At 66.8% G+C, this 48522-nt stretch carries 53 protein-coding genes (1 of these 53 cut by a window edge); 31 read left to right on the plus strand and 22 right to left on the minus strand.

Features of this window, described 5'->3' with window-relative positions; translation table 11 throughout:
• On the plus strand, positions 1 to 1021 hold the 3' portion of the coding sequence (locus OF829_RS18790; protein WP_264941715.1) for a carboxyl transferase domain-containing protein. Its footprint begins 581 nt before the window's first position; only the last 1021 of its 1602 coding nucleotides appear in the window; its start codon lies off the left edge, out of view; its stop codon occupies positions 1019 to 1021.
• A gap of 14 nt (positions 1022 to 1035) precedes the next feature.
• Here the strand turns inward: OF829_RS18790 and OF829_RS18795 are convergent, their stop codons facing one another.
• The gene (locus OF829_RS18795) at positions 1036 to 1446 is read right to left on the minus strand and encodes an endonuclease domain-containing protein (protein WP_264941716.1); all 411 of its coding nucleotides are present in this window, start codon (positions 1444 to 1446) and stop codon (positions 1036 to 1038) included.
• Between the two features lie 89 nt (positions 1447 to 1535).
• On the opposite strand from OF829_RS18795, the gene OF829_RS18800 reads away from it, so the two are divergent.
• The 6 genes from OF829_RS18800 to OF829_RS18825 all read left to right on the plus strand — a co-directional run bounded on the left by OF829_RS18800 (position 1536) and on the right by OF829_RS18825 (position 6206).
• The gene (locus tag OF829_RS18800) at positions 1536 to 2144 is read left to right on the plus strand and encodes a lysophospholipid acyltransferase family protein (protein ID WP_264941717.1); all 609 of its coding nucleotides are present in this window, start codon (positions 1536 to 1538) and stop codon (positions 2142 to 2144) included.
• Positions 2141 to 2923 (plus strand): DUF1295 domain-containing protein, encoded by a 783-nt coding sequence (locus OF829_RS18805; RefSeq protein WP_264941719.1) that lies wholly within the window; start codon positions 2141 to 2143, stop codon positions 2921 to 2923. The genes OF829_RS18800 and OF829_RS18805 overlap by 4 nt, the downstream gene beginning before the upstream one ends.
• Positions 2920 to 3243 carry a DUF3088 domain-containing protein gene (locus tag OF829_RS18810; RefSeq protein WP_264941720.1) on the plus strand — a complete coding sequence of 108 codons (324 nt, stop codon included), beginning with the start codon at positions 2920 to 2922 and terminating at the stop codon, positions 3241 to 3243. Before OF829_RS18805 ends, OF829_RS18810 begins: the two co-directional genes overlap by 4 nt.
• Positions 3240 to 5168, plus strand: a complete 1929-nt coding sequence (locus tag OF829_RS18815; RefSeq protein WP_264941721.1) for an acetyl/propionyl/methylcrotonyl-CoA carboxylase subunit alpha — start codon at positions 3240 to 3242, stop codon at positions 5166 to 5168. Before OF829_RS18810 ends, OF829_RS18815 begins: the two co-directional genes overlap by 4 nt.
• Before the next feature lie 121 nt (positions 5169 to 5289).
• Positions 5290 to 5754: a GNAT family N-acetyltransferase gene (locus tag OF829_RS18820; protein WP_264941722.1), complete on the plus strand. Its 465-nt coding sequence runs from the start codon at positions 5290 to 5292 to the stop codon at positions 5752 to 5754.
• Positions 5754 to 6206 (plus strand): MaoC family dehydratase, encoded by a 453-nt coding sequence (locus tag OF829_RS18825; protein ID WP_264941723.1) that lies wholly within the window; start codon positions 5754 to 5756, stop codon positions 6204 to 6206. Before OF829_RS18820 ends, OF829_RS18825 begins: the two co-directional genes overlap by 1 nt.
• 224 nt (positions 6207 to 6430) lie before the next feature.
• Here OF829_RS18825 and OF829_RS18830 read toward each other — a convergent pair whose 3' ends face one another.
• The 8 genes from OF829_RS18830 to OF829_RS18865 form a co-directional block, all read right to left on the minus strand.
• The gene (locus OF829_RS18830; RefSeq protein WP_264941724.1) at positions 6431 to 7894 is read right to left on the minus strand and encodes a flavin-containing monooxygenase; all 1464 of its coding nucleotides are present in this window, start codon (positions 7892 to 7894) and stop codon (positions 6431 to 6433) included.
• A 52-nt stretch (positions 7895 to 7946) separates the two neighbouring features.
• A complete protein-coding gene (locus OF829_RS18835; protein WP_264941725.1) occupies positions 7947 to 12155 on the minus strand; it encodes a translocation/assembly module TamB domain-containing protein in 4209 nt (1402 codons plus the stop codon).
• Positions 12155 to 14296 (minus strand): autotransporter assembly complex protein TamA, encoded by a 2142-nt coding sequence (locus OF829_RS18840; protein WP_264941726.1) that lies wholly within the window; start codon positions 14294 to 14296, stop codon positions 12155 to 12157. Before OF829_RS18840 ends, OF829_RS18835 begins: the two co-directional genes overlap by 1 nt.
• A gap of 117 nt (positions 14297 to 14413) precedes the next feature.
• Entirely contained in the window at positions 14414 to 16486 is a 2073-nt protein-coding gene (locus OF829_RS18845) for a malate synthase G (protein WP_264941728.1), read from the minus strand.
• Between the two features lie 71 nt (positions 16487 to 16557).
• On the minus strand, positions 16558 to 17004 hold the full coding sequence (locus OF829_RS18850; RefSeq protein WP_264941729.1) for a MarR family winged helix-turn-helix transcriptional regulator: 447 nt from the start codon (positions 17002 to 17004) through the stop codon (positions 16558 to 16560).
• Between the two features lie 544 nt (positions 17005 to 17548).
• Positions 17549 to 18958, minus strand: a complete 1410-nt coding sequence (locus tag OF829_RS18855; protein WP_264941730.1) for a coniferyl aldehyde dehydrogenase — start codon at positions 18956 to 18958, stop codon at positions 17549 to 17551.
• Positions 18958 to 19707, minus strand: a complete 750-nt coding sequence (locus OF829_RS18860) for a prepilin peptidase (protein ID WP_264941731.1) — start codon at positions 19705 to 19707, stop codon at positions 18958 to 18960. Before OF829_RS18860 ends, OF829_RS18855 begins: the two co-directional genes overlap by 1 nt.
• Positions 19708 to 19715: 8 nt before the next feature.
• Positions 19716 to 19970 carry a hypothetical protein gene (locus tag OF829_RS18865; protein ID WP_264941732.1) on the minus strand — a complete coding sequence of 85 codons (255 nt, stop codon included), beginning with the start codon at positions 19968 to 19970 and terminating at the stop codon, positions 19716 to 19718.
• Positions 19971 to 20017: 47 nt separating this feature from the next.
• Here OF829_RS18865 and OF829_RS18870 point away from each other — a divergent pair, with 47 nt between their 5' ends.
• Positions 20018 to 20590, plus strand: a complete 573-nt coding sequence (locus tag OF829_RS18870; protein ID WP_264941733.1) for a hypothetical protein — start codon at positions 20018 to 20020, stop codon at positions 20588 to 20590.
• On the opposite strand, the gene OF829_RS18875 is transcribed toward OF829_RS18870, so the two are convergent.
• From OF829_RS18875 to OF829_RS18885, 3 genes are read right to left on the minus strand one after another with little or no spacing between them, the layout of a single operon-like run.
• Entirely contained in the window at positions 20583 to 21302 is a 720-nt protein-coding gene (locus tag OF829_RS18875; RefSeq protein WP_264941734.1) for a class I SAM-dependent methyltransferase, read from the minus strand. The two genes, OF829_RS18870 and OF829_RS18875, sit on opposite strands and share 8 nt — an antisense overlap.
• 28 nt (positions 21303 to 21330) lie before the next feature.
• Entirely contained in the window at positions 21331 to 21639 is a 309-nt protein-coding gene (locus OF829_RS18880; RefSeq protein ID WP_264941735.1) for a DUF4919 domain-containing protein, read from the minus strand.
• Entirely contained in the window at positions 21636 to 22124 is a 489-nt protein-coding gene (locus tag OF829_RS18885; RefSeq protein ID WP_264941736.1) for an SH3 domain-containing protein, read from the minus strand. The genes OF829_RS18880 and OF829_RS18885 overlap by 4 nt, the downstream gene beginning before the upstream one ends.
• Before the next feature lie 96 nt (positions 22125 to 22220).
• Here OF829_RS18885 and OF829_RS18890 point away from each other — a divergent pair, with 96 nt between their 5' ends.
• The 4 genes from OF829_RS18890 to OF829_RS18905 all read left to right on the plus strand — a co-directional run bounded on the left by OF829_RS18890 (position 22221) and on the right by OF829_RS18905 (position 24958).
• Entirely contained in the window at positions 22221 to 23219 is a 999-nt protein-coding gene (locus tag OF829_RS18890) for a 2-hydroxyacid dehydrogenase (protein ID WP_264941737.1), read from the plus strand.
• Positions 23210 to 23800, plus strand: a complete 591-nt coding sequence (locus OF829_RS18895) for a 2OG-Fe(II) oxygenase family protein (protein ID WP_264941738.1) — start codon at positions 23210 to 23212, stop codon at positions 23798 to 23800. Before OF829_RS18890 ends, OF829_RS18895 begins: the two co-directional genes overlap by 10 nt.
• The gene (locus OF829_RS18900; RefSeq protein ID WP_264941740.1) at positions 23801 to 24361 is read left to right on the plus strand and encodes a hypothetical protein; all 561 of its coding nucleotides are present in this window, start codon (positions 23801 to 23803) and stop codon (positions 24359 to 24361) included.
• A gap of 69 nt (positions 24362 to 24430) precedes the next feature.
• Positions 24431 to 24958 (plus strand): PilZ domain-containing protein, encoded by a 528-nt coding sequence (locus OF829_RS18905; protein ID WP_264941741.1) that lies wholly within the window; start codon positions 24431 to 24433, stop codon positions 24956 to 24958.
• A 12-nt stretch (positions 24959 to 24970) separates the two neighbouring features.
• Here the strand turns inward: OF829_RS18905 and OF829_RS18910 are convergent, their stop codons facing one another.
• The 6 genes from OF829_RS18910 to OF829_RS18935 form a co-directional block, all read right to left on the minus strand.
• Positions 24971 to 25648, minus strand: coding sequence for a glutamine amidotransferase (locus OF829_RS18910; RefSeq protein WP_264941743.1), 678 nt, complete (start codon positions 25646 to 25648; stop codon positions 24971 to 24973).
• Between the two features lie 78 nt (positions 25649 to 25726).
• Positions 25727 to 26284 carry a RebB family R body protein gene (locus OF829_RS18915; protein ID WP_264941744.1) on the minus strand — a complete coding sequence of 186 codons (558 nt, stop codon included), beginning with the start codon at positions 26282 to 26284 and terminating at the stop codon, positions 25727 to 25729.
• A 20-nt stretch (positions 26285 to 26304) separates the two neighbouring features.
• Complete coding sequence (locus tag OF829_RS18920) at positions 26305 to 26517, minus strand: RebB family R body protein (RefSeq protein ID WP_264941745.1); 213 nt, start codon at positions 26515 to 26517, stop codon at positions 26305 to 26307.
• 55 nt (positions 26518 to 26572) lie between these two features.
• Positions 26573 to 27976 (minus strand): NAD(P)H-dependent flavin oxidoreductase, encoded by a 1404-nt coding sequence (locus tag OF829_RS18925; RefSeq protein ID WP_264941776.1) that lies wholly within the window; start codon positions 27974 to 27976, stop codon positions 26573 to 26575.
• Positions 27977 to 28049: 73 nt separating this feature from the next.
• Complete coding sequence (locus OF829_RS18930) at positions 28050 to 29180, minus strand: glycosyltransferase family 4 protein (RefSeq protein ID WP_264941746.1); 1131 nt, start codon at positions 29178 to 29180, stop codon at positions 28050 to 28052.
• A 38-nt stretch (positions 29181 to 29218) separates the two neighbouring features.
• A complete protein-coding gene (locus OF829_RS18935; protein ID WP_264941747.1) occupies positions 29219 to 30115 on the minus strand; it encodes an alpha/beta fold hydrolase in 897 nt (298 codons plus the stop codon).
• A gap of 18 nt (positions 30116 to 30133) precedes the next feature.
• Between OF829_RS18935 and OF829_RS18940 the strand changes: the two genes are divergently transcribed.
• From OF829_RS18940 to OF829_RS18965, 6 genes are all read left to right on the plus strand, one after another.
• Positions 30134 to 31486, plus strand: coding sequence for a protein adenylyltransferase SelO family protein (locus OF829_RS18940; RefSeq protein ID WP_264941748.1), 1353 nt, complete (start codon positions 30134 to 30136; stop codon positions 31484 to 31486).
• An 84-nt stretch (positions 31487 to 31570) separates the two neighbouring features.
• Positions 31571 to 32980 (plus strand): succinylglutamate-semialdehyde dehydrogenase, encoded by a 1410-nt coding sequence (gene astD, locus OF829_RS18945; protein ID WP_264941749.1) that lies wholly within the window; start codon positions 31571 to 31573, stop codon positions 32978 to 32980.
• Between the two features lie 215 nt (positions 32981 to 33195).
• Positions 33196 to 33411 (plus strand): YdcH family protein, encoded by a 216-nt coding sequence (locus OF829_RS18950; protein WP_264941750.1) that lies wholly within the window; start codon positions 33196 to 33198, stop codon positions 33409 to 33411.
• Between the two features lie 9 nt (positions 33412 to 33420).
• Positions 33421 to 34137 (plus strand): Bax inhibitor-1/YccA family protein, encoded by a 717-nt coding sequence (locus tag OF829_RS18955; protein ID WP_264941752.1) that lies wholly within the window; start codon positions 33421 to 33423, stop codon positions 34135 to 34137.
• 96 nt (positions 34138 to 34233) lie between these two features.
• Positions 34234 to 35562 (plus strand): glycoside hydrolase 5 family protein, encoded by a 1329-nt coding sequence (locus OF829_RS18960; RefSeq protein WP_264941753.1) that lies wholly within the window; start codon positions 34234 to 34236, stop codon positions 35560 to 35562.
• Positions 35563 to 35829: 267 nt separating this feature from the next.
• Positions 35830 to 36012 (plus strand): hypothetical protein, encoded by a 183-nt coding sequence (locus tag OF829_RS18965; RefSeq protein ID WP_264941754.1) that lies wholly within the window; start codon positions 35830 to 35832, stop codon positions 36010 to 36012.
• Between the two features lie 38 nt (positions 36013 to 36050).
• Here the strand turns inward: OF829_RS18965 and OF829_RS18970 are convergent, their stop codons facing one another.
• The gene (locus tag OF829_RS18970; protein WP_264941756.1) at positions 36051 to 36551 is read right to left on the minus strand and encodes a Crp/Fnr family transcriptional regulator; all 501 of its coding nucleotides are present in this window, start codon (positions 36549 to 36551) and stop codon (positions 36051 to 36053) included.
• Entirely contained in the window at positions 36551 to 36772 is a 222-nt protein-coding gene (locus tag OF829_RS18975) for a cyclic nucleotide-binding domain-containing protein (RefSeq protein WP_264941757.1), read from the minus strand. Before OF829_RS18975 ends, OF829_RS18970 begins: the two co-directional genes overlap by 1 nt.
• 195 nt (positions 36773 to 36967) lie before the next feature.
• On the opposite strand from OF829_RS18975, the gene OF829_RS18980 reads away from it, so the two are divergent.
• The 6 genes from OF829_RS18980 to OF829_RS19005 all read left to right on the plus strand — a co-directional run bounded on the left by OF829_RS18980 (position 36968) and on the right by OF829_RS19005 (position 41257).
• Positions 36968 to 37249 carry a hypothetical protein gene (locus tag OF829_RS18980; RefSeq protein WP_264941759.1) on the plus strand — a complete coding sequence of 94 codons (282 nt, stop codon included), beginning with the start codon at positions 36968 to 36970 and terminating at the stop codon, positions 37247 to 37249.
• A gap of 85 nt (positions 37250 to 37334) precedes the next feature.
• Positions 37335 to 38120 (plus strand): uroporphyrinogen-III C-methyltransferase, encoded by a 786-nt coding sequence (gene cobA / locus OF829_RS18985; RefSeq protein ID WP_264941760.1) that lies wholly within the window; start codon positions 37335 to 37337, stop codon positions 38118 to 38120.
• A gap of 2 nt (positions 38121 to 38122) precedes the next feature.
• Positions 38123 to 38419, plus strand: a complete 297-nt coding sequence (locus OF829_RS18990; RefSeq protein WP_264941777.1) for a DUF2849 domain-containing protein — start codon at positions 38123 to 38125, stop codon at positions 38417 to 38419.
• A gap of 1 nt (position 38420) precedes the next feature.
• Positions 38421 to 40052: a nitrite/sulfite reductase gene (locus OF829_RS18995; protein WP_264941761.1), complete on the plus strand. Its 1632-nt coding sequence runs from the start codon at positions 38421 to 38423 to the stop codon at positions 40050 to 40052.
• Positions 40045 to 40497, plus strand: a complete 453-nt coding sequence (locus OF829_RS19000) for a DUF934 domain-containing protein (RefSeq protein WP_264941763.1) — start codon at positions 40045 to 40047, stop codon at positions 40495 to 40497. Before OF829_RS18995 ends, OF829_RS19000 begins: the two co-directional genes overlap by 8 nt.
• On the plus strand, positions 40490 to 41257 hold the full coding sequence (locus OF829_RS19005) for a phosphoadenylyl-sulfate reductase (RefSeq protein ID WP_264941764.1): 768 nt from the start codon (positions 40490 to 40492) through the stop codon (positions 41255 to 41257). The genes OF829_RS19000 and OF829_RS19005 overlap by 8 nt, the downstream gene beginning before the upstream one ends.
• Before the next feature lie 9 nt (positions 41258 to 41266).
• Here OF829_RS19005 and OF829_RS19010 read toward each other — a convergent pair whose 3' ends face one another.
• Positions 41267 to 41764, minus strand: a complete 498-nt coding sequence (locus tag OF829_RS19010) for a hypothetical protein (protein ID WP_264941765.1) — start codon at positions 41762 to 41764, stop codon at positions 41267 to 41269.
• Positions 41765 to 41792: 28 nt separating this feature from the next.
• Here OF829_RS19010 and OF829_RS19015 point away from each other — a divergent pair, with 28 nt between their 5' ends.
• Together OF829_RS19015 and OF829_RS19020 are read left to right on the plus strand one after the other, a co-directional pair.
• Positions 41793 to 42116 (plus strand): autorepressor SdpR family transcription factor, encoded by a 324-nt coding sequence (locus OF829_RS19015; protein ID WP_264941766.1) that lies wholly within the window; start codon positions 41793 to 41795, stop codon positions 42114 to 42116.
• Positions 42113 to 42517, plus strand: coding sequence for a hypothetical protein (locus OF829_RS19020; protein ID WP_264941767.1), 405 nt, complete (start codon positions 42113 to 42115; stop codon positions 42515 to 42517). The genes OF829_RS19015 and OF829_RS19020 overlap by 4 nt, the downstream gene beginning before the upstream one ends.
• 266 nt (positions 42518 to 42783) lie before the next feature.
• On the opposite strand, the gene OF829_RS19025 is transcribed toward OF829_RS19020, so the two are convergent.
• Entirely contained in the window at positions 42784 to 44274 is a 1491-nt protein-coding gene (locus OF829_RS19025) for a replicative DNA helicase (RefSeq protein WP_264941768.1), read from the minus strand.
• A gap of 93 nt (positions 44275 to 44367) precedes the next feature.
• Here OF829_RS19025 and OF829_RS19030 point away from each other — a divergent pair, with 93 nt between their 5' ends.
• From OF829_RS19030 to OF829_RS19050, 5 genes are all read left to right on the plus strand, one after another.
• Complete coding sequence (locus tag OF829_RS19030) at positions 44368 to 44847, plus strand: UPF0262 family protein (RefSeq protein ID WP_264941769.1); 480 nt, start codon at positions 44368 to 44370, stop codon at positions 44845 to 44847.
• The gene (locus OF829_RS19035; RefSeq protein WP_264941770.1) at positions 44847 to 45545 is read left to right on the plus strand and encodes a glycoside hydrolase family 25 protein; all 699 of its coding nucleotides are present in this window, start codon (positions 44847 to 44849) and stop codon (positions 45543 to 45545) included. Before OF829_RS19030 ends, OF829_RS19035 begins: the two co-directional genes overlap by 1 nt.
• Positions 45542 to 45985 carry a cytidine deaminase gene (locus OF829_RS19040; protein WP_264941771.1) on the plus strand — a complete coding sequence of 148 codons (444 nt, stop codon included), beginning with the start codon at positions 45542 to 45544 and terminating at the stop codon, positions 45983 to 45985. The genes OF829_RS19035 and OF829_RS19040 overlap by 4 nt, the downstream gene beginning before the upstream one ends.
• A gap of 74 nt (positions 45986 to 46059) precedes the next feature.
• Positions 46060 to 48006: a sialate O-acetylesterase gene (locus tag OF829_RS19045; RefSeq protein WP_264941772.1), complete on the plus strand. Its 1947-nt coding sequence runs from the start codon at positions 46060 to 46062 to the stop codon at positions 48004 to 48006.
• Positions 48006 to 48449 (plus strand): hypothetical protein, encoded by a 444-nt coding sequence (locus tag OF829_RS19050; RefSeq protein ID WP_264941773.1) that lies wholly within the window; start codon positions 48006 to 48008, stop codon positions 48447 to 48449. The genes OF829_RS19045 and OF829_RS19050 overlap by 1 nt, the downstream gene beginning before the upstream one ends.
• Positions 48450 to 48522 lie beyond the last annotated feature (73 nt).

Genomic DNA, 48522 nt, shown 5'->3' on the forward strand with positions numbered 1-48522 from the left:
CGCCTATGTCCCCGCGATGAGCGACGAGAGCGTGATCGTCCGCAACCAGGGCACGATCTTCCTCGCCGGCCCGCCCTTGGTGAAGGCCGCGACGGGCGAGGTGATCAGCGCCGAGGACCTGGGCGGCGGCGACTTGCACGGGCGCAAGTCGGGCGTGGTCGATCATGTCGCCGAGAATGACGAGCATGCGCTGACCATCGTCCGCGACATCGTCAGCCACCTCCCCGCCGACCGCACGCCCGACATCGCGCTGATCGAGCCCCGCGCGCCCAAATATCCCGCATCGGACCTGTACGGCATCCTGCCCGACGACGTCCGCGCGCCCTATGATGTCCGCGAGGTGATCGCGCGGCTGGTGGACGGTAGCGAATTCCACGAGTTCAAGGCGCTTTACGGTACCTCCCTGGTCTGCGGCTTCGCGCATATCTGGGGCATTCCGGTCGGGATCATCGCCAATAACGGCGTGCTGTTCAGCGAAAGCGCGGTCAAGGGCGCCCACTTCATCGAACTCGCCTGCCAGCGCCGCATCCCGCTCCTGTTCCTCCAGAACATCTCCGGCTTCATGGTCGGTGGGAAATATGAGGCAGAAGGCATTGCAAAACATGGTGCAAAGCTCGTCACCGCCGTCGCGACAGCCACCGTCCCCAAGATCACCGTGCTGATCGGTGGCAGCTTCGGCGCGGGCAATTACGGCATGTGCGGCCGCGCCTATTCGCCGCGCTTCCTCTTCACCTGGCCCAATTCGCGGATCTCGGTGATGGGCGGCGAACAGGCCGCTTCGGTCCTAGCCACCGTCCACCGCGACGCCGAGAAATGGACCCCCGAGGAAGCCGAAGCCTTCAAGGCCCCGATCCGCCACCGCTACGACGACGAAGGCAACCCCTGGCACGCCACCGCCCGCCTGTGGGACGACGGCATCATCGACCCCGCCCAGACCCGCGACGTGCTCGGCCTCGCCTTCGCCGCCACCCTCAACGCCCCGATCCCCGAACGTCCGGCGTTCGGCGTGTTCCGGATGTGAGCGAAGAATCGTCCCTATTCCTCCCCCAGCTCCGCTGGGGGAGGAGGACCGTCCGAAGGACGGTGGAGGGGCGCGCGCTCGCGCGCGGACTCGCTGACCAATCGCACCACAGCCTCGAGATTGCGCAACACGTCAGCTGCCGGAATCCGCAAGGTGGTTACGCCGTTCGCAGCCAGCCAAGCGTCACGGCGCGCATCTCGTGCAGGTCGGTCGCCCCGTTCATGCGCTTCCCCATCAACCTCAACGCAGAGCTTGGCGGCATCGCAATAGAAGTCCAGCGAATAGGGGCCCGCCGGATGTTCGTGCCGCCAATGATGCCCCGTGCCGTTGCGGCGCAGCTTTTGCCAGAGCAGCACTTCCGGGAGCGTCATCTCACGCCGCCGCTTCTTGGCGCGCCGATAGGCCTTGCCGGTGCCTTTGATCATGCGGCTCCCCTTCCGCGCCTGCGGCGCGGCCCCTCCACCATGCTTCGCATGGTCCCCCTCCCCGAGACAAGCTCGGGGAGGAATTGATCGTGAAAACCGATCCGCCCCCCTCCCTAGCCTCGCGGATCGTCCGCCGGCTCATCCTCTGGTACTACCGCACCCGCGGCTGGAAGGCCGTCGGCACGCCCCCTCCCGACCGCCGCTGCGTGATCATCGCCGCGCCGCACACCTCGAACTGGGACTTCGTCTATTTCCTCGGCCTCACCGACGCGCTCGGGATCAAGGCGCATTTCATGGGGAAGATGAGCCTGTTCCGCTGGCCGATGAAGCGCTTCATGCTCGATATGGGCGGGGTCCCCGTCGATCGCTCCGCCTCGCGCAACTATGTCGATGCGATGATCGCCGAATTCGCCCAGCGCGACGAATTCATGCTGGTGATCGCCCCAGAGGGCACCCGCAGCGCGGTCAGCCAGTGGCGCACCGGCTTCTACCACATTGCGATGGGCGCGGGGGTGCCGCTGGTTTGCGGGCTGATCGATTACGCGAAACGCACCGGCGGGCTCGGCCCGGCCTTCATGCCGACCGGCGATTACGAGGCCGATATGGCGCAGGTGATCGACTATTACCGCACCGCCGTCCCCCGCCATCCCGAGCGCGCGATCACCGACTTCTCGGTCATCACGCGGAGCGCCAGATGACCGCCGCGCTCCTGATCAACGCCGCCGCGCTTGCCGCCGCCATGGCGCTGCTCTGGCTGCTCGCGGCACGGATCGGCGACGTCAGCTTCATCGACGGCGTCTGGGGCCTCGGCATGGCGGCGCTGGCGCTGCTGAGCTGGGTCCAGACCGTCCCCTCTCCCCGCGCCACCCTCATCGCGGCGATGACGATCCTGTGGGGCGTCCGGCTCGGCCTCCACCTCCTCGCCCGGTGGCGCACGAGCGGTGAGGACAACCGCTATGCCAGGATCCTCGGCAAGGCCAGGCGCGAGGGCCGCTACGCCTCCGCCGCGCTCGCCAAGGTCTTCGCGCCCCAGGCGATCCTGCTCTACCTCACCTGCCTCCCCGCCCAGCTCGGCATCCTCGCCGAGCCCACCCCCATCGGCCCGCTCGCCCTCGCCGGCGCCGCGCTCTGGCTGACCGGCTTCGCCTTCGAGGCCATCGGCGACGCCCAACTCGCCCGCTTCCGCGCCGATCCGGCCAGCAGGGGCAAGGTGCTCGACACGGGCCTGTGGCGCTACACCCGCCACCCCAATTATTTCGGCGACGCCTGCGTCTGGTGGGGCATCTGGCTCGCTGCGGCGGAAGCAGCGCCGTGGATCGCGCTCGCCAGCCTGATCGGCCCGGCCTTCCTCACCTTCACCCTCACCCGCTGGTCCGGCAAGCCGCTGCTCGAAGCGGGCCTGAGCAAGTCCCGCCACGGCTATGCCGACTATGTCGCCCGCACCTCCGGTTTCATCCCATGGCCTCCGAGACAATGACCAAGGACCGCCTCTTCATCCTCGAGCACGACTTCGCCGATCCCGGATTGGGCGGCGAGCGCCACTTCTACTGCAAGGATTGCATGACCGTGGAGGGCCTGCTCGCCAGCTTCCCCGCCCTCGCCGACCGCGTCGATGTGATCCGCGTCCCCTGGCCCCGCCCCCGCGCCGCCGTGGTCGAGGCGATCGGCGCCGAGAACCAGAACCTGCCCGCGCTCGTTTTCGCCACAGAGGATGGCGTCGTCGGGTTCGTCAACGAGATTGAAGCCTTGCTCGCGGCGCTCCATAGCCGCCACGGCATTCCGGAACGACATCCATGATCACCTCCCTTCTCATCGCAAACCGTGGCGAGATCGCCTGCCGGATCATCCGCACATGCCAGGCTATGGGCATCCGCACCGTCGCGGTCTATTCGGACGCCGACGCAAACGCGCTCCATGTCCGCCAAGCCGACGAGGCCGTCCATATCGGCCCCTCCCCGGCGCGCGAGAGCTATCTGGTCGGCGAGAAGATCGTCGCCGCGGCCAAGGCGACCGGCGCCGAGGCCATCCACCCCGGCTATGGCTTCCTCTCCGAAAACGCCGATTTCGCCCAGGCGGTGAAAGCCGCCGGGCTGATCTGGGTCGGCCCCAACCCCGACTCCATCCGCGCCATGGGCCTCAAGGACGCCGCCAAGGAACGGATGATCGCCGCGGGCGTCCCCGTCACGCCGGGCTATCTGGGCGAGGACCAGTCGCCCGACCGCCTCCAGGCCGAAGCCGACGCCATCGGCTACCCCGTCCTGATCAAGGCGGTCGCGGGCGGCGGCGGCAAGGGGATGCGCCGCGTCGATGCGGCGGCGGAGTTCCGGGATGCCCTCGCCAGCTGCCAGCGCGAGGCCGCCAGCTCGTTCGGCGATGATCGCGTGCTGATCGAGAAATACATCCTGTCGCCGCGCCATATCGAGGTGCAGGTGTTCGGCGACACCCACGGAAACCTCGTCCACCTGTTCGAGCGCGACTGCTCGCTCCAGCGCCGCCACCAGAAGGTGATCGAGGAGGCCCCCGCCCCCGGCATGGACGAAACCACCCGCGAGGCGATCTGCGCCGCCGCGGTGCGCGCGGCCAAGGCGGTCGACTATGTCGGCGCGGGCACGATCGAGTTCATCGCCGACGCGAGCGAAGGCCTGCGCGCGGACCGCATCTGGTTCATGGAGATGAACACCCGCCTCCAGGTCGAGCATCCGGTGACCGAGGAGATCACCGGGGTCGATCTGGTCGAGTGGCAGTTGCGGGTGGCGTCGGGTGAGCCGTTGCCCAAGCGGCAGGAGGAACTCGCCATCAACGGCTGGGCAATGGAGGCGCGCCTCTATGCGGAGGACCCGACCACCGGCTTCCTCCCCTCGATCGGCCGCCTCGATCGCCTCGCGCTCGGCACGGACTGGGACGATCGCCAATCGGGCCAGCGCGCCCGCATCGAGACCGGCGTCGAACAGGGTGACGCGATCAGCCCCTATTACGATCCAATGATCGCCAAGTTGATCGTCCACGCCAAGACCCGCGCCAACGCGGTCGAGCTGCTCGAGCTCACCTGCGGCCAGATCAAGGTCTGGCCCGTCCGCACCAACGCCAACTTCCTTGTCCATCTGCTGCGCGAGCCCGAATTCATCGCCGGCGGGGTCGAGACCGGCTTCATCGCCGAACATGCCGACCACCTGACCGCCCCGCCCGAACTGTCGCCTGATCTCGACTACAAGGTTCGGCTCTGGCTGATCGACGCCTTCCCGGCCGCCACCGGCCCCATGGGCTTCCGGCTCAACGCCCCACCCGCGCTCGATCGCGCGGTCTTCATCAACGGCAAGCGCCACGTCTTCGACGCCGATGACGGCCTCACCGCGCTGATGCCGTCAAGCCTCACCGCCCAGTTCGAGACAATGGGCATCTACAAGCAGGGCGAGGACGCGGTGATCTTCTCCGACGGTCTGGCGCACCACCTCACCTTCGCTTCACGCGCCTCCGCCGCCGGCACCGCCGGAGACGGGGCGATCCTCGCCCCCATGCCCGGCCGCATCACCGTGATCGACACCAAGGCCGGCGACCTCGTCGTCAAGGGCGAGATGCTCGTCACGCTCGAGGCGATGAAAATGGAGCATGCCCTGCGCGCCCCCTTCGACGGCACCGTCATGTTCATGGACCTGACGGTCGGCCAGCAGGTGACCGACGGCCAGCTGCTGGTGCAGGTGGAGAAGGTTGAGGCGGCGCAGTGACGCCAACTCTCTCCCCGTTCGTGCTGAGCTTGTCGAAGCACAGTCCTCCTGCCTCGACCCGCTCGCGAAAGAAGAGCTGCCCTTCGACAAGCTCAGGGCGAACGGGTGCTGGGTGGGTGGCATGAGCGCGCCCATCTTCCGCGAGGCCGTGCCTGCCGACCTGCCCGCAATCCTCGCCATGCTCGCCCAGGACACCTATCCCGCCGACCGTGAGACCCATCCCGCCGATCCGCGCTACGCCCAAGCCTTCAACGCGATCGCCGCCGACCCCAACCAGCTGCTCGTCGCCGCCGAGCTGGACGGCCGCGTGGTCGGCACGCTCCAGCTCAGCTTCATCCCCGGCCTCTCCTTCCGCGGGGCGTGGCGCGGGCAGATCGAGGCGGTGCGGATCGCCGAGGATCTGCGCGGGCAAGGCCTTGGCGCGGCGCTGATCGACTGGGCGGTGGACCGCTGCCGCCAGCGCGGCTGTTTCATGGTGCAGTTGACCTCGTCGAATGAACGCACCGACGCGCACCGCTTCTACGAACGGCTCGGCTGGAAGCAGAGCCATACCGGGTTCAAGCTCAAGCTGATGGAGGCACGCTGATGGCCGGACGCTATTTCGACGAATGGAAGGTCGGCGACACCATCGCCCATGACCTCCACCGCACCGTGACCGAGACCGACAACCTCCTCTTCTCCACCCTCACCCACAACATCCAGCCGCTCCACATCGATCTGGAGGCGGCGAAGAAGAGCGAGTTCGGCCAGATCCTCGTCAACGGCACCTTCACCTTCAGCCTGATGGTCGGGATCACCGTGGGCGACACGACCGCGGGCACGCTGGTCGCGAACCTCGGCTATGACGAGCTGCGCATGCCCAAGCCGGTCTTCATCGGCGATACGCTGCGCGCCCAGACCGAGGTGATCGAGCTGCGCCCGAGCAAGTCGCGCCCCGGCCAGGGGATCGTCACCTGGGCGCACCGGATGCTCAACCAGCGCGACGAGGTGGTGTGTGAGTGCCGCCGTTCGGCGCTGCTCAAATCCAGGCCGGCCTGATCAGCGCTTGAAATGTTGGATTTCAACTGCTTGACTTGGAGTGCCGGGGCATTCCGGGCCGCTCTTTGAACGTGTCGATCCTCAGACGTGACGGCTGACGCAACGCGTTCAGCGCGCCGCCGCAAAAAGAGCGGATCAGTGTAACCCTGGTGTTACCTTCCGCACTGCAACATCTGCGAACGAAAGTGCCCGACCAGTGTCAAGTTCGTGTCAACTTTGGCGCGTCACGCCGCCTTCGCCGCCTTCGGAACCGGGTTCGAAAACTCCATCTCCTGATCGATCCCGCCAAAGCGCAGCGCCATCAGGTCGCGCGTATAATTCTGGTTGAGCCGCCACGGCTTGCGCGTCCCCTGCTTGGGGAAGTTCGCCATCGCGCGCTGGACATAGCCCGAGTTGAAATCGAGGAAAGGCACCTCCTCGACCGGCCCGGATAGCCGGGGCGTCACCTGCCTGAGCCCGCGCTTCTTCATCGCATTGAGCAACCGGCAGACATATTCGCAGGTCAGATCGGCCTTCAGCGTCCAGCTGGCATTGGTATAGCCGAACGACAGCGCCAGATTGGGCACGTCGGAGAGCATCATCCCCTTGTAGGTGGTGGCCTTGGGGATATCGACGGCCTTGCCATCGACCGTGAGCGGGATGCCGCTCATCACCTGCAGCTCGAGCCCCGTCGCGGTGACGATGATGTCGGCCGGCAGCGTCTCGCCATTCTGCAGCCGGATGCCCTCAGGCACGAACCGGTCGATATGCCCCGTGACGACCGACGAGCTCCCCTCGCGCAGCGAGGCGAACAGATCCTCGTCGGGGATCAGGCAGAGGCGCTGGTCCCACGGCTTGTAGGTGGGCGTGAAGTGCGTCTCGACATCGTGTCCGGGCAGTGCGTCGCGCACCATCGAGATCAGATTCTCCTTCGCCTTGTCCGGGTGCTTGCGCATCAGCCGGAAGAAATATTGCTGGCCGAGCACATTCTTCCACCGCGTGATCGCATAAGCGGTCTTGGACGGCAGCCGCCTGCGCAGCCAGTTGGCGATCGAATCCTCGCTCGGCCGCGCGACGATATAGGTGGGCGAGCGCTGGAGCATGGTGACGTGTGCGGCGGTCTTGGCCATTTCGGGCACGAGCGTCACAGCGGTCGCGCCGCTGCCAATCACCACGACGCGCTTGCCCGCATAGTCGAGATCCTGCGGCCAGAATTGCGGGTGGACGATCTTGCCGGCGAAGTCGCCCGTTCCTTCCCATTCGGGCGTGTAGCCGCGGGCGTAATTATAATAGCCGGTGCACATGAAGAGGAAATTGCAGGTGAAATGCTGCTCCTCTCCGTCGCGCTCGGCGACCACCGACCAGGCGGCGTCTTCGGTCGACCAGGCCGCGGACTTCACCCGGGTGCGGTACCGAATATGCTTGTCGATCCCGTAGTCGCGCGCCGTATCCTCGAGATAGGTCAGGATCGAGGGACCGTCGGCGATCGACTTGGCGTTGGTCCAGGGCCGGAAGGAAAAGCCGAGCGTGTACATATCCGAGTCGGAGCGGATACCGGGATAGCGGAACAGGTCCCAGGTCCCGCCCATCCGCTCGCGGCCCTCGAGAATCACATAGCTGCGGTCTGGGCTGTTGGCCTGCAGGTGATAGCCCGCCCCCACGCCCGAAATCCCCGCGCCCACCACCACCACGTCGAAATGTTCGGTCATCCGGCTCTCCTGCGTACCGGATATTCGATTTTCCGTCGCAGATCAAAACCGATCAATAATCCCGCGAATAACGCAGGCTCACCCCGGTCCCGCCGAACGAGCTGGTCGATGAGAGGATGCTCAGCGCCCGGCTGAGCGCGATCTCGAGCTGGGTTGCGGTGAATCCCCGCGCGTCGGTGATCACCTCGATATAGATGTCGTCGGTGATGTACTGCCCCGCCGCCAGCGCGGTCCCGCGGCCGCTGGCATCGTCGGGACTGAGGATGCGGAGCCGGTCGATCCCCACCACCGACCGCAGCTTGCCCAAGGGATTGAGCCCGCCGCCCGAACCCGTGAGCGAATTGAGCGCCGCGGCGAGCTGGATCGCCTCGGTGGCGGAGAGATTGGTCACCGAGCTGCCGAACAGGATGCGCGAGAGCACCTCGTCCTGCGGCAGCGCGGGCGATGAGGTGAAGGCGACCCGCGGCTGCTGCGCTGTGCCCGAAATGGTGAGGATCGCGGTGATCCCCTCGGCATTGGCGGTCGCGCCGATATCGATCGCCGGGTTGGTCAGCTTGCGATCCTGGAAGCGGATCGTGCCGCGGTTTATCGTGAAGCGCCGGCCAGCAAAATCATAGGTGCCGCGCACCACCGTGGCGTTGCCGCCGATCAGCGGATCGGCGGTGGTGCCGCCAATGGTGATGTTCGCCCGCCACTCGGATTCGAGCCCCATCCCGCTGACGAACAGCTGGTTGTCGGCGCGGATGCGCAGATCGAGATCGAACGCGCCATAGCCCTTCGCATTGGCGCGCTGCTCGGGGGTCTTGAGCACATCGCTCTTGCGCCGCACCCCGGTCAGCTGGGGCACCTCCGCCGCGCCCTGGCGGATGACCTGATAGCGCGCCTCGGGGATATCGAGCCGCCCAGCGATCTTGTGGCCCTGTGCGTTGCGGGTGACCTTGATCTGCCCCGTCGCGGTGGCGCCCAGCGCGTCGCTGCGCGCGAGCCGGGCGTTGGCAAGGTCGACCGTCACATCCATCGGATAGTCGTCGCGCGACGCGAGGCCGATGGTCCCCCTGGCGCTCACCGTCCCCGTCCCCGCGACGGCGGTCATCGAATTGAGGATCAGCTGGTCATTCGAGAAGCGCCCGTCGATCTTCATCCCCGAAAGCCGCGTGCCGAACGTCTCATTCTCGTAGGTCAGGTTGCTCGCGCGGACGACGCCCGTGAGCTGCGGGGCGTTCAGCCGCCCGGTGAAGTCCGCCGCGACCCCGATCGGCCCCTCCAGATGCTGGTCGGAGAGCCCCGCGAGCGAGAAGATCACCGCCGCGGGCCCGTTATAGCGGATTCCCCCGGCAAGCGGCGCGGCCCAGAGCCGGTTCTGCCAGCTCCCGCCCTCGGGCCCGATCGGACGCAGCGTCACCACCATCCGGCCCACCGTGGTCGCGCCGCGCCTGATCAGCGCCCGCCCCTCGCCGCCATCGGGGAAGAGCTTGCCGACAAAGGTCAGGTTGACGGGGGTGGAGACCGCCGAGAGGCTCGACCGGGTGAAATCGGCGATCTCCAGCCGAGCGCTTGCACCCGGGAAGGCCGAAGGGCTGGCCTGCGTAAAATCGACGCTGCCGGTGGCCGATCCGCCGACGCCCAGTCCAGGAACGAAGGCGTTGATCACCGAGAGATCGAGGCTGTCGAGCCGCGCCTGGAGCGTCAGTCCCTTCCCATAGGTCCCCGCGATCCGCGCGCTGCCCTTGTCGAGGGTCACCCGCGTCGGGAGCAGCCGGTACGTCCCCTTCTCGACCGCGATGCGCGCCGGCTGGGCGGTCTTGAAGTTGATTCCGTCGCCCTGCCCCGCAACCGCGACGATCCATTCGCGCGGACTGAGCCTGGCGTTGGCGGCGATGCGGAACGGCACGCCCGAAGAGCCGCTCGCGAGCAATTGCGCGGTACCGCTGCCGCCCCGATAGTCGATCTTCACCCGCGCGGTCTTGATGATGAAATCGCCCTGGCGCAGCGCCGCGACCTGCGCATCGCCGACGATCTGCGGGGTTTCCGTCAGCACGATCGATCCCTTGACGACCGCCCGGCCGATGGTGAGCTCGGCCACGCCGGGGATGGTCGCGTTGGTCGCGGTCGCATCGACATCGGCACGCTGGACCGACCCTTGCGCGCTCAGATGTGCCGTCCCGTTCACCCCCGATCCGTTGAAGGCGAGATCGCCGGAATAGGGGCCCGCCCGCGTCTGGATGAGCCTGCCGGTGAATCCCATTCCCGCGAACCGCCCCGCGCGGACATCGACGGTGATCGCCGTGCCGCTGCGCACCAGCACGTCAGCGGCGAAGGGGCCATAATCGGTGCCGCCCTTTGCATCGATGGCATAGACGCCGTTGTTGCCGCGAATGACGGCTTCGAGATCGGCGAGGCCCACACCCAGGCCCGGATGTGGCACGCGCAGCAGCACAACGGGGGCGCCAAGGCTGCCGGTGACGTGCGCGGTCATCGGCCCGTACGGATCCGAAACACCCTCGGCATCGAACAGGATCGAGCCATCGGCATTGTACCGGCCGTTCCCGCGCGTCAGCCGGAAGCGCGGCGCATCGCCGCGCATATTAGTGAAGCGGATCACCCCCTCCGCGTCGATCGTCACGTCGCTCGACGCGACCGCATCGCCGCCCATGAAGTCGCGGACAGTCTCGGTGTAATAGCGCGTCGTGGCGGCGATCACATGGCCGCTGATTCCCCAGCCCCCGCCCGGCGCAGGAAACAGTTTGGCGTCGGTGACGAGGTTGACCTCGCCCAGCCCCGCCACCTCGTAATCATTGACCCGGCCCTTGAGCGCCGCGGTGTAGCGGCCTTGGCTCAGGTCCGCGGCGACGATCACCGTCGCGTCGATCCGGTCCGACTTGAGCTTGAGATTGTCCGAAAGCAGCTGATCGCCATTGATGCCCAGGCTGCCCTCGAGCGTCATGTTGGTGACCAGCCCGCCCGCGGCCTCGTTGAGCCCCGTGACCCGCGCCGCCTTGGCCTTCACGGGCACCAGGATGCGGTTTGCGTTCACCCGCGCCTTGCCCTCGGCATAAAGCCCCTCGACCCGCGTCTCGCCAAAGCCGATCACCGCGGCCTGGAGCTTGTAATCGACCACCGGCCGCGCGAACGGCCCGTTGAGCAGCACCCCGACACGCACCTCGCGCCCATTGAGATTGGGCGCGATCGATCCGGGGGTGAGGAGCAGCGCCTCGGCGCGGAATTCGCCCCAGCGGTTGTGTGCGAGATCGATCACGCCGTCGCACGTCACCTCGGCCGCCTTCGATTTGAGCACCAGATGCGTGTCCGCCACCCGGTCGCGCCACTTCACCTCGAGCGCGACATCGACCTGCGGATCGGCCAGCCGCTCCACCGGACCCTTCATGTAGAGCCCCGGTTTCGCGGGCCCGCGCAGCGAGAAGGTCCCCGAATGCGCCTCGACCTGCAGGTCAGCCAGCTCGGCCCCGCCCAATGTCCCGACCGCCTCGCCCTTCCAGCTCGACCAGCTCCCCTTTCCCTCGACCGACAAGGTCAGCGGCTCGCTCACCCCGGCCAGGCCGGCGACCAGCCCGTTGGCGGGCGCGGTCAGCCGCAGGTCGATGTCGAGCTTGTCCTGATCGGGCACTGCGTTGAGCCGGACCGCAACCCGGTCACCCCCCGCTATGCCCGGCGCCACCAGCGTCGCGGCATTGGCGTCCACCACCGCTCGTCCATCGGCGATGTGCGCGCTCCCGCTCAGCTGCGCGACATGGCGCCGCCCCGTCACGCCCTCGGCGATCTCGATCCGGGCCAGGTCGAGATTCGCCACGTCGATCTTGATGTCGGGCAGAGTCGGCGCATTGGGATCGCCCGGCTTGAGCTCGGGCAGCCGCGCGATCTTCACCACCGGGCTCGCCACCGAGCGCACATCGATCCGGTTCGCGAAATAGCTGAACGGCCGCCAATCGAGCGCGACCTGCTGCGCCGAGCCGAACGTCCCCTTCGCGTCGCGCACCTCGACATCGCGCAGCACCAGCGCGCCATAGAGCGACCCGTCGATCCGCCCGATCCTGATATTGAGCCCCGATGCGAAGGTCGTCCCGCTGATCTGCCGCGCCACGAGAGCGCGCCCCGGCCCGGTATTGAGCCCCAGCAGCGCCGCCCCCGCGAGCACCGCCAGCGTCACCACGACGCCAACGCTCCACTTGGCCACGCGCCGCCACACCGGCTCGCGGACCGCCACCGTCTCGGCGACGGGCTCCTGGGGGGTATCGAGCACCATCAGAATGCCTGCCCGATCGAGATATAGAGCGAGACGCGCGATTCGCCCGGCTGGCGGTTGAGCGGTGTCGCCAGGTCCACGCGGAGCGGGCCGAAATTGGTGTAGAAGCGCCCACCGATACCCAGCCCGACACGCATGTTGCGCAGGGTGGGATAATTGCCCTCATAGACCTGCCCGGCGTCGATGAACGGCACAATGCCGTAATTGCCGAAGCGGTAGCGCGCCTCCACCGCGAACTCGACCAGGCTGCGCCCGCCTACCGGCTTGCCGTCGGGCGAACGCGGCCCCAGCTCCTGATAGCCGAACCCGCGCACCGATCCTCCACCGCCGGCATAGTAGCGCCGCGAGGGGGGCAAGTCGTTGCGGTCGATCCCCTGGATCGAGCCGACCCGTGCGCGGCCCGCGATCACGATATTGGGCGTCACCGGATAATAGGCGGTCCCCTCGAGCATCATCCGCGCATAGGGCCGCACCGCGCCGCGCACCGAGGTTTCGGGACTGACATTGGCTTTCACGCGGAAGCCACGCGTCGGATTGAGCAGGTCGTCCGAACTGTCGAACCCGACAAAGCCGGGAAGCGCCGCGATCAGGTAGGTCCCGCGGTCGCGCCCGCCCGCGGCGAAATTGTAGCGGTCCTCGTTCGCCCCGACGATCTCCAGCCCGTAGGAATAGGTCCAGCGCTTCTGCCAGATCGGGGTCGACTCGTAGGAGACGCGCGCGGTCAGCGCACCGGTGAAGCTCTCATAGGCGTCATAGTCGTTATGCTGCGCGCCCAGGCCGATCGAGAGGGTGCGGTCACGCCGGCGCCAGTTGGAGCGGCGGAAGGTCACGGTGCCGCTCTGCTCCTGCGTCCCCACCACGCCCGCGAGGATCAGCGCGCCTTCGGGCGGGAACAGGTTGCGGTGCGTCCAGCTCGCCTCGAGCCGCAGGCCCTGGCCGGTGCTGTAGCCCAGCTCGCCCGCGATCGTGCGCGGCCGCCCGCGCTGCTGACGAACGAGCAGATCGACCACCTCGGTCCCGTCGGGCCCGATCTCGCCAGTCCGTACCGGCTCGACCGTCACGGTCGAGAACAGGCTGGTCGCCACCAGCGCGTCGCGCAGGTCATCGACCCGCCGGCTGTCGTAGATCTCGCCCCGCCGGAACCGCGCAAGCACCGCGATATGATCGGCCCCGAAGACCTGGCGCCGCCCCTCGGTCCGGAACCCGCCAAAGCTCGCGCGCGGCCCCACCTCGATCGGCAGCGTGTAGTCGCCGGTGTGCGTGGCATCGTCGAGCAGGATGTCGCGCTCGCCCAGCCTGGCGAAGGGATAGCCCATTTGCGGCAGGCGCAGGCTCACATTGGCCTCGGCGCCCTGCACCCGGGCGGCCTCGATCGGATCGCCGGGGTGGAGCGGCAGTTCCTGGTCGATCAGGCCGGGGGGCACGGTCGGTCCGGCATTCACCGTCACCGAGGCCAAGGTGTAGCGCGTCCCCGGGGTCGCGGTGATCGTCGTGACCAGCTGGCCCTTGCGCGCCGGATCGGCCTCGATCGTCGCGATGGCGGTGCCGTCATAATAGCCGAGCGATTGCATCAGCCGCACCGCCAGCCGTTCGTCCTCCTGCGCGCGCGCGGCGATCATCGCCGAATTGGCGGCCTTGCCCCTGCCTTTGCGCAGCGCCGAGAAGTTCTGGAAATCCTCCTGCGCGCCGATCGCGCCAAGCCCGGCGACCCGGGTGGAATAGAGGATGACGACGGTCTCGCCGTCCTTGACGCCGGTGATCTCGATCGCCGGATTGACGTCGAACGCGGCCAGCGCGGGCAGCGGTTCGGCGAGTTCGGGCTCGTCCGCGACGATCGGTTCCAGCGCGCGCTGGACGAGCGAATCGAGGATGGCGGACTTCTGGCTTGCCGGGTTGGCGGCCACGGGCTCGAGTGGCGCGTTGATGTCGCCGGTGATGGCGGGCATCGAGGCTTCAAACTCGGCATCGGGGACGATCGCGGCGTCATCGGGCGTGGGCGCCGGTGCGGGGGCCGGCGCGGGCGCGCCCTGCCCCGGCTTCGGGGTGCCGATCTGCGCATGCGCAACGCACGGTACTATCATGGGCAGCACCGCCGCTCCGGCCAGCGCCGCGACCCAGACCACCTTCACCCCTTTACGCACAAAACTCCTCCGGGAGCCGCGCCCGGTGCCGTCTCTCCCGCCAGCGTAACGATCCAGTCCTGCTTTGGGTTCATGCCCGACCCTAGGCGAGGGCGCGGAGCCATGGAAGGCGGATCGTTACGCCCCCGATTTCACCCGCGCGCGGAAGGCGTGGAGCAGGGGCTCGGTATAGCCGCTCGGCTGGCGCACGCCCTCGAACACCAGCGCGCGCGCGGCCTGATAGGCAAGGCTGGTCTCCGCATGCCCCGCCATCGGCCGGTAGAGCGGATCGCCCGCGTTCTGCGCATCGACCTTCGCCGCCATCCGGGTGAGTGCGGCGTCGATATCGTCCTGGGTCGCGACCCCGTGGAGCAGCCAGTTGGCCATGTGCTGCGACGAGATGCGCAGCGTCGCGCGGTCCTCCATCAGGCCGATATCGTGGATATCGGGCACCTTCGAACAGCCCACGCCCTGATCGACCCAGCGCACGACATAGCCGAGAATGCCCTGCGCGTTATTGTCGAGTTCGCGCGCGACTTCCTCGGACGTCCAGTTGCGTCCCTTGGCGACCGGCACCGTCAGCAGGCCGCCAAGCGCGGGAATCGCCTCCGCCGCAATCTCCTTCTGCCGCGCGAACACATCGACCTGGTGATAGTGGAGCGCATGAAGCGTCGCCGCGGTCGGGCTCGGCACCCAGGCGGTGTTGGCGCCGCTCAGCGCGTGTGCGACCTTCTGAGCGAGCATGTCGCCCATCCGGTCGGGCGCGGCCCACATCCCCTTGCCGATCTGCGCCTTGCCCGAAAGCCCGCAGGCGAGCCCGATGCGGACATTGCGGTCCTCATAGGCCTTGATCCAGTCCGCGCCCTTCATTTCCCCCTTGGGGATCATCGGCCCCGCGCGCATCGAAGTATGGATCTCGTCGCCGGTGCGATCGAGGAAGCCGGTGTTGATGAACGCAATCCGGTCCTTCACCGCATGGATGCACGCGGCGAGATTGGCCGAGGTGCGCCGCTCCTCGTCCATCACGCCGACCTTGATCGTGTGGCGGGCGAGCCCGAGCAGATCCTCGACCGCATCGAACAGCCGGTTGGTGAAGCCGCACTCCTCGGGCCCGTGCATCTTGGGCTTGACGATATAGACGCTGCCCGCGCGGCTGTTCGCATGCCGCCCGCGCAGGTCGTAGAGCGCGATCAGGCTGGTCACGATCGCGTCGAGAATGCCCTCGGGCGCCTCGCCGCCGTCCGCCAGCAGCACCGCCGGCGTCGTCATCAGGTGCCCGACATTGCGGACGAACAGCAGCGCTCGGCCCGGCAGGGTCAGCTCGCCGCCGGGCGTCCGATAGGCGCGATCCGCATTCAGCCGGCGCGTCATCGCCCGGCCGCCCTTGTCGAAGGTCTCCTCCAGATCGCCCTGCATCAGCCCGAGCCAATTGGCATAGGCCGCGACCTTGTCCTCGGCATCGACCGCCGCGACCGAGTCCTCGAGATCGACGATAGTCGTCAGCGCCGATTCGAGGATCACATCGGCGATCCCCGCCGGATCGCGCGATCCGATCGGGTGGGTGCGGTCGATCACCACCTCGATGTGCAGGCCGTTATGCGCAAACAGCAAAGATTCGCCGCGATGCCCGACAAATTGCGCCGGATCGGCGAGCGGCAGATCGCCCGAGCTGAATTCCCCCCAGCTGATGCCCGTCAGCGGCACCGCGGCGTCGAGGAACGCCCGCGCGAACCCGATCACCGCCGCGCCGCGCTCCTCGTCATAGCCGCCGGGCTTCGCGCTCCCGGGAAGCGCGTCGGTGCCGTAGAGCGCGTCATACAGGCTCCCCCAGCGCGCATTCGCCGCGTTGAGCACGAAGCGCGCATTGAGGATCGGCACCACCAGCTGCGGCCCCGCCATCAGCGCCACCTCGGGATCGACGTTCGCCGTGCCGATCGCGAAGGGCACCGGCTCGTCCACCAGATAGCCGATCTCGCGCAGAAAGGCCTCATCCGCCTCCCGGCCCGCGATCAGCCGGGCGTCGATCGCCGCCTGCAGCGCATCGCGCCTGGCCAACAGCGCCGCATTCTCGGGCGCGAAGTCCGCGAAGATCGCCGCCACGCCGCGCCAGAAGCCCTCGGCCTCGATGCCGAGCCCGGGCAGCACGCGCGTCTCCACGAATTGCGCGAGTTCCGCCGCGATCTTGAGACCGGCACGATCGACATAAGACATGGGAGACTCCTCCAGCTGAACCGACTGCCTGGGGAGGGCGTCCCGCGCTTAGGCGAGGACCGGCTTGGAGATCAACCCTCCAACGCGCCCGTCGCCGCCTCGAGCCGTTCGAGCATCGCGCGAAACGCCTCGATATCCTTCGCGTCGATCCCCTCGAAAATGCGCCGCTCGAGCTCGAGCGCCTTGGGAGCAACCTGCTCGTAGAGCCCCCATCCCTCGGCGGTAAGCCCCAGCAGATGCGAGCGCTGATCCTCGGGATTGGGCGTGCGCTCGACCAACCGCCGGTCCGCCAGCGCGATCGCGGCGCGGCTGACGGTGACCTTGTCCATCCGCGTCCGTCCGCACAAAGCCTGCTGGCTCATCGGCCCGTCTTCGGCGAGCACCGCGACCAGCCGCCACTCGGGGATGCGCAGCCCGAACAAGGTGCGGTACGCGGTCGCCACTGCCTCGGACACCGCGTTCGAGGCGATCGAGAGCCGGTAGGGCAGGAACTGGTCGAGCTTCAGCGTTGTCGGCATGTCGCGCCGTCATCCTCTCACTTGCGTCACGCGGTTTACGATTGCATTTATTGCAATGATACCGCTAACATTTCGCACTTGCAACATAGTCTGCTGCGGCGCACATAGAGCGGGCCTTTCAGGCATCCTCTCCTAAACCTTTCAAGGCCGCCCTTTCGGGGCGGCCACTTTTTTTCGTCCTTCCCCACCCTCCCCCTGCGGGAAGGACGAGCGCCGGGAGCGCCGCCGGATCCCCCTCCCCCTTTGGATCCGCTGGCGCTCCCGCATCGCTCACCAAAGCCCGGCCCCCCGCGCTGCCAGCGCAACGGCGGACCCGCCTACCAGTATCGCCCAAGCGCCGACGAGCTGAATCCTCAGACGAAAACGGCCCGATTCGAAATAGCCGACCCGCCATTGGTGCAAGAAGGCTGGCGCCCAGCCCCTGCCGCGTTCGATCTGGCACCGCTCGGTCTCGATCAGATAGCTGGGCCTCAGCAGCATCCATAGTCCAAACCCGGCTACGGCAAGACCACCGAGCGCAATCCCCAGGTCCTCAAGCACCGCCTCACCCCTTCATCTGCCGCGCGACCGCCTTCATCACCGCCTTGCCATAGGGCGGCTTGAGCCCCGCGAGCTTGTGAACATCGATCCGCGGCTGCCGATAGACCGCTCGGGCATGGCTGAAGGTCTTGAAGCCGACTTCGCCATGATAGGCGCCCATCCCCGAGGGCCCGACGCCGCCAAAGGGCAGTTCCTCCTGGCTGACATGGAAAATCACGTCGTCGATCGTGACCCCGCCCGAGATGGTCCGGTCGAGCACCTGGCGGCGCTCGCCCGCATCCTTGCCGAAATAATAGAGCGCCAGCGGCCGGTCGCGCCGGTTCACTTCCGCCACAGCGCCCTCGATGCTCTCGTAGCTGCGCACCGGCAGCACGGGGCCGAAAATCTCCTCCTGCATCACCGTCATCTCGTCGGTCGCGTTGCGGATGATGTGGAGCGGCATCTTGCGGCTGTTGGTGTTCGAGAAATCCTCGTTCGCGGGATTGACCGCAATCACCTCCGCGCCGCGCGCCCGGGCGTCGTCGATCCAGGTAGTCAGCCGCTGGAAATGCCGGTCGTTGATCACCGAGGTGTAATCGGGATTGGCGAGCAGGCTCGGATAGAGCGACGAGGCCGCCGCGGTCAGCCCGGCGACCACTTCCGCCTCCTTCTCGGCCGGCACGAGCATGTAATCGGGAGCGAGACAGATCTGGCCCGCATTCATCATCTTGCCGATCGCCACCCGCTCGGTCGCCTGGGCGATATCGGCGTCGCGGCCGAGGATCACCGGCGATTTGCCGCCCAGTTCGAGCGTCACCGGCGTGAGGTTGTCGGCCGCCGCATGCAGGATGTGCTTGCCGATCCCCGTCGCCCCGGTGAACAGCAGATGGTCGAAGGGCAGCGCCGCGAAGGCCTGCCCCACCTCGGGCCCGCCGCTGACGAACGCCAGCTCCTCCTCGGCGAAGAAGTGCGGCACCAGTTCCTCGAACAAGGCCGCCACCACGGGCGTATATTCGCTGGTCTTGACCATCGCCCGGTTGCCCGCGGCGAACACGCCGGCGAGCGGGCTCATCACCAGGTTCACGGGGAAATTCCACGGCGCGATCACGCCGACCACGCCCTTGGGCTGAAACTCGACCCGGCCCTTCGCCCCGAGCAGCCCCAGCGGAAAGGTCAGCGGCTTCTTCTCGGGCCGCGACCAGCGATCGACATGCTTGATCGCATGGTTGAGCGGCGCGACCGACGCGGCGATGTCGGTCAGCATCGATTGCTCGCGGCTGCGATGCCCGAAATCCTCGCTCAGCGCGTCGCAGAAGCGCCCGGCATTGTCCGCGATCATCGCAGCCGCGCGCTTGAGCCGGTCCTTGCGAACCGACAGCGGCACCGGGAGTTCGGCCATGAACGCCGCACGCTGACGGTCGAGAATGTCGCGCATCACAGGAACCTTTCCACGATCCACACAACGAAGGCGGCCACCGCGAGATAGACACCGAAGGGCAGCTTGTGATCGTCCCCCAGCTTCACCCCGCGCAGCCGCATCACGCCGACATAGGCGAGGCCAATGACGCATGCGCCCAGCAGCACCCATGGCAGCATCCGCCACCCCAGCCACAGCCCGATCCCCCCGAGCATCTTGGGGTCTCCCCCACCCAGGCCGTCTTTGCCGCGGATCACGCGATAGGCCGAAGCCGCGAGCAGCAGCCCGAAAAAGCCCGCCAGGCCGCCGATCAGCCGCTCGAACAGTTCGGGCTGAAGGCTGGCGATGCCCGTCAGCACCCCCGTCGCCGCGAGCGCGCCGGTGAGTTCGTTGGGCATCCAGAAGGCCCGCAGGTCGAGCGCCGCGAGCGCCAGCAGCAGCCAGCCGAACACCGCCCCCGCCGCGCCGTCCACGCCCGGCGCGACAATCCCCGCAACGACGCCGATGATCGCCGCGATCAGCTCGATCTCGACATGGCCCGGCTTGATCGGCGCCGCGCAGGTCCGGCAATTGCCGAGTTGCACGGCATAGCTCGCCACCGGCACCAGCTCGTACCAGGCGAGTTCCTTCCCACAGCTGTCGCACGCCGACCGCCCCTTCAGGATCGATCGTTCGGCGGGCCAGCGGATCGCGATCGTCGCGATGAAGCTGCCGAACACAAGGCCCAATACGCCGAGCAACACGGACCAGAACCAGATCTCAGCCATGCCCAATTTCACCCATGAACTGACTTCTTTCTAATCAGATAGCGATAGACGCCAAACAGGTTGATGCCGAACAGGAACAGGTTTTGCGACCAGAGCGCCTCGTCGCTAGCCATCATCGCCCCCGCGATCCAGCACAGACTCGAAAAGACGAACAGCGCGAACCCCCATCCCGTCACGCGCCGCCCCATGTCGAGCGACACCATGAACGCGGCGATCACCCCGCTGACCGAGGCGGACCATTTGAGGATATCGACCAGAGTCATGCGCCGACCCTAGGCGTTGCGCGCGAAACGGAATAGTCTCGCGGGCGATGAAAAGGCTGTTGACGCTCTTCGTCCTCGCGCTGGCCGGTTGCGGCCCAGGCGGAAACGGCAACCTCGCCGCGGTGAAGCAGCAAGAGGCCTGCCGCGTCGCGCTCGCCTATATCGTGCTGGCGCACGAAACGAGCAGCGCCAAGCTGCCGATGATGGTGGTTTCGAGCGACTCCCAGCCGCTCGATCCCCAATATGTCGAGCCGGTGAGCAAGGGGTTCGAGAAGGACCCGGTGCCGGTGCCGCTCCTCCGCCAATTCGCCGCCGGCCGCGGCAAGAGCGCGCTGACCGCCTGCCCCGAGCTTGGCGCAGAACTCACCAGGCGCGGCATCGCCCATGACCGCGACGGCAGGAAACACGATACGGGCAAGGCGGCCCCCGAGCCGGACGGCATCGACGCCGAGATCATGATGGTCACGCTTCCCGTGCTGAGCGCGGATGGCAGCGAGGCGGTGCTCGAGGACGGCAGGGTCTATGGGCCCGAGGCGGGCGGGGGGCAGATCGTCCATCTGCGCCGCCGCTTCCTGCTCGGCTGGCAGGTCACCGACCACAACCCCACCTGGGTCATCTGAGCGGCTTGCGTCCGCTCACACTGGTCGCGCAGCCGAAGAAATGGCGGCGGAACACCACCTCCAGCCCCTCCGCCCGCAGCATCTCCGCAATCCCCGAAGCGTCGCCGAAATTGGTGCTGTAGGTGCCGATCATCGAAAAATCCTGCGCCCCGCGCAGCATCAGCCGCTCGACCAGCGGCAGCACGGTCTTGAGGTGGAAGAGATAGAGCGGCCTGAGCAGCCAGCCCTTGGGGTCCGACGCCTCGATCATCGCGAAGCTTCCGCCGGGCCGCAGCACGCGCGCGACCAGCACCGCCAGCCGCGCATGCTGCCCCGCATCGAAGGTCTTGAGCCCGAAGGTCGAGATCAGGAAGTCGGCGCTCGCATCGGGCAGGTCGCTCGCCAGCACATCGTCCTCGATAAAGGCGATGCGGTGCGAACGGTGGCGGTGGAGCCGCGCGATTGCGCGCGCATGCATGCCCGACGAGATATCGACCGCGGTGATCGGCCCGGCCTGCGGAAAGCGACGCAGCAGATGCGGCCAGGCCTCGCCGGTGCCCGCCATCAAGTCATATCCCTCCGGCCCCGGCGGCTCGGGCAAGGCCGCGACGCATTCGCGCCGCCAGCGCTCGGTGAAGCCCATCGAGCAGAACCAGCTGAATGCGATATACGTGCCCGAGCAGCGGTCGAACACGCCCTTCACGAAGGCGGGGTCATAGATATCGGTGGCCATATGCCGCTCTATCGCGGCGATGCGGCGGCTAGAAGTCCTTGCCGAAGAAGGAACTGATATCGAACCAGATCTCGACCTTGTTGCCGGTCTTGGGATCGACCACCGTCATCAGGTCGTAGGGCTTGTTGTCCTTCATAATCAGCGACTGCATCTCGGGCTGCAGCCCCAGCTCGCGGATCACCATATATTCCTCGGCGACGCTCTTCACGACATAGGCGGTCTCGGCGCTCTTGCCGTCGCCCGTCTTCAGGATCTTCGCGACCCGGCCGGAGGAATTCTGCTGGGCCGGCGCGGTGACCGGGGTAAGCAGCATGAGCGCGATGGCGGCAAGGATCATGGAAGCACCTCATTGGGCTCGACGCCCCAGATATGGCTCTGCTCGACATAGCCGCCGCGCCCGCGCACATCGAACCAGCACCAGCCATGCGCGCATTTGCTCACCCGCCCGACCACGCCCGGTGCCGCGCGCCAGTTGACGCGCGAGTCGAAGCGGGGCGCCTCGCGCATCTCGACGATGCGGCCGACCACCATCGCGGTGCGCGTGTCGCTGAGCATATTGACCTGCATCCAGCCCTGGGTGCCGTCCGGATCCTCGATCTTGCGCCAATCGCCATAAGTGTCGATCACGCGGATCGGCAGGTCCTCGCGCTGATAGAGCCAGCTCGCCGGATAGTTGCGCCCCGGGCCGGTGCGCATCCGCGCCTTGCCCGACGCGATCGATGCAAAATAGGGGGGCTTGCGCTGGGCAAAGGCATCGCCCGCGCTCATCGCCGTCAGCGCAAGCGCCGCAAGCGAGAGCGCCAGCCAGTTCCACAACCGCATTCGAACCCCCAGCAACGCTTCCCTTGATCCTAACCCGGCCACGCGCATCGCTTCAACCCGTTGACTGGCACGCGCGGGAACGCCAAGCCGCCCGCTATGGCACAATCGTCCCGTCCCTCCCGCCCGAAGGTGACCGTGACGCGGGCGCTGCCCGAATCGGTCGAGGCGCGGATGGCCGAGCTGTTCGATACATTGCCCAATGCGGGTGACGCGCCGATGAACCGCAAGGCGCTTGCGCGCGCGATGGTCGACACCGACGTGTTCGTCCCCACCGTCACCGACCGGATCGATGCCGCGCTGATCGAGGGCGCCGGCGAGCGGCTCAAGCTGATCGCCAATTATGGCGCGGGCGTCGGCCATATCGACCTCAAGGCCGCCCGCGCGCGCGGCATCGTCGTCACGAACACGCCCGGCGTGCTGACCGAGGATACCGCCGACATGGCGATGGCGCTGATCCTCGCAGCGCCCCGGCGACTGGTCGAGGGCGACAAATTGGTCCGCGCGGGCGCGTGGGACGGCTGGCGCCCTACCGGCATGCGCGGGCACCGGATCGGCGGCAAGAAGCTCGGCATCCTCGGCATGGGCCGGATCGGCCAGGCGGTGGCGCTGCGCGCGCGCGCTTTCGGGCTCCAGATCCATTATCACGGCCGCCACCGCGTTCCCGAGGTGCTCGAGGCGCAGCTGGGCGCGACCTATCACGCCGATCTCGATGCGATGCTCGGCGCAGTCGACATCCTCACCATCCACTCGCCGCATACCCCCGAAACCGATCGGCTGATCGATGCCCGCCGCCTCGATCTGCTGGGTCCCAAGGGCTGGCTGATCAACACCGCGCGTGGCGAAGTGGTCGATCCAGAAGCGATGGTCGCGGCGCTCCAGAACGGCCGCATCGCCGGCGCGGGGCTCGATGTCTATGTCGGCGAGCCCGCGGTCGATCCCCGTCTGACGGGCCTCGATAACGTCATCCTCCTCCCCCATCTCGGCTCGGCCACTTTCGAGGGCCGCGACGCGATGGGCGCGAAGGTCATCACCAATATCCGCGTCTGGGCCGATGGCCATCGCCCGCCCGATCAGGTGCTCGACGGATGGCTCTGACGGCCATGGACCCGACCGCGCACATCCGCGCCACGATCATGGCGCGGCGGCAATGCCTGGTCACGCCCGGCTATCTCAGGCCGGACGAATGCGGGACGCTGCTCGACTGGGCGCGGCGCATGCCGCCGCACATGAGCTTCAGCGAGGGAAACCGCTATTTCGGCAAGCTCGTCGACCTGCCGGACGTGCCCGCGCTCGCCACCGAGCTGCGGTTACGGCTCGAGCAGGCCTTTGGCCTCGAAGGCCTCGGGGCGGAGGAATGCCGTCATGGCTGGTTCCTGAGCATCGGCAATCCGGGGAGCGGGATCCGGCCGCACCATGACCTCCCCCCGCCGGGAACGCGGATCGTGCGCTGCAACCTGTTCCTCCAGGTCCCGACGCGCGGCGGCCGCCCGGTGATCGAGAATGTCCCGTTCGAGGTGGAACAGGGGACGCTGCTCGCCTTTCTCCCCAGCGACTTGTTGCACTGGTCTCCGCCCGTCGAGGGGCGCAAGCGCAGGATCGTTCTGAGCTTCGGCTATACCGTTCCGGGCAATTATCTCCTGCCTGCATCGGCCTGTCCGACGGCGAAGGTCGCGTGAATGGATCAGGCCAAGCTCGCCCGGATCGCGATGATGGGCCGGCGGCAATGCTATTTCCATCCGGATTTCATCACGCCCGGGGAGCGTAGCGAGCTGCTCGGCTGGGCGCGGAGCATGCGCCCGCATCTGCCCCCGGGCGATCCAGGCCGCTTCTTCCGCAAGGTCGCCGAGCTGCCGCGCCAGTCGCCGCTCTACACGCCCCTGCGGCTGCGGCTGCAGGCCTTGTTCGGCCTGGGCGAGGATGCCGAGCCCGAGCCGCATCTCGGCTGGTTCCTCGGCATGGGCGATCCGGGCAGCCGCATCGTGCCGCACCACGACAATACCCCGCGCGGCACCTGCATCCTGCGCTGCAACCTGTTCCTTCAGCTGCCCAGCCGCGGCGGCCTGCCGGTAATCGAAAACGCACCGTTCGAGGTGAAACCGGGCACGCTTCTCGCTTTCCTGCCCAGCGAACTGCTCCACTGGTCCCAGCCGGTAGAAGGCCGAAAGCGCAGGATCGTGCTGTCGTTCGGCTATCGCGTCCCCGGCGATTATCGCCTGCCGCCAACGGCACATCCATAGCCCGCCGCACGGTCTCTCCGCCGAGCGGCCAATTGCGTAAGTAACATTACAGTGAGCTGCAGAAAGGGGTTGGAAATCGCGCAGGCGCATTCCGCTTTCGAGCGGGATGGGGCGGACATGCAAGAGCGCGAGCCAAGGCGACAAGTGGTGCTCAACGCAAGGATGCGGCTCGGGCAGAGCTGGTCCGATGTGGTGATCCGCGACCTCTCTTCCCGCGGCATGCGGCTCAGCTGCACCGCGCCGCCGCCACCCGGCGCCTATCTCGAAATTTGCGGACCGGCGACCACGCTGGTGGCGCGGACGATATGGGTGCGCGAGGAGCAGTTCGGCGTGCGCATCCAGGATCGGATTGACGTCGAATCGGTGCTGACCGCCGGCCGGCTGCGCGCGGCTGCAGCGCCAATCGTGCGGGTGCGGCCCGTGCGCCCCGCCGACCGGGAACAAAGCCACGCCGAAAGCCGCCACCGCGCGTCTGCGGCCGAATATGCCGCCGCGCTCATCTTCATCCTGATCGCCGCGACAACGGCGGCGATCCTGCTGCACAGCCTGTTCGCGCTGCCGTTGCAGCGTGTCGCATCGAGTCTTGGAGCCAGTTGACGGCGCCGGCCTTCACAGCTGCCCCAGCCACTCCGCGATCATCCTGCGGCCCGCCGCCACCGCGCCGGGTCCCAGCGCATCGTGCTCGGCGCGCAGCCCTTCGCGCGCATGGTCCTCCGCGCCGTCGAGCCACGCCTCGAACCTCGGGTCCTCGCCCATTTCGGCGTGGAATTGCAGCGCGAGCAAATTGCGCCCGCGGCGAAAGGCCTGGTGCGGATAGGCCATGGTCGAGGCGAGCAGTTCGACGCCCTCGGGCAGGTCGAACGTATCGCCATGCCAGTGCAGCACCGGCACGTCGGCCACATGTCTGAGCGGCGAGTCCGCGCCCGCATCGTTGAGGCTCACCGGCCCGAACCCGATCTCGGGGCCCGGCCCCTTGCGCACCTCCGCCCCCATCGCCGCGGCGATCATCTGTGCGCCGAGGCACACCCCCAGGGTCGGCAAGCCGCACGCGATGCGCTCGGCCAGCCGCACGATCTCGCAATCGATCCAGGGATGCCCGGCGCGCTCATAGACCCCCATCGGCCCGCCCATCAGCACCAGCAGGTCGGGCGACAGGAAATCGATACTGGCAAATCCGGCATCGCCCACATCGACGCGTTCGAGCGCGAAACCCGCCGCCTCGATCGGTTCGCGAAAGCCGGCAATGCCCTCATAGGGAACGTGGCGGATGATCAGCCCGGTAAACATGCCCCTGCTTAGTGGCCCCGCGCGGCGACGCGGGGCAAGGCTTTCTTGGGCCTGGCCAAGCCGACCTCGCGACCGGGCCTAGTCGGTGGGGAAGCCCTTGAGCACATTCTCGGCGGTGGCTCCGATCGCCTCGAAATTCGCCACCGCCGCGGCCATCATCTGCTGAGTGGCCGCGATTGCCGCCGCATATTGCTCGGGCGCGGCGGGATTCGCGAGATATTGCGCCATCGCCACGCCTGCGGCCGTGGTCGCGATCGTCGAGACGTTGCGCAGATAGTCGGCGGCATCCTGAATCGCGATCGCGGCCGACTGGGCGACGCTCTGATAGGCCTTGCCCGCCAGCCCGGCCGGATCGACCGCGAGCACCGGCGGCGCCACCTTGTTCACCGCGTCCGCAACCTGGGAGGCGACCGCAGCGGGCTGCTGTGCGGCCGTGTCCGCCACAGAGGGCGCGGGCTGCGACTCGGCCGTTTCGGCGACCCCGAGCGACAACATCGCGGTACACACCATCGTCGCCGCAGCCTGCCGGACGACCGCGCCCTGCTGCTGCGCGCTGACGGCGTTGTACATCGCCAGCGCGATCGCATGCGCCTGCGCCGCGTCGAGCATCGTGCCGGGATTGTTCGGATTCGCCATCGTCTCGCCCTCCCCCGGCATCACTTATCGAGCAGCTTCTTGCTGGCGATACCCAGCGTCGCGGTATCGACCGAATAGAGGGTCGCAACCCCCATCGTCGTCGAAGCCTGCGCGCTGGTTGCGATCTGTTGCTGCTGCGCCGTAGCGTTCAGCGCAGCCATCGCCAGTGCGCGCGAAATCGCTCCCACAGGATCGACGCAGCCGCTGTCGGCCAGGATGTCATCGGAAGCCATGTCGCCGCCCTCCCCAAATAGTCGGAGCGAAGAAGACGCGTATCACGCCAATCCGTCAATCCCCGGTAAGGATGCGATCCACCAATTGCTTCACGGTCGGCACGAACCCGTTCGAGTAGAAGGGGTCCTTCTTGAAGTTATACGCCGAATGTCCCGCGAACATCAGGTTCTCGTCGGTGGGTCCTCCATGCGCGATGTCCTGCAACGTCTTCTGGATACAGAAGCTGCGCGGATCCGCCAGCCGCCCGGTCGAATTGCTCTCGCTGTCCATCCACGACGAAAAGGCGCACTGGCTGAGGCAGCCCATGCAATCGGCCTGGTCCTTGCGGATGATCGCTTTCTCGTCCTCGGTGACAAAGACGAGCGTGTTGTCAGGGGTCTTGAGCGCGCTGGTAAAGCCCAACCCGAACCATTCGCGCGCGCGCAGCAGATCGTTGCGCGTCACCCAGAAATTCTTGCCCTTCACGCCGACATCGAGCTGGAAGGTATGATCCCCGGCATGCTCGGTCGAATAGGGAATCTGGCGCTCGCTGCGCGCCTCGAGGTTGCGCAGGAAGGGGTTACGGACCGCGCTCGAATAGAAGCCGGTCGGCGAGAAGCGGTGGAGCAGCACCTCGCCTTCCTCGATCCCGGTCAGCTTCGACTTCCACGTCTCGGGAATCGGGCTTTCCTGGGTCAGAAGCGGGCGCGTGCCGAACTGGAAGACGATCTGGCCGAGTTCGGGATTGTCGATCCAGTTGTTCCAGTCGCGCAGATACCAGACGCCGCCCGCCATCACGATCGGCACCGTGTCCGGAATCCCGCCCTCGCGCATCACCTCGCGCAATTCCTTGACGCGTGGATAGGGGTCCTGCGGCTTGAGCGGGTCCTCGGCGTTCGACAGGCCGTTATGCCCGCCCGCGAGCCAGGGGTCCTCATATACCACCGCCGCCAGCCATTCCGCCGCCTTGCTGTATGCCCGCTTCCACAACGCGCGGAAGGCGCGGCCCGAGCTGACGATGGGGAGGTAATTGACATTGTACGACGCCGCGATCTCGCTGAGCTTGTACGGCATCCCCGCGCCGCAGGTGACGCCGGTCACCATGCCCTTGGTCCGCTCGAGCACGCCGTGCAGCACCCGCTGCGCGCCGCCCATTTCCCACAGCACGTTGATGTTGATCGCGCCCTTGCCGCCCGCGATCTCGAACGCGCGCTTCACCTGCTGGACCGCGCCCTCGATCGCGTACTGGATCAGCTCCTCGTGACGCTCGCGCCGCGTCAGCGCGTGATAGATCTGGGGGATGATCTTGCCCTCGGCGTCATAGCTGTCGGCATTGACCGCGCTGACCGTGCCGATGCCGCCCGCCGCCGCCCAGGCGCCCGCGCTCGCGTGATTGGTCGCCGCAACGCCCTTGCCGCCCTCTACCAGCGGCCAGACTTCGCGGCCACCATACATGATGGGCTTGAGACCCTTGAACAAACTGCCCTCCGAAATGATCGGCGCGGACGCTAGACGCATTGCCGCTCCGACGCGAGTAACATTTACACCTGTGTCAGCCGAGAACGCCCGGCCGGCCCATCGCCGCGGCATAGAGTTCCGCATAGGCGGCCACCATGTTCCGCTCCCCAAATAACGCACGGGCGCGCTTCCGGTTCGCTTCGCCGACGGTGCTGCGCAGCCCGGCATCCTTCGCCAGCATCTCGAGCCGGTCGCGCATCGGGATTTCATAGTTATGCGGCGCCAGATAATCGGCATTTTCGGGCGCTACCATGTTGGGGATGTCGCCCACCCAGGTCGACATCACCGGCAGCCCCGCCGCCATCGCCTCGATCACCGAAATCGGCGCCTGCTCGCTCTTCGAGCTCAGCGCGAAAATGTCGAAATGGCCGATATAGCGATGCGGATCGGGCAGGAAGCCGGGCATCACCAGTTGATCCTCCAGCGCCATCAGCCGCGCGGTCTCCTCGATCTTCGCGCGCTCGGCGCCCTCGCCGACGATCACCAGCCGCGCCCGCGTGCTCATCCCCGCGACCGAGCGTACCAGCAGCGGAAGATCCTTGACCGGGCGCAGGCCCGCGATGCTGCCGATCACGATCTCGCCTGGCTTCTTCCTGAAGCCGGGAATCGCGCCCGCCACCGGCTTGCCGCCGTAAAGCTCGGTCTTGATGCCGTTGGGGATGCGCCGCAGCCGCTCGGCGGGCTGGCCCCAATGTTTCATCGCGATCGCCTCGAGCTTGCCCGAGGGGACCACCAGCGCATTGGCCGCGGGCAGCGCCATGCGGCGATAGGTGTTGCGCATGATGTTGAGCCGGATCGCCTCGTCGGCGTTGAACCCGTCCTCGTGATGGACGATCGGGGGCAGCCCCTTGCCGAACACCCGCGCCGCCATCACCCCGTCGATCGCGCCCCAATTATAGGTGAGCACCAGATCGAAGCGCCGCATGAAGCGCGCGATATCCTCGTAGCGCCGGATCGACGGCCGTCCGCTCAGCGGCGGCGGATCCTGCGCGATCTCGTACTTGATCCCGTTGGCGATCGCATCGCGCGCGCTCAGCTGATCGGGCATCGCCGAGACGATGGTGTGCCGCGCGCGATCGCCGAACGCGTTCATCAGCTGAACCGCGCGCGCTTCCTTGCCGCCCAGGTTGAAGGTCGAGTGGAGATGGAGGATGTGGATGGGCATGTGGGCGGGGTGCTTAGCGGGGAAATCGCGCTCCGTCATCAAGCTGGTATCTTTGCCGCCTTGGCCACCTTCGCGAGCAATTTGTCGATCGCCGTCACCACCTCGGGCTCATCGAGCGTGGGCGCATGGCCCACATCCGGCACCGTCACCAGCACCGCCCCCGGCACGCGCTCGATCATCTTCTCTGCGACCGGCGCGCGCAGGATATCCGACAGCGCCCCGCGCACGACCAGCAGCGGCTTGCCCTTCAGCGCATCGATCGTCGGCCACATGTCCGGCCCCGCTTCGTTGCCCGGCACGCGGAAGGGCTCGGCGATCTTCATGTCGTAGTCGAGCACAATCCGCCCCGAGCTGTTGAGCCGGAACAGCCGCTTCGCCATCCGCAGCCAATCCTCGATGCCGTAGCCCGGATAGACGTCGGCGTTCGCCTCGCCGAGCGCGCGTGCCGCGTGCATCCAGGTCGGATGCTGGACCGCCTTGCCGACATAGGTGCGGATCCGCGCCAGCCCGCCCGGATCGATCTCCGGCCCGACGTCGTTGAGCACGGCGCCGGCGAGCCGCTCGCGGTCGGTGGCCGCGATCAGCATGGTCACGATCCCGCCGAGCGAGGTCCCCACCGCGACGAACCTCTCGATCTTGAGTTCGGCGATCAGCGCCTCGACATCCTGGAGATAGGTGAGCGGCACATAGGTCATCGGGTCCTTGGCGTAGGCGCTCTCGCCGCGCCCACGGAACTCGATCAGGATCACGCGCCACTCGCCCGCCAGCCGTTCGGCGAGCCCCTCATAGTCGCGCGCGTTGCGGGTCAGCCCGGGAAAGCAGATGACCGGCGGGCGATCCTGCCGTCCCGCATAGTCGCGATAATGCAGCCGCAGCCCGTCATTGGACCACCAATAGCCGTCGACATATCCATTGCGGTTGCGCGCTTCGCCCATCGCTCCCCATATCGCCGCATGATCTTCTCTCCGCAACAGGCGATCCTCACGCTCGGGCGAACATATTTCGACCCCGTCGAGGCGGCGAATTTTCCCCAGGCGCTCCTGCGCTTCCGCAACGATCGCGCCGCGGCGACGGTCGGGCTCGATAGTCTGAGCGATGCCGAGTGGATCGCCCATTTCGGCCGCTTCCAGCCGCTCCCGGGCAGCCTGCCCCAGCCGCTGGCGCTGCGCTATCACGGGCATCAGTTCCGCGTGTACAATCCCGAGATCGGCGACGGGCGCGGTTTCCTGTTCGCGCAGATGACCGACGATCGGGGCCGGCTGCTCGATCTCGGCACCAAGGGTTCGGGCCAGACGCCGTACAGCCGCTTCGGCGACGGCCGCCTCACCCTCAAGGGCGGCGTCCGCGAAATCCTCGCGACCGAAATGCTCGAAGCGCTCGGCGTCGAGACCTCCAAAACCTTCTCGCTGATCGAAACCTGCGAGGAACTCCATCGCGGCGACGAGCCCTCGCCTACCCGCTCCGCGGTGCTGGTCCGTCTCAGCCACAGCCATATCCGCATCGGCACCTTCCAGCGCCTCGCCTATTTCGAGGAGAAGGACGCGCTGCGCGCGCTGACCGCCTATTGCCTCGACCATTATTTCGGCGAGCCGGCAGGCGACGACGCCCCCGAACGCCTGCTCGCGCATGTCGTCGATGGCACCGCACGCATGGCAGCCCAGTTCATCGCCGCGGGCTTCGTCCACGGCGTGCTCAACAGCGACAATATCAACGTGACGGGCGAGAGCTTCGACTATGGCCCGTGGCGCTTCGCCCCGAGCTGGGACCCCGGCTTCACCGCCGCCTATTTCGACCATGCCGGCCTCTACGCCTTCGGCCGCCAGCCCGAGGCCATCTATTGGGACGTCATGCAGCTGGCCATCTCCCTCCGCCGGATCGCGGAGGAAGAACCGATCGTCGCCGCGCTCGACACTTTCCCCGATCGCTACCGCGCAGCCCTTGTCGAAGCGACGCTCTGGCGCCTGGGCGTGCTGCCCCATGACGATGAACGCGACCGCGCCCTGACCGCCGCCATCGAAGCCGCGCTGACCGCCAGCGGCGCCTCGCTCGACCATTTCTACTTCGACTGGTTCGGCGGCGCCGTCCCCGCCGACTACGGCCCCGAATTCGACGCGGTCCGCGATCTGCTCGGCCCCTACATTCCCCGCAAGCCGCGCAACCATCCCTATTGGTCCGATCCCGCCCCCTGCGCGATGCTGATCGAGGAGGTCGAGGCGATCTGGAGCCCCATCGCCGAGGCCGACGATTGGACCGCCTTCGAAACCAAAGTGGCGCAGATTCGCCGCATGGCCGAAGCTCTCGCCTAAGTGAACGTTCCCGGTGTGGCGTCGCGTGACGAATTCGTGCAAGAGCAGCCGCAACATTCGAAAAGTCCCGCAAAACAGACCCTGATGCCCGCCCAGGAAATCATCTCCACCGAACCCGCGACCGGCGCCGTCCTTTGGCGCCAGCATATCGGCAACGCCGATGTCGAGGTTGCGCACGCCCGCCGCAGCTGGGCCGAATGGGCCGCGCGCCCGCTCACCTATCGGGTCGAGGCGCTGCGCCGCTTCGCCAATGTCGTCCGCCAGAAAACGGATGCGCTCACCGATCTGCTCGCGCGCGAAACCGGCAAACCGCTCTGGGAGGCCCGCACCGAGGTCGAGGCGGTCATCGCCAAGGTCGACATCTCGATCGCCGCCTATTCGGAGCGCACCGGCCAGCAGCGCGTCGAGGGTGCCAACCGCATGGCGCTGCGGCACAAGCCGCATGGCGTGCTCGCGGTGCTCGGCCCCTATAATTTCCCGATCCATCTGCCCAACGGCCACATGGTCCCGGCGCTGCTCGCGGGCAACGCGGTCGTCTTCAAGCCCTCGGAAAAGACCCCCGCGTGCGGCGCTTTTCTTGTCGAATGCTATCACGCCGCGGGCATCCCGGAGGGTTGCGTCCGTCTGCTGATCGGCGGGGTCGAGCAGGGCAAGGCGCTCGCCGCGCATCCCGATATCGACGGGCTGCTCTTCACCGGCTCCGCCAATACCGGCATCGCGCTCAACCGCCAGTTCGCGACCCGGCCCGAGAAGATCCTCGCGCTCGAAATGGGGGGGAACAACCCGATCCTCGTCTGGAACACGCCCGATCTCTATTCGGCCGCGGTGATCGTGGTCCAATCGGCCTTCACCACCGCCGGCCAGCGCTGCACCGCCGCGCGCCGCCTGATCGTCGATGCGAAGCTCTACGAGCCGCTGATGGCCGAGCTCCACAAATTGATCGGCCGCCTGATCATCGGCGAACCGCATGCCGATCCCGCCCCCTTCATGGGCCCGGTGATCGACAACGACACCGCCGACATGCTGACCGAGAGCTTCCTCGCACTCTCCACCATGGGCGGGCGTCCGCTCAAGCACATGTCGCGCCCGATCGAGGGCCGCCCCTTCCTCACGCCCGGCATGATCGACATGACCGAGGCGAAGGAATCGCCCGATGTCGAGCTGTTCGGCCCGATCCTCCAGGTCTACCGCAAGGCGAACTTCGAAGACGCGATCGCCGAGGCGAACAATACGCGCTACGGCCTCTCCGCCTCGCTGATCAGCCAGGACCCCAAGCTCTACGACCAGTTCTGGGCGAATATCCGCGCCGGCATCGTCAACTGGAACCGCCCCACCAACGGCGCCTCCTCGTCGGCTCCGTTCGGCGGAGTGGGCTGGTCGGGCAACCACCGCCCGAGCGCTTACTACGCGGCGGATTATTGCGCCTATCCGGTGGTCTCGTCCGAGGCGGATCAGGCCCGCGCTTCGATCGGGCTGGGACTGCGCGACGCCTGATCGCGACGGACCGTTCTTCCGGGGCTTGAAACCGAAGCCCCGCCTCCGTAAATCTACGGAGCGGACCGGGCCCCTCTGGCGAGGGCTTACCAAAGCCCTCGTGATGTCGGACCGCATCGAGCGTCGCTCGGTGCAGTTTGGTGGCCCCTCCCCCTGAGTCCCCACCCCATGCACCAGGCGGCGCTCGATCGATGCAACCATCGATGGAGTGGCTAGTGACCCAGTTGATCGAGCGGCTGATCGCCGCGCACCGCCTTCTCAACCGCGAAATCCGGCGCGAACTCGCGCGCAGGAATCCAGACCGCTTCCGCCTCACCCGGCTGAAGAAGGAACGGCTCGCGATCAAGGACCGGCTCTTCCGCCATTTCCCCGACGCTTCGGAGATGCGCCGCGCCGCGCGCGTCATGCTCCGCCGCGCCCGCACCGCCTGAGGAACTCCAATGGACAATATCTCGCACTTCAACCGCACCGCCGCCGCCGGGGTGCAGGCCCGTTTCGATGAAGGTCTGCGCCGCTACATGCTCGGAATCTACCGCAACATGGGGTTGGGCCTCGCGATCACCGGCCTGGTCGCGCTGGCGATCGCCGCCACCCCGCCCCTCACGGCCCTGATCTTCGGCACCCCGCTCAAATGGGTGGCGATGTTCGCGCCGCTCGCCTTCATCTTCTTCTTCCAGTTCCGGATCGACCGGATGACGACCGCCGGTGCGCGCACCGCCTTTTTCGCCTTCGCCGCGGTGATGGGCGTCTCCATGGCGAGCATCTTCCTCGTCTTCGCCGCCACCAGCATCGCCAGCGCCTTCTTCGCCGCAGCGGCGATGTTCGCGGGGCTGAGCCTGTGGGGCTACACCACCAATCGCGACCTGACCCAGCTCGGATCGTTCCTGGTCATGGGGCTGATCGCGGTGCTTCTGGTCAGCCTGGTCAATATCTTCCTCGGCTCGTCGATGCTCCAGATCCTTATCTCGATCGTCGGCGTCGGCGTGTTCGCGGGCCTCACCGCCTGGGACACGCAGCGGCTCAAGAGCGACTATCTCCACTATGCCGGAAGCCAGATCGCGGAGAAGCTCGCGATCATGGGCGCGCTGTCGCTCTATCTCAACCTGATCAACATGTTCCAGCTGCTGCTGGCGCTGTTCAGCCCGCAGGAGGAGTGACGCGGTAGCAGGGCGCGTTTTCAAACCCGCCGCGCCTTTTCAAGCGCGGCGGGGCCGCTATGATCCCCTGACACCGATATCAGGGGAGGAAGTTCGATGGTCACGCGCAGGCAAACGCTCACCGGAGCCGCCGCACTCGCGGGCACGCTCGCGACGCCGGCCACCGCCCGCCCCGCCAAGCCCAGCCCCTTCGTCCAGCGCAAGGGCACCGGCTTCGTCCTGAACGACAAGCCCTATCGCTATGTCGGCACCAACATGTGGTACGCCGCCTGGCTCGGTGCGCCCGCCGATTATGGCAACCGCGACCGCCTCCGCCGCGAGCTCGACGCGCTCAAGGCATTGGGCGTCACCAATATCCGCGCCAATGCCTCGGCCGAGGAATCGCCGCTCAACCACTCGGTCAAGCCGACCTTCCACGGCAAGGACAGCAGCAACGCGGACCTGCTGGTCGGCCTCGATTTCTTCCTCGCCGAAATGGCCCAGCGCGACATGAAGGCGGTGCTCTACCTCACCAATTTCTGGGAATGGTCGGGCGGAATGCAGACCTATCTCTACTATGTCACCGGCAAGTACATGGACATGAACGATCCCGCGCACCCCTGGCCCGCTTTCCCCAACGCCACCGCGCAATTCTATGCCAATCCCGAGGCGATGGGCCTGTTTCGCGACTGGGTGAAGACGATCGTCGGCCGCACCAACAGCATTACCGGCAAGCTCTATGCCGACGATCCCACGATCATGGCCTGGCAGCACGCCAACGAGCCGCGCCCCGCGGGCGACGCCGCCACCGCCGAGCCCTTGCTCCCGGCCTATTATTCGTGGATCCGCGAGACCGCGAAGCTGATTAAGACGCTCGACAGGAACCATCTCGTCTGCACCGGCAACGAGGGGCTCAAGGGCACGGTCGAGCGCGCCGATGTCTACAAGACGATCCACGGCTTCCCCGAGGTCGATTATTGCACCGCGCATATCTGGCCGCTCAACTGGAGCTGGGTCGACGCGAAGGATATCGCCGGCACCAACGCGGCCAGCTTCGCCAAGGTGCACGACTATCTCGACCGGCACCTCGCCATGGCCAAAGAGATCGGCAAGCCGCTGGTGATCGAGGAATTCGGCTATCCGCGCGACGGCGGCGGCTATGACACCGACAGCGCGACGCTCTACAAGGACGGCTATTACAAGCTGATCTACGACGCGGTCGAGGCGAGCGCCAGGAGTGGCGGCCCGCTGCAAGGCTCGAACTTCTGGGCCTGGAACGGCGAAGGCCGCGCGGTCCATGGCGACCATAAGTACAAGACCGGCGACAATGCCTGGCTCGGCGATCCGCCGCATGAACCGCAGGGCTGGTATGGGGTGTTCGACAGTGACGCGACGACGAAGGCGGTGATCGCGGCCCACGCAAAGGCGCTGGCGGCGACTTTCTGACAGTCAAGAGCCAATTCCGGGGAATCGGCTCTTGACCGGATGCCAGAGCATCGATGGGAGCAGCGGAGAATACTCTTCAGGGAGAGCATTTTCGTTGCAACTCGAAAGTAGCATCAAAATCGTCTCTGGTATTTACCAGGATCAATATTTTGGATTTGGTTGGAGCCGTAACAATTTTCTTTTTTGTAGAAGTACATTACTATTGATCATGATCAATATTATTGGTTTCGGCGAGCGTAAATTGTCCTTCTCCAGGGGAGATGAGAAATGCGCAGCGACGATTCGGGCGACTATTATCGCGGACGTGAGCAACAAGCGCTGGCGCTCGCGCACGGCGCGGTGGATGACAATATCCGCGCGATCCACCTTCAAATGGCCGAGGAATATGGCCGGCTGGCGACCATGCACGGTTCGTACACCGGCGCGCGCGAGAAATTGGCGGCCGGCTGAAAGGCCGCGCCCTCCCGGCGTGTCGCGCAGGGGCGGGCTCAGGCCGCGCGGCGGAGCCGGCGGTGCAGGTAATTCTCGTCGAACCCCGCGATTTCCGCCAGCTTGACCGGATCGAGCAGCAGCAGGCTCTTCTCTTTCAGCTCCATTACTCCCTGCTCGCGCAGCTTGCGCAGCACACGATTGATGTGCACCGGCGTCATCCCCAGCGCATCGGCAAGCACGATCTGGGTCATCGGAAACTCGAGCTCGTTGCCATGAACCAGCCCGATATTGCGGGCGCGCACATAGAGTTCGCACATCAGATGCGCGACGCGCGCGACGCTCGATCGCCGCCCCATGCTGACGATCCAGGCGCGCAGCGTGCCCTCGTCCACCAATTGCGTCGACCACATCGCCCTCGCGATCTGCGGCCGTGCCTCCAGCAATTCCTGAACCACCGACCGCTCGATCATCGCGACCCGCGCCGGGGTCAGCGTCTGGATGCTGTGATCCATTTCGGCGAGCAGCGCGATGTGGAGGTCGCAGGCATCGCCCGGCATCAGGAACGCGACGATCTGCCGCCCCCTTCGGGCAGGATCTTGTACCGGCATGCCCAGCCTTCAAGGATCACGAGCACCGGGCCCGGCCGGTCACCCTCGCGGATCAGGTCCTGCCGCGCAGCAATACTCCGGCACTTCGCGGTCGCCACCGCCAACAACGCCTCGTCTTCGTCGTCGAGCGGCGCGAAACCCCGTAATTTCTCGATAAACCGGTTCGGCATCGCTTACCCTTTGGGCAATGGATAGCGCGCTGACGCTACGGGGCATTGATCGATGTTTATGAGCCTCGTTAAGGTGGGTTGTAGCGCAAACCCGCCAAAGCGCCTAACGCTGGCCCTATCGTCGACATGCACCTTGGGCGCCGGCGGCTGGGAGACGTGTCTGCTCCCGCCTGTCCAGCCTGGGACGCGCAGCGAATGTCCGATGAAATCAACGACAACGATAGCCGCGAAGCAGCTGCGCGCCTGGATGAACCGGATGCGCACGGGCAGGCCGCGCTGCTGCTCGCCGAGAGCATCCTGCACGCGCTGATCGAGCACGGAACGCTGACGAACCCGCAAGCCATCGCGGTGGTCGAGAGCGCGGCGGAGGTGAAGGTCGAAGTGGCGACCCTTGCCGGCGAGTCGCGCAAACGGATGGAGGAATCGCTCGCGTTGCTCTCGAGGATCACCATCTCGATGCAGACCGACTCGCAATAGCGCCGTTGCCGGGCAAAGTTTCCCTACCCGCCCCCCAAACCATCCTCCGTTGCCCGCCGCGGCTACCGGGCCCATCTCCGCGACCATGGCGACACTCCTCGATCCAGCGGCGCGCGGCCGCGTCATCCTTGTCGGCGCAGGGCCCGGCGACCCCGGCCTGCTCACCGTGCGCGCCGTCGAGGCGCTTGGAGCGGCCGATGTCCTCGTCCATGACGGCCTCGTCGATCCGCGCGTGCTCGATCTCGCCCCGCAGGCGCACCGCATCTCGGTCGCCAAGCAGCGCTCCAGACACACGCTGTCGCAGGATGGGATCAACGCCCTCATCATCGCGCATGTGAAGACCGGCGCGATCGTCGTGCGTCTGAAGGGCGGCGACCCCTTCATCTTCGGGCGCGGCGGCGAGGAAGTCGAAGCCGTCCGCGCCGCGGGCCTGCCCGTCGAGGTCATCCCCGGCATCTCCGCCGCGCTCGGCGCCGCGGCCGAGGCGATGCTGCCGCTCACCCATCGCGACTGGTCGAGCGCGGTCAGCTTCGTCGCGGGCCAGTGCAAGGGCTTGAGCGAACAGAATTGGTCGGGCCTCGCCGGCAAGGGCCGCACCCTCGTCATCTATATGGGCGTCGCCACCTGCCCCGAGATTTCGGAGAAGCTGATGGCAGAGGGCGTCGCCCCCGACATGCCCGTCGCCGTGCTAGAGCGCGGCACGCTCGAGGGCAGCCGCCGCCTGCGCACCCTGCTCGCCGATCTCGGGGCGATGGTCGAGCGCGAGAAGGTCAAGAGCCCCGCGATCATCGTCGTCGGCGAAGTCGTGATGCTCGCCGATGCCGAGGACAAGCTCGCCGCCTGGGCTAACACCGCGGAGATGCTGGCATGAGCATGAAGCTGTTGACCGGAAACGACCTGCGCACCGGCGAGGTCACCTGGTGGACCGGCACCGGCTGGTCGCGCTTCGTCGAGAATGCCGTCGATGTCGACGAGCATGGCGAAGCGATCGCGACCGAGGAAATCGGCGCCCGCCGCGTCAACGCTGCCTATGTGATCGACGCGGTCGACACGCCCGAGGGCCCCCGCCCCGCGCACATCAAGGACCGTATCCGCGCGCTGGGCCCCACCGTGCGGCTCGATCTGACCCTCAAGCCTGCCGATCCCGACGCCGGAAGCTGGGTGATCTGACATGTACAAATACGACAAATACGACCAGGCGATCGTCGATGCCCGTGTCGAGGAATTCCGCGATCAGGCGGCGCGGCGCATTGCCGGCGCGCTGACCGAGGACCAGTTCAAGCCGCTCCGGCTCAAGAACGGCCTCTATCTCCAGCTCCACGCCTATATGCTGCGCGTCGCCATCCCCTATGGCACGCTCGACAGCCGCCAGATGCGGATGCTGGGCCATATCGCGCGCAAGTACGACCGCGGCTATGGCCATTTCACCACCCGCCAGAACCTCCAATATAACTGGATCAAGCTCGAAGAAGCCGCGGACATCCTCGCCGATCTCGCCAGCGTCGAGATGCATGCGATCCAGACCAGCGGCGAGAGCATCCGCAACGTCTCGTCGGACCAATATGCCGGCGCCGCAGCCGACGAGATCGCCGATCCGCGCCCCTGGGCCGAGCTGATCCGGCAAGCGACGACCTTCCACCCCGAATTCAGCTACCTCCCCCGCAAGTTCAAGATCGCGGTGACCGCCGCCGAAGAGGACCGCGCCGCGATCCGCCTCCACGATATCGGCCTCAAGCTGGTCAGGAACGGCGCGGGCGAGCTCGGCTTCGAAGTCTATATCGGCGGCGGCATGGGCCGCACGCCCTTCGTCGCGCCGCTGATCCGCCCCTTCCTGCCCGCCGAACATCTGTTCAGCTATTGCGAGGCGGCGCTGCGCGTGTGGAACCGCTGGGCCCGCCGCGACAATATCCACAAGCAGCGGATCAAGATCCTCGTCCACGATCTGGGGCAGGAGGAATTCACCCGCCAGGTCGAAGAGGAATGGCAGGCGATCCTGCCCAACCAGTCCGACGTGCCGATGGTCGAGTTCGACCGTATCGCCGCCTATTTCGTCGATCCGCCGTTCGAAGCCGGCGCGCCCGACGAGATCGACCGTAGCGATCCCGATTTCGCGCTCTGGGTCGATCAGAATGTCGTGGCCCACAAGGCGCCCGGCTATGCGATCGTCAATATCAGCCTGAAGCCGATCGGCGGCATCCCCGGCGACGCCAGCGCCGAGCAGATCGAGCTGATGGCCGATCTCGCCGAACGCTATAGCTTCGACGAACTCCGCGTCACCCATGCCCAGAACATCGTTCTGCCGCATGTCCGCAAGGCCGACCTCTACGCGCTGTGGCAGACGCTTTCCGAAAACGGCTTGGCCGAGGCTAATCTCGACCTGATCAGCGATATCATCGCCTGCCCCGGTCTCGATTATTGCAGCCTCGCCAATGCCCGCTCGATCCCGATCGCGCAAAAGCTCTCGCAGCGCTTCGGCGACGATCGCCAGCGCGAGATCGGCGAGCTCAAGCTCAAGATCAGCGGCTGCATCAACGCCTGCGGCCACCATCACGCCGGCCATATCGGCATCCTCGGCGTCGATCGTAAGGGCACCGAGAATTACCAGCTGCTGCTCGGCGGATCGGGCGCGGAGGACGCCAGCCTCGGCAAGATCACCGGCCCCGGCTTCGACGAGGACGGCATCGTCGATGCGGTCGAGAAGGCGACGCAGGTCTATCTCGACCGCCGCGAGGAAGGCGAACGCTTCCTAGACACCTATCGCCGCGTCGGAATGGAGCCGTTCAAGGAGGCGATCTATGGATAAGGCCCATATTTTGCCTGCGAACGCCAGCGGGCTCCGCTTCCGCGACGACCCCGTGCACGAAGAGCCCGCGGTCACGCTCGACGCCTTCCTCACCCAGCCCAATGCGACCGCGGTCCGCGTCGAGGCCGGCGAGGACGCACGGCGGCTCATCCCGCACTTCGATCGCCTCGCCTTGGTCGAAGTCGATTTCCCCCGCTTCCGCGACGGCCGCGGCTATTCCTCGGCCAAGATCCTGCGCGAGGCGGGCTATACTGGCGAGCTCCGCGCGGCGGGCGATGTGCTGGTCGACCAGATGCTGTTCATGCGCCGCGTCGGCTTCGACAGCTTCGTGCCCAACGCGCCGGTGGACGAAGCCGTCCTCGCCGCCACGCTCGCGCGCTACGACTTCGTCTATCAGCCCGCCGCCGACGCTGCGGTGCCGGTATGGAAGCTCCGCCATGGCTGATGCGGGCGTGCGCAAAATAGACCGCATCGACGTCGCGCCCCGCTTCACCGAGGCCGACGCCGTGCGCCTCAACAACATGTTCCGCGGCACCGATACGCACGAGATGCTGAAGGCCGTGCTCGGCAATCACATGCTCGGCGAGGTCGCGGTGGTCTCCTCGTTCGGCGCCGAATCCGCGGCACTGCTCCACCTCGTCGCCAGCGTCGATCCGGCGACCCCGGTGCTCTTCATCGACACCTTCAAGCATTTCCCCGAAACGCTCGCCTATCGCGACCAGCTCGTCGACCTGCTCGGCCTCACCAATCTCCGCATCCTCACCCCCGACGCCGAGCTGCTCGCCAAGAAGGACGCGACCGAGCTGCGCTGGTCCTACGATCCCGATGGCTGCTGCGAGATCCGCAAGGTCCAGCCGCTCGAAAAGGCGCTGGCGGGCGTCGATGCGACGATCACCGGCCGCAAGGCGTTCCAGGCGAGCACCCGCAACGCCCTGCCCCGCTTCGAGATCGACGGGGATCGCCTCAAGGTCAACCCCCTCGCCAACTGGACCAAAGCCGATCTCGACGCCTATTTCGAAGCGCACGACCTCCCCAAGCACCCGCTCGAGGCGCAGGGCTATCTCTCGATCGGCTGCGCGCCCTGCACCAGCGTGGTCAAGCCCGGCGAAGACCCCCGCGCGGGCCGCTGGCGCGGCTGGGAGAAGACCGAGTGCGGCATCCACACGCCGGTCGAGGACAACGACCCTAACCTCCCGGTCTTCTGATCCCGTCGATTAGCCGTTCGGCTCGGAAAGCCATGCCAAGGCCTCTCCGCGGTCGGTAAAAACGCCATAGCCGGGGGCAATGTGGCGCGTTTGCAGCGTGACCAACGCGCTTGAGACCAAAACGGCAATCCGCCGGGAACCGATTGACGGATCCGCCGCCATGCCGGCAAGTTTCGCCAGCACCTCCTGCGATTGCACGGCATATTGGGTCGTGTCGAAGAGCGTAACCTGCTCGCCGATCCGGCATCCGCCCACTGGCAGCGCTCGCAACAAGCGGCGCAGCTCGCTGTCGAAGCGCTGTATGGTTGCGGCATCCCAATAGCCACGCATGCCAATTTCGACGAACTTGCGCGCAGGCTCGATCCGGATGGTGAAGGAAGGATCGTCAAGCCGCGGCATAAGCGCCTCTATTGCATCTCTGGTCCCCCGCGCCGGAGCAGGAGAAGAAGCTGACCCGGCACTGGAAATAACCGGCCCGCGCAATTCCTGTTCCAGCCAGTTTGACATATTTCGATGTTTAGCTAAACATCAACTCATGAACGCCGTCTTCAAAGCGCTGTCCGACCCAACTCGCCGCAAGGTGCTTGAGCTGCTCCGCCAGCGCCCGATGACCGCGGGCGAGCTGAGCGACCAGTTCCAGGTGTCCAAGCCCACCATGTCCGCCCATTTCGCGGTGCTCCGCGAGGCCGGACTGGTCGACGCCAGCAAGCAGGGCGTCACCATCACCTATCGGCTCAAACTCTCGGTGCTCGAGGATGCGCTGCTCGGCTTCGCGCAGGTTTTCGGCATCGGCGCCGCCCAAGGGGCGATAGCACCTGCATCCGAGCCCACCGAAATTCAGGAAGGAGAATCCCCATGAGGTCCATCGCCTCCGCCCTCGTCCTCGCCGCTGCCTTCCTCGCGCTGTCGGCGGGGCTCCGTTACGCCGCCAATATCGACCTGATCAGCGACGAGACCATGAAGCGAACCGTCCAGGTCGTGATCGGCCTCGGCCTCGCCATCTATTCCAACTTCACGCCCAAGCAGATCGGACCGCAGGGTTCCCCCGCCATCGAGGCGTGGAAGCAGAAGATGCTGCGGGTCGCCGGCTGGTCGATGGTGCTTGCGGGGCTTACCTATGCCGCGCTGTGGGCCTTCGCGCCGCTGGGCTTCGCCGGCACCGCCTCGGTTGCGGTGGTTGTCACCGCGATGGTCGTCTCGCTCGGCTACGCGATCCGCTGCATCGCCGCCTGCCAGATACTCAGCACGCGCGGAGCCTAGGGTGTGTCCTCGCTACCCACGATGGCCGTGATCGCCCGGAGAGGGGCGCTGGCAAGGAAGGTCGCGCAGTCGCGTAGCGGTGCTACGCGCAAGCGGCCTGACGCCGTCCAGCGCCCCTCTCCGGGCGACCCCTTCAGGGCGGGCGCCTTTTGGCGCACAGCGGCGTCGCGCGTCGATCACGATGGAAACCCATCGCTCTCTCCTTGCTCCTACCCGTGCGCCAAAATGCGCTCCGTCACGGCCATCGCGGGTAGCGAGGACACACCTTAGTGCCCCGGCATCAGATCGCTGAACTTGGTGAACTGCCGGTCGAAGCGCAGGTCCACCGAACCGGTTGCGCCGTGGCGCTGCTTCGCGACGATCACCGTCGCCTTGCCCGCCACGCGCAGCTGCTCGTCCTGCCAGGTCTGGTATTTCTCCAGATCGTCGGCGGACGAATTGGCGTCGGGGGCTTTGGGCGCCTTGAAATCGTGATAATATTCGTCGCGATAGACGAACAGCACGATATCCGCGTCCTGCTCGATCGAACCCGACTCACGAAGGTCGGAAAGCTGCGGGCGCTTGTCCTCGCGCTGCTCGACCGCGCGGCTCAGCTGCGAGAGCGCGATCACCGGCACGTGCAGCTCCTTGGCCAGCGTCTTGAGCCCGCGCGAAATCTCCGAGATTTCCTGCACGCGCCCGTCGCCCTGGCTACGGCTGCTGCCCTGGAGCAGCTGGAGATAGTCGACCACGACCATCCCGATCTTGTGCTGCCGCTTCAGCCGCCGCGCGCGTGTCCTGAGCGCCGCGATCGTCAGCGCAGGCGTATCGTCGATGAAAAGCGGGAGCTGCTCCAGATCGGCCGCGGCGCGCGCGAATTTCTGGAAGTTGGACGGGCTGATGTCGCCGGTGCGCAATTTCTCCGACACGATCTCCGATTGCTCGGACAGGATACGCATCGCCAGCTGGTCCGCCGACATTTCGAGACTGAAGAACGCCACCGGCGCGCCGATCGATTTGTCCTCGGGAATCCCCGCTTCGCGGTCGTCGATCCAACGCCGCGCCGCGTTGAAGGCGATGTTGGTCGCGAGCGAGGTCTTGCCCATGCCCGGCCGCCCGGCGAGGATGATCAGGTCGGAGCGGTTCATGCCGCCGGTCATCGCGTTGAGATCGGCCATGCCGGTGGTGATGCCCGAGACCGAGCCACCCGAATTCATCGCCCGCTCGGCCTGCTTGACCGCCAGCGCGGCGGCGCGGGTGAAGCTCTTCGCCCCGCCGTCATTCGCGCCCTTCTCGGCGACCTCGTACAGCTTCATTTCGGCGATTTCGATCTGCGCCGCCGGGTTGATCTCCTTGCTGGTGTCGAGCGCCTCATCGACCATGTCGCGCCCCACCGTCACCAGCGCGCGCAGCATCGCTAGATCGTACACCTGCTCCGCGAACGCCCGCGCGCCGATCAGGCTCGCCGGATTGCCGGTCAGCTGCGCCAGATAGGCGGGCCCGCCCAGCTCCTTCATCGCCGGATCGGCGGCGAACAGCGGGCGCAAGGTCACCGGGCTCGCCAGCCGGTTTTCGCCGACCAGGAACGCGATCTGCTCATAGATCCGCCCGTGCAGAGGCTCGAAGAAGTGCTCGGGCCGCAGCCGCTGGAGCACATCCTCGGCGATCCGGTTGTCGATCATCATCGCGCCCAGCAGCGCGGCCTCGGCCTCGACATTCTGCGGGAGGGTCACGCCCTCGGGCGAACCCGGGGCGGGAAAGGGAATCGGTTGAGCCATCGGACTGTCCTATATGCGGGACATCATACACGCCCGCCGAAACCATGGTCCATGCTTGTGGAAAACGTGGAATGAACAGATAGGGGCGCAAGCATGGCCGATCCGCGCATCATCGACGTGACTCTCGACGAGCGCACTATCCTGTGGCGCTCGGCCGATATCGAGCAGGAGCGCCGTATCGCGATCTTCGACCTGCTCGAGGACAATCATTTCGCGCCCCACAAGCACGCCGACACCTATCCAGGGCCCTACAAGCTCCATCTGCGCGTCGAGGAGGGCCGGCTCGCGCTCGAGATTCACCGTGCCGATGGGTCCCACCTCGAAACATTGGTGCTCGGTCTGGCCCGATTCCGCCGCCCGATCCGGGATTACTTCGCGATCTGTGATAGTTATTATGCCGCCATCCGCAATGCCACGCCCGCCCAGATCGAAACGGTCGATATGGCGCGGCGCGGCATCCACAACGAAGCGGCAGAGCTGCTGCGCGAACGGCTGGAGGGCAAGATCGACGTGGACTTCGATACCGCGCGCCGCCTGTTCACGCTGATCTGCGTCCTCCATATCAAGGGCTGATGGCCTCCGCCCGAATCTGGTCGCGGCGCATCCGCATCACGGGCGGGATCGCGCTGTCGCTGGCGCTGGTCGGCCTCACCGCATGGCTGTTCGCGATCAACTGGACGCCCGACCGCGACGCCTTCCCCGTCCAGGGAATCGATATCAGCGAGGCGAACGATCCGGCCGATTGGTTCGCGGTCAAGGCCACCCACCAGATCCAGTTCGTCTATGCCCGTGCCTCGATGGGCGCCACCGGCCGCGACAAGCGCTTCCCGATGCACTGGAGCGGGCTCGGCCAGGCGGGGATGCGCCGCGGCGCCATCCATGTCTTCTCGCTATGCCAGCTCGCGGCGGACCAGGCGGGCAATTTGGTCGGCGCGATCCCGCCCTCGCCCGATCAGCTTCCAGCGGCGCTCGATCTCGCCTTCCAGCCCGGCTGCACCGCCCACCCGGAGCGCAGCGTCGTGCTCAGCGAGATCGCGCGCTTCGTCAGGGGCGTCGAGAGCGCCACCGGCAAGCCCGTCATCCTGCGCATCACCCCCGAATTCGAGGCGCGCTACCATGTCAGCAGCGCAATCCCGCGCAAGCTGTGGAGCGTGCAATCCTTTTTCCCGCCAGCCTATTTCGACAAGCGCTGGACCTTGTGGCAAGCATCCGGCTTCCGTCGCTTTTCCGGGATCAGCGGCGCGGTGAACTGGAACGTGATGGTCAAATGAGCACGCCCGAGGAACTGATCGCCGCCGCCCGTCAGGCCGCGCGTAACGCCTACGCCCCCTATTCGCATTTCGGCGTCGGCGCGGCGGTGTTGCTGACCGACGGCACGGTCGTCACCGGCGCGAATTTCGAGAATGCCAGCTACGGTCTCTCGCTCTGTGCCGAGACGGTCGCGCTGGCGACGGTCAACGCTCAGGGCCGCCTGGCGGACGTTGCCGCGATCGGCGTGATCGGCGGCCCGATTGGCCCGCTCGGCCCCGAAGGCGACCAGCCCGTCAGCCCCTGTGGCCGCTGCCGCCAGGTGATGAACGAAGCCGCCCAGGTCGGCGGCCGCGACTTCCCCGTCCATTGCGGCGCCGCAGAGGGCGATGCGATCGCGACCTGGACGGTTTCCGAGCTGCTCCCCGGTGCCTTCGGGCCGAGGGATCTGGGCGCGCTCTAGGCCCCACCCCAACTGTGCTTGCCAACGCTGTCACGCTCGGCCCATGGTGCGGCAAAAGCCCTGGGGAGAGCGAAATGCCTGGATTGATCGCGCACCTGTTCGCAGTAGTCGCCCTGTTTACCGCCCTCCCCGCCGCCGCGCAGGCCGCAGCGCCGCCGCTCCTCCACCCGCTCTTCCAGGATCACGGCGTCCTCCAGCGCGACCGCCCGATCGCGGTCTGGGGCCATGCAGCCCCGGGCCAGTCCGTCCATGTCACCCTCGCGGGCAACCGCGCCGACGCCACCGCCGACAAGACCGGCATCTGGCGCGCCACCCTCCCCGCGCTCGCCGCCGGCGGCCCCTACACGCTGACCGCGGCCGCGCCCGATCGCACCCAGACCGTCAGCGACGTGCTGATCGGCGATGTCTGGCTCTGCTCGGGCCAGTCGAACATGGAGATGGCGGTCTCGGGCGCGCTCAACCCGCAGGTCGAGATCAACAACGCCAACGATCCGCAGACGCGCATCCTCTCGATCCAGCACGATATCGCCAACGCGCCCCAGACCGACTTCATCCGCCCCGTCGAATGGAAGCTCGTTTCCCCCCAGAGCATCGGCGATTTCTCCGCCGCCTGCTGGTTCATGGCGCGGGAGCTGCGCAAGTCGCAGAACGTGCCCTTCGGCCTGATCGACGCGAGCTGGGGCGGCACTGCGATCAACGCCTGGCGCCCCGAAAGCTCGATGGCGGGCGACCCCAGCGTCAGGGAATCGCTCGATCTGCTCGCGCTCGCCCGCATCGATCCGCCCAGGGCCGCCGCGCGCTGGGGGACGATGTGGGGGACATGGTGGCGCAGCAAGAATGTCGGGGCCGAGCCCTGGGGCCCCGATGCCCCCGGCGACTGGAAACCCGTCCCCGCGATCACCTATTGGGAGCAATGGGGCGTCCCCGAGCTCGCCAATTACAACGGCCTGCTCTTCTACCGCACCGAAATCACCCTCACCGCCGCGCAGGCCAAGCAAGGCGCGACGCTCAATCTCGGCGTCGTCGATGATGTCGATATGAGCTTCATCAACGGCACCGGCGTCGGCAGCATGTCGAGCTGGGACGTCGCGCGCAGCTATCGCCTCGCCAAGGGCGTGCTCAAGCCCGGGGTCAACCGCATCACCGTCGCTGCCTTCGACAGCTGGGGCCCCGGCGGCATGGCCGGGACCGCCGAGCAGCGAAAGATCAGCTTCGACGACGGCACCAGCCTGGCGCTGCCCGAGGCCGCCAAATGGCAATATCGCATCGCCCCGGGCATGGAGCCGCCCCACGCGCCCTGGGAAAGCGCCTCGGGCATTGCCGGCATCTATAACGGCATGATCGCGCCGCTCGGCAATTACGGACTGCGCGGCGTCGCCTGGTACCAGGGCGAAAGCGATGCGGGCACGCCCGAGCCCTATGCCGCCAAGCTCGGATCGATGATGGGCGCGTGGCGCGGCCAGTTCGGCAATGGCGAGCTGCCTTTCCTGATCGTCCAGCTTCCCGATTGGGGCGCCCGCGTCACCGCACCTGCCGAGAGCGGCTTCGCCAGCATCCGCGACCAGCAGCGCCGCGCCGTCGCGGCGGACAAGCATGCCGCATTGGTCGTGACGATCGACGTCGGCGATCCGATCAACCTTCACCCCGAGAACAAGCAGGCCGTCGGCCACCGCCTCGCGCGCGCGGCCGGCATCCTCGCTTATGGCGCCCCGGGCTCGCCCTCCGGCCCGCAACCGAAAGTCGAAGTATCGGGCGACCACATGACGACGCTGTCCTTTACCGGTGTTGGTGGCGAGTTGCTCACCTATAGCGGCTCGCAGGTGCTCGGCTTCGAGCTATGTGGTCCCGCTCCCGGAACCTGCCGCTTCACCGCCGCAACCGTGAAAGGGAATCTCGTCGGCGTTCAGCACGACTTCCAGCCCTTCACCCGCATCCGCTACTGCTGGGGCGAGAGCCCGGTCTGCAATCTCTATGACAAGACCGGCCTGCCGGTGACACCGTTCGAGATCAAGGTGGAGTGATGGGCGTCGTGCTCGCGATCCTCGCCCAGATCGCCCGCGCCATCGTCGCGGGCCTTCTCGGCAGCGCGCTCGCGACGCCCATCGCCGCCTGCTTGCTCTTCAACGATCCGTTCGGCCGCGATTCGATTTACCTGGTCGTCATCTACGTGATCAGCCTCGCCTTCACCCTGCCCTGCGCGCTGCTGATCGGCGCCCCGCTCACCTGGCCGCTACGCGACCGGATCGCCGCCCGGCCCGGACTCGCCACGCTGGCGCTCGGCGTCACCGGCGCACTCGCGGGCCGCGCGACGACCCTGTTGCTGACCTGGGCCGGCTATATGAACGGCTTTCTCGAAGTCGAGGGCTGGGCGAGCCTTCTCTTCGGCGCACTCACCGCCATCGCCTTTGGCTGGGTCATCCGCCTCACGCGACGGCGACCGCTCGTCGAAAACGACGCGTTCTAGGACGAATCGACATTCAACGCATCCAGATCATGGCTGCGGCGAGGTGGATGAAGGCGAGGAAGTATGCGGCGCG

The sequence above is a fragment of the Sphingomonas caeni genome, assembly GCF_026013415.1.
GTDB lineage: Bacteria > Pseudomonadota > Alphaproteobacteria > Sphingomonadales > Sphingomonadaceae > Sphingomonas > Sphingomonas caeni.

Excerpts from the sequence above, each read along its gene's own strand:
- OF829_RS18850 (WP_264941729.1), bottom strand. The coding sequence starts at position 17,004 with ATGCCGACAACGCTGAAGCTCGACCAGTTCCTGCCCTACCGGCTCTCG.
- OF829_RS18910 (WP_264941743.1), bottom strand. The coding sequence starts at position 25,648 with ATGTTTACCGGGCTGATCATCCGCCACGTTCCCTATGAGGGCATTGCC.
- OF829_RS19035 (WP_264941770.1), top strand. The coding sequence starts at position 44,847 with ATGGCCTCCGCCCGAATCTGGTCGCGGCGCATCCGCATCACGGGCGGG.
- OF829_RS18960 (WP_264941753.1), top strand. The coding sequence starts at position 34,234 with ATGGTCACGCGCAGGCAAACGCTCACCGGAGCCGCCGCACTCGCGGGC.
- OF829_RS19040 (WP_264941771.1), top strand. The coding sequence starts at position 45,542 with ATGAGCACGCCCGAGGAACTGATCGCCGCCGCCCGTCAGGCCGCGCGT.
- OF829_RS19050 (WP_264941773.1), top strand. The coding sequence starts at position 48,006 with ATGGGCGTCGTGCTCGCGATCCTCGCCCAGATCGCCCGCGCCATCGTC.
- OF829_RS18940 (WP_264941748.1), top strand. The coding sequence starts at position 30,134 with ATGATCTTCTCTCCGCAACAGGCGATCCTCACGCTCGGGCGAACATAT.
- OF829_RS18855 (WP_264941730.1), bottom strand. The coding sequence starts at position 18,958 with ATGCGCGACATTCTCGACCGTCAGCGTGCGGCGTTCATGGCCGAACTC.
- OF829_RS18880 (WP_264941735.1), bottom strand. The coding sequence starts at position 21,639 with ATGATCCTTGCCGCCATCGCGCTCATGCTGCTTACCCCGGTCACCGCG.
- OF829_RS18810 (WP_264941720.1), top strand. The coding sequence starts at position 2,920 with ATGACCAAGGACCGCCTCTTCATCCTCGAGCACGACTTCGCCGATCCC.
- OF829_RS18935 (WP_264941747.1), bottom strand. The coding sequence starts at position 30,115 with ATGGGCGAAGCGCGCAACCGCAATGGATATGTCGACGGCTATTGGTGG.
- OF829_RS18875 (WP_264941734.1), bottom strand. The coding sequence starts at position 21,302 with ATGGCCACCGATATCTATGACCCCGCCTTCGTGAAGGGCGTGTTCGAC.
- OF829_RS18970 (WP_264941756.1), bottom strand. The coding sequence starts at position 36,551 with ATGCCGGGCGATGCCTGCGACCTCCACATCGCGCTGCTCGCCGAAATG.
- astD (WP_264941749.1), top strand. The coding sequence starts at position 31,571 with ATGCCCGCCCAGGAAATCATCTCCACCGAACCCGCGACCGGCGCCGTC.
- OF829_RS18980 (WP_264941759.1), top strand. The coding sequence starts at position 36,968 with ATGTCCGATGAAATCAACGACAACGATAGCCGCGAAGCAGCTGCGCGC.
- OF829_RS18920 (WP_264941745.1), bottom strand. The coding sequence starts at position 26,517 with ATGGCTTCCGATGACATCCTGGCCGACAGCGGCTGCGTCGATCCTGTG.
- OF829_RS18795 (WP_264941716.1), bottom strand. The coding sequence starts at position 1,446 with ATGATCAAAGGCACCGGCAAGGCCTATCGGCGCGCCAAGAAGCGGCGG.
- OF829_RS18860 (WP_264941731.1), bottom strand. The coding sequence starts at position 19,707 with ATGGCTGAGATCTGGTTCTGGTCCGTGTTGCTCGGCGTATTGGGCCTT.
- OF829_RS18890 (WP_264941737.1), top strand. The coding sequence starts at position 22,221 with ATGGCACAATCGTCCCGTCCCTCCCGCCCGAAGGTGACCGTGACGCGG.
- OF829_RS19015 (WP_264941766.1), top strand. The coding sequence starts at position 41,793 with ATGAACGCCGTCTTCAAAGCGCTGTCCGACCCAACTCGCCGCAAGGTG.
- OF829_RS19045 (WP_264941772.1), top strand. The coding sequence starts at position 46,060 with ATGCCTGGATTGATCGCGCACCTGTTCGCAGTAGTCGCCCTGTTTACC.
- OF829_RS19010 (WP_264941765.1), bottom strand. The coding sequence starts at position 41,764 with ATGTCAAACTGGCTGGAACAGGAATTGCGCGGGCCGGTTATTTCCAGT.
- OF829_RS18895 (WP_264941738.1), top strand. The coding sequence starts at position 23,210 with ATGGCTCTGACGGCCATGGACCCGACCGCGCACATCCGCGCCACGATC.
- OF829_RS18845 (WP_264941728.1), bottom strand. The coding sequence starts at position 16,486 with ATGTCTTATGTCGATCGTGCCGGTCTCAAGATCGCGGCGGAACTCGCG.
- OF829_RS18835 (WP_264941725.1), bottom strand. The coding sequence starts at position 12,155 with ATGGTGCTCGATACCCCCCAGGAGCCCGTCGCCGAGACGGTGGCGGTC.
- OF829_RS18900 (WP_264941740.1), top strand. The coding sequence starts at position 23,801 with ATGGATCAGGCCAAGCTCGCCCGGATCGCGATGATGGGCCGGCGGCAA.
- OF829_RS18865 (WP_264941732.1), bottom strand. The coding sequence starts at position 19,970 with ATGACTCTGGTCGATATCCTCAAATGGTCCGCCTCGGTCAGCGGGGTG.
- OF829_RS18815 (WP_264941721.1), top strand. The coding sequence starts at position 3,240 with ATGATCACCTCCCTTCTCATCGCAAACCGTGGCGAGATCGCCTGCCGG.
- OF829_RS18885 (WP_264941736.1), bottom strand. The coding sequence starts at position 22,124 with ATGCGGTTGTGGAACTGGCTGGCGCTCTCGCTTGCGGCGCTTGCGCTG.
- OF829_RS18805 (WP_264941719.1), top strand. The coding sequence starts at position 2,141 with ATGACCGCCGCGCTCCTGATCAACGCCGCCGCGCTTGCCGCCGCCATG.
- OF829_RS18820 (WP_264941722.1), top strand. The coding sequence starts at position 5,290 with ATGAGCGCGCCCATCTTCCGCGAGGCCGTGCCTGCCGACCTGCCCGCA.
- cobA (WP_264941760.1), top strand. The coding sequence starts at position 37,335 with ATGGCGACACTCCTCGATCCAGCGGCGCGCGGCCGCGTCATCCTTGTC.
- OF829_RS18990 (WP_264941777.1), top strand. The coding sequence starts at position 38,123 with ATGAAGCTGTTGACCGGAAACGACCTGCGCACCGGCGAGGTCACCTGG.
- OF829_RS19000 (WP_264941763.1), top strand. The coding sequence starts at position 40,045 with ATGGATAAGGCCCATATTTTGCCTGCGAACGCCAGCGGGCTCCGCTTC.
- OF829_RS18955 (WP_264941752.1), top strand. The coding sequence starts at position 33,421 with ATGGACAATATCTCGCACTTCAACCGCACCGCCGCCGCCGGGGTGCAG.
- OF829_RS19025 (WP_264941768.1), bottom strand. The coding sequence starts at position 44,274 with ATGGCTCAACCGATTCCCTTTCCCGCCCCGGGTTCGCCCGAGGGCGTG.
- OF829_RS18870 (WP_264941733.1), top strand. The coding sequence starts at position 20,018 with ATGAAAAGGCTGTTGACGCTCTTCGTCCTCGCGCTGGCCGGTTGCGGC.
- OF829_RS18830 (WP_264941724.1), bottom strand. The coding sequence starts at position 7,894 with ATGACCGAACATTTCGACGTGGTGGTGGTGGGCGCGGGGATTTCGGGC.
- OF829_RS19030 (WP_264941769.1), top strand. The coding sequence starts at position 44,368 with ATGGCCGATCCGCGCATCATCGACGTGACTCTCGACGAGCGCACTATC.
- OF829_RS19005 (WP_264941764.1), top strand. The coding sequence starts at position 40,490 with ATGGCTGATGCGGGCGTGCGCAAAATAGACCGCATCGACGTCGCGCCC.
- OF829_RS18995 (WP_264941761.1), top strand. The coding sequence starts at position 38,421 with ATGTACAAATACGACAAATACGACCAGGCGATCGTCGATGCCCGTGTC.
- OF829_RS18975 (WP_264941757.1), bottom strand. The coding sequence starts at position 36,772 with ATGCCGAACCGGTTTATCGAGAAATTACGGGGTTTCGCGCCGCTCGAC.
- OF829_RS18965 (WP_264941754.1), top strand. The coding sequence starts at position 35,830 with ATGCGCAGCGACGATTCGGGCGACTATTATCGCGGACGTGAGCAACAA.
- OF829_RS18930 (WP_264941746.1), bottom strand. The coding sequence starts at position 29,180 with ATGCCCATCCACATCCTCCATCTCCACTCGACCTTCAACCTGGGCGGC.
- OF829_RS18825 (WP_264941723.1), top strand. The coding sequence starts at position 5,754 with ATGGCCGGACGCTATTTCGACGAATGGAAGGTCGGCGACACCATCGCC.
- OF829_RS18915 (WP_264941744.1), bottom strand. The coding sequence starts at position 26,284 with ATGGCGAATCCGAACAATCCCGGCACGATGCTCGACGCGGCGCAGGCG.
- OF829_RS19020 (WP_264941767.1), top strand. The coding sequence starts at position 42,113 with ATGAGGTCCATCGCCTCCGCCCTCGTCCTCGCCGCTGCCTTCCTCGCG.